This is a genomic window from Streptomyces sp. 2323.1, from assembly GCF_900221035.1.
Taxonomy (GTDB): domain Bacteria; phylum Actinomycetota; class Actinomycetes; order Streptomycetales; family Streptomycetaceae; genus Streptomyces; species Streptomyces sioyaensis.
The window spans coordinates 1,316,568-1,372,791 of the sequence record NZ_LT907981.1 but is presented as its reverse complement, the minus strand read 5'-3'; the positions used below and the strand labels follow the sequence as shown (position 1 = coordinate 1,372,791).

At 71.3% G+C, this 56,224-nt stretch carries 49 protein-coding genes (1 of these 49 running past the window's edge); 19 read left to right on the top strand and 30 right to left on the bottom strand.

Features of this window, described 5'->3' with window-relative positions:
- Positions 1-37: 37 nt before the first annotated feature.
- From CPH93_RS05290 to CPH93_RS05280, 3 genes are read right to left on the bottom strand one after another with little or no spacing between them, the layout of a single operon-like run.
- On the bottom strand, positions 38-1,600 hold the full coding sequence (locus CPH93_RS05290) for a GMC family oxidoreductase (protein WP_093486636.1): 1,563 nt from the start codon (positions 1,598-1,600) through the stop codon (positions 38-40).
- A 14-nt stretch (positions 1,601-1,614) separates the two neighbouring features.
- On the bottom strand, positions 1,615-3,189 hold the full coding sequence (locus CPH93_RS05285) for an APC family permease (RefSeq protein WP_096212113.1): 1,575 nt from the start codon (positions 3,187-3,189) through the stop codon (positions 1,615-1,617).
- The gene (locus CPH93_RS05280) at positions 3,186-4,655 is read right to left on the bottom strand and encodes an aldehyde dehydrogenase family protein (RefSeq protein ID WP_096212112.1); all 1,470 of its coding nucleotides are present in this window, start codon (positions 4,653-4,655) and stop codon (positions 3,186-3,188) included. The genes CPH93_RS05285 and CPH93_RS05280 overlap by 4 nt, the downstream gene beginning before the upstream one ends.
- Before the next feature lie 230 nt (positions 4,656-4,885).
- Between CPH93_RS05280 and CPH93_RS05275 the strand changes: the two genes are divergently transcribed.
- Complete coding sequence (locus tag CPH93_RS05275) at positions 4,886-5,431, top strand: DUF6314 family protein (protein WP_331716980.1); 546 nt, start codon at positions 4,886-4,888, stop codon at positions 5,429-5,431.
- 114 nt (positions 5,432-5,545) lie between these two features.
- Here the strand turns inward: CPH93_RS05275 and CPH93_RS05270 are convergent, their stop codons facing one another.
- Positions 5,546-7,075, bottom strand: a complete 1,530-nt coding sequence (locus CPH93_RS05270) for a hypothetical protein (RefSeq protein WP_096212111.1) — start codon at positions 7,073-7,075, stop codon at positions 5,546-5,548.
- Positions 7,076-7,267: 192 nt separating this feature from the next.
- Here CPH93_RS05270 and CPH93_RS05265 point away from each other — a divergent pair, with 192 nt between their 5' ends.
- Positions 7,268-8,590, top strand: coding sequence for a PucR family transcriptional regulator (locus CPH93_RS05265; RefSeq protein WP_231977187.1), 1,323 nt, complete (start codon positions 7,268-7,270; stop codon positions 8,588-8,590).
- Between the two features lie 24 nt (positions 8,591-8,614).
- Here CPH93_RS05265 and CPH93_RS05260 read toward each other — a convergent pair whose 3' ends face one another.
- Together CPH93_RS05260 and CPH93_RS05255 are read right to left on the bottom strand one after the other, a co-directional pair.
- Positions 8,615-9,487 carry a class I SAM-dependent methyltransferase gene (locus CPH93_RS05260; protein WP_096212109.1) on the bottom strand — a complete coding sequence of 291 codons (873 nt, stop codon included), beginning with the start codon at positions 9,485-9,487 and terminating at the stop codon, positions 8,615-8,617.
- Positions 9,488-9,576: 89 nt separating this feature from the next.
- Positions 9,577-10,224, bottom strand: coding sequence for a TetR/AcrR family transcriptional regulator (locus CPH93_RS05255; protein WP_096212108.1), 648 nt, complete (start codon positions 10,222-10,224; stop codon positions 9,577-9,579).
- A 621-nt stretch (positions 10,225-10,845) separates the two neighbouring features.
- On the opposite strand from CPH93_RS05255, the gene CPH93_RS05250 reads away from it, so the two are divergent.
- The gene (locus tag CPH93_RS05250; protein WP_096212107.1) at positions 10,846-11,661 is read left to right on the top strand and encodes an SAM-dependent methyltransferase; all 816 of its coding nucleotides are present in this window, start codon (positions 10,846-10,848) and stop codon (positions 11,659-11,661) included.
- Between the two features lie 69 nt (positions 11,662-11,730).
- On the opposite strand, the gene CPH93_RS05245 is transcribed toward CPH93_RS05250, so the two are convergent.
- Both CPH93_RS05245 and CPH93_RS05240 read right to left on the bottom strand, forming a co-directional pair.
- A complete protein-coding gene (locus CPH93_RS05245) occupies positions 11,731-12,636 on the bottom strand; it encodes a helix-turn-helix domain-containing protein (RefSeq protein WP_093486654.1) in 906 nt (301 codons plus the stop codon).
- A 168-nt stretch (positions 12,637-12,804) separates the two neighbouring features.
- Complete coding sequence (locus CPH93_RS05240; protein WP_096212106.1) at positions 12,805-13,047, bottom strand: DUF397 domain-containing protein; 243 nt, start codon at positions 13,045-13,047, stop codon at positions 12,805-12,807.
- A 196-nt stretch (positions 13,048-13,243) separates the two neighbouring features.
- Between CPH93_RS05240 and CPH93_RS05235 the strand changes: the two genes are divergently transcribed.
- Positions 13,244-13,744 carry an ATP-binding protein gene (locus CPH93_RS05235; protein WP_096212105.1) on the top strand — a complete coding sequence of 167 codons (501 nt, stop codon included), beginning with the start codon at positions 13,244-13,246 and terminating at the stop codon, positions 13,742-13,744.
- A 43-nt stretch (positions 13,745-13,787) separates the two neighbouring features.
- Here the strand turns inward: CPH93_RS05235 and meaB are convergent, their stop codons facing one another.
- From meaB to CPH93_RS05220, 3 genes are read right to left on the bottom strand one after another with little or no spacing between them, the layout of a single operon-like run.
- Positions 13,788-14,792, bottom strand: coding sequence for a methylmalonyl Co-A mutase-associated GTPase MeaB (gene meaB / locus CPH93_RS05230; RefSeq protein ID WP_093486660.1), 1,005 nt, complete (start codon positions 14,790-14,792; stop codon positions 13,788-13,790).
- A 10-nt stretch (positions 14,793-14,802) separates the two neighbouring features.
- Entirely contained in the window at positions 14,803-17,034 is a 2,232-nt protein-coding gene (gene scpA / locus CPH93_RS05225; protein ID WP_096212104.1) for a methylmalonyl-CoA mutase, read from the bottom strand.
- A complete protein-coding gene (locus CPH93_RS05220) occupies positions 17,034-18,917 on the bottom strand; it encodes a methylmalonyl-CoA mutase subunit beta (protein ID WP_096212103.1) in 1,884 nt (627 codons plus the stop codon). Before CPH93_RS05220 ends, scpA begins: the two co-directional genes overlap by 1 nt.
- Before the next feature lie 251 nt (positions 18,918-19,168).
- Between CPH93_RS05220 and CPH93_RS05215 the strand changes: the two genes are divergently transcribed.
- A complete protein-coding gene (locus tag CPH93_RS05215) occupies positions 19,169-20,185 on the top strand; it encodes a hypothetical protein (protein WP_096212102.1) in 1,017 nt (338 codons plus the stop codon).
- A 72-nt stretch (positions 20,186-20,257) separates the two neighbouring features.
- Here CPH93_RS05215 and CPH93_RS05210 read toward each other — a convergent pair whose 3' ends face one another.
- The 4 genes from CPH93_RS05210 to CPH93_RS05195 form a co-directional block, all read right to left on the bottom strand.
- Positions 20,258-20,659: a J-domain-containing protein gene (locus CPH93_RS05210; RefSeq protein ID WP_096212101.1), complete on the bottom strand. Its 402-nt coding sequence runs from the start codon at positions 20,657-20,659 to the stop codon at positions 20,258-20,260.
- 164 nt (positions 20,660-20,823) lie between these two features.
- Positions 20,824-21,483, bottom strand: coding sequence for a GerMN domain-containing protein (locus CPH93_RS05205; RefSeq protein WP_096212100.1), 660 nt, complete (start codon positions 21,481-21,483; stop codon positions 20,824-20,826).
- The gene (locus CPH93_RS05200; RefSeq protein ID WP_093486672.1) at positions 21,480-23,069 is read right to left on the bottom strand and encodes a sensor histidine kinase; all 1,590 of its coding nucleotides are present in this window, start codon (positions 23,067-23,069) and stop codon (positions 21,480-21,482) included. Before CPH93_RS05200 ends, CPH93_RS05205 begins: the two co-directional genes overlap by 4 nt.
- Positions 23,066-23,776 carry a response regulator transcription factor gene (locus CPH93_RS05195; protein WP_096212099.1) on the bottom strand — a complete coding sequence of 237 codons (711 nt, stop codon included), beginning with the start codon at positions 23,774-23,776 and terminating at the stop codon, positions 23,066-23,068. The genes CPH93_RS05200 and CPH93_RS05195 overlap by 4 nt, the downstream gene beginning before the upstream one ends.
- 154 nt (positions 23,777-23,930) lie before the next feature.
- On the opposite strand from CPH93_RS05195, the gene CPH93_RS05190 reads away from it, so the two are divergent.
- Entirely contained in the window at positions 23,931-24,698 is a 768-nt protein-coding gene (locus tag CPH93_RS05190; protein ID WP_093486676.1) for a polysaccharide deacetylase family protein, read from the top strand.
- A gap of 165 nt (positions 24,699-24,863) precedes the next feature.
- Here CPH93_RS05190 and CPH93_RS05185 read toward each other — a convergent pair whose 3' ends face one another.
- The 3 genes from CPH93_RS05185 to CPH93_RS05175 form a co-directional block, all read right to left on the bottom strand.
- Positions 24,864-25,277, bottom strand: a complete 414-nt coding sequence (locus CPH93_RS05185; protein ID WP_096212098.1) for an SsgA family sporulation/cell division regulator — start codon at positions 25,275-25,277, stop codon at positions 24,864-24,866.
- Positions 25,278-25,607: 330 nt separating this feature from the next.
- Positions 25,608-27,272 carry a PH domain-containing protein gene (locus CPH93_RS05180; protein WP_096212097.1) on the bottom strand — a complete coding sequence of 555 codons (1,665 nt, stop codon included), beginning with the start codon at positions 27,270-27,272 and terminating at the stop codon, positions 25,608-25,610.
- Positions 27,269-27,787, bottom strand: coding sequence for a PH domain-containing protein (locus CPH93_RS05175; RefSeq protein WP_040899723.1), 519 nt, complete (start codon positions 27,785-27,787; stop codon positions 27,269-27,271). The genes CPH93_RS05180 and CPH93_RS05175 overlap by 4 nt, the downstream gene beginning before the upstream one ends.
- Before the next feature lie 144 nt (positions 27,788-27,931).
- Here CPH93_RS05175 and CPH93_RS05170 point away from each other — a divergent pair, with 144 nt between their 5' ends.
- Positions 27,932-28,684, top strand: coding sequence for a TetR/AcrR family transcriptional regulator (locus CPH93_RS05170; protein WP_093486682.1), 753 nt, complete (start codon positions 27,932-27,934; stop codon positions 28,682-28,684).
- Between the two features lie 162 nt (positions 28,685-28,846).
- On the opposite strand, the gene CPH93_RS05165 is transcribed toward CPH93_RS05170, so the two are convergent.
- The 4 genes from CPH93_RS05165 to CPH93_RS05150 form a co-directional block, all read right to left on the bottom strand.
- Complete coding sequence (locus CPH93_RS05165; RefSeq protein ID WP_093486684.1) at positions 28,847-29,260, bottom strand: SsgA family sporulation/cell division regulator; 414 nt, start codon at positions 29,258-29,260, stop codon at positions 28,847-28,849.
- Positions 29,261-29,357: 97 nt separating this feature from the next.
- On the bottom strand, positions 29,358-30,422 hold the full coding sequence (locus tag CPH93_RS05160) for a hypothetical protein (protein ID WP_231977186.1): 1,065 nt from the start codon (positions 30,420-30,422) through the stop codon (positions 29,358-29,360).
- Between the two features lie 493 nt (positions 30,423-30,915).
- Positions 30,916-31,422, bottom strand: coding sequence for a MarR family winged helix-turn-helix transcriptional regulator (locus tag CPH93_RS05155; RefSeq protein ID WP_093486686.1), 507 nt, complete (start codon positions 31,420-31,422; stop codon positions 30,916-30,918).
- Between the two features lie 82 nt (positions 31,423-31,504).
- A complete protein-coding gene (locus CPH93_RS05150) occupies positions 31,505-33,421 on the bottom strand; it encodes an FUSC family protein (protein WP_096212096.1) in 1,917 nt (638 codons plus the stop codon).
- Between the two features lie 245 nt (positions 33,422-33,666).
- Between CPH93_RS05150 and CPH93_RS05145 the strand changes: the two genes are divergently transcribed.
- Positions 33,667-34,284, top strand: a complete 618-nt coding sequence (locus tag CPH93_RS05145; RefSeq protein ID WP_096212095.1) for a TetR/AcrR family transcriptional regulator — start codon at positions 33,667-33,669, stop codon at positions 34,282-34,284.
- A 64-nt stretch (positions 34,285-34,348) separates the two neighbouring features.
- Here CPH93_RS05145 and CPH93_RS05140 read toward each other — a convergent pair whose 3' ends face one another.
- From CPH93_RS05140 to CPH93_RS05125, 4 genes are all read right to left on the bottom strand, one after another.
- A complete protein-coding gene (locus tag CPH93_RS05140) occupies positions 34,349-34,660 on the bottom strand; it encodes a hypothetical protein (RefSeq protein WP_096212094.1) in 312 nt (103 codons plus the stop codon).
- Between the two features lie 569 nt (positions 34,661-35,229).
- On the bottom strand, positions 35,230-36,033 hold the full coding sequence (locus tag CPH93_RS05135) for a DeoR/GlpR family DNA-binding transcription regulator (RefSeq protein ID WP_096212093.1): 804 nt from the start codon (positions 36,031-36,033) through the stop codon (positions 35,230-35,232).
- Positions 36,034-36,333: 300 nt separating this feature from the next.
- Positions 36,334-37,215, bottom strand: a complete 882-nt coding sequence (locus tag CPH93_RS05130) for a class II fructose-bisphosphate aldolase (RefSeq protein WP_093486696.1) — start codon at positions 37,213-37,215, stop codon at positions 36,334-36,336.
- Between the two features lie 72 nt (positions 37,216-37,287).
- A complete protein-coding gene (locus tag CPH93_RS05125; protein ID WP_093486698.1) occupies positions 37,288-38,193 on the bottom strand; it encodes an SIS domain-containing protein in 906 nt (301 codons plus the stop codon).
- A 364-nt stretch (positions 38,194-38,557) separates the two neighbouring features.
- Here CPH93_RS05125 and CPH93_RS05120 point away from each other — a divergent pair, with 364 nt between their 5' ends.
- Positions 38,558-40,024, top strand: a complete 1,467-nt coding sequence (locus tag CPH93_RS05120; RefSeq protein WP_096212092.1) for a sugar porter family MFS transporter — start codon at positions 38,558-38,560, stop codon at positions 40,022-40,024.
- 87 nt (positions 40,025-40,111) lie between these two features.
- Here the strand turns inward: CPH93_RS05120 and CPH93_RS05115 are convergent, their stop codons facing one another.
- Positions 40,112-40,411 (bottom strand): YciI family protein, encoded by a 300-nt coding sequence (locus tag CPH93_RS05115; protein ID WP_096212091.1) that lies wholly within the window; start codon positions 40,409-40,411, stop codon positions 40,112-40,114.
- 183 nt (positions 40,412-40,594) lie between these two features.
- Between CPH93_RS05115 and CPH93_RS05110 the strand changes: the two genes are divergently transcribed.
- A complete protein-coding gene (locus CPH93_RS05110; RefSeq protein WP_096212090.1) occupies positions 40,595-41,299 on the top strand; it encodes an endonuclease V in 705 nt (234 codons plus the stop codon).
- A gap of 23 nt (positions 41,300-41,322) precedes the next feature.
- Here CPH93_RS05110 and CPH93_RS05105 read toward each other — a convergent pair whose 3' ends face one another.
- Positions 41,323-42,510 carry a saccharopine dehydrogenase family protein gene (locus tag CPH93_RS05105; protein ID WP_096212089.1) on the bottom strand — a complete coding sequence of 396 codons (1,188 nt, stop codon included), beginning with the start codon at positions 42,508-42,510 and terminating at the stop codon, positions 41,323-41,325.
- A gap of 185 nt (positions 42,511-42,695) precedes the next feature.
- Between CPH93_RS05105 and CPH93_RS35675 the strand changes: the two genes are divergently transcribed.
- The 7 genes from CPH93_RS35675 to CPH93_RS05075 all read left to right on the top strand — a co-directional run bounded on the left by CPH93_RS35675 (position 42,696) and on the right by CPH93_RS05075 (position 51,352).
- Positions 42,696-42,917, top strand: a complete 222-nt coding sequence (locus tag CPH93_RS35675) for a hypothetical protein (protein WP_159394962.1) — start codon at positions 42,696-42,698, stop codon at positions 42,915-42,917.
- A gap of 2 nt (positions 42,918-42,919) precedes the next feature.
- Complete coding sequence (locus tag CPH93_RS05100; protein ID WP_096212088.1) at positions 42,920-44,431, top strand: sialate:H+ symport family MFS transporter; 1,512 nt, start codon at positions 42,920-42,922, stop codon at positions 44,429-44,431.
- Between the two features lie 274 nt (positions 44,432-44,705).
- Entirely contained in the window at positions 44,706-45,086 is a 381-nt protein-coding gene (locus tag CPH93_RS05095; RefSeq protein WP_093486708.1) for an MmcQ/YjbR family DNA-binding protein, read from the top strand.
- Between the two features lie 177 nt (positions 45,087-45,263).
- Positions 45,264-46,457, top strand: a complete 1,194-nt coding sequence (locus CPH93_RS05090) for a CaiB/BaiF CoA transferase family protein (RefSeq protein ID WP_096212087.1) — start codon at positions 45,264-45,266, stop codon at positions 46,455-46,457.
- 238 nt (positions 46,458-46,695) lie between these two features.
- Complete coding sequence (locus CPH93_RS05085; RefSeq protein WP_096212086.1) at positions 46,696-47,838, top strand: acyl-CoA dehydrogenase family protein; 1,143 nt, start codon at positions 46,696-46,698, stop codon at positions 47,836-47,838.
- Positions 47,839-47,899: 61 nt separating this feature from the next.
- Positions 47,900-49,114 (top strand): acetyl-CoA C-acetyltransferase, encoded by a 1,215-nt coding sequence (locus CPH93_RS05080; RefSeq protein WP_093486714.1) that lies wholly within the window; start codon positions 47,900-47,902, stop codon positions 49,112-49,114.
- A 33-nt stretch (positions 49,115-49,147) separates the two neighbouring features.
- Positions 49,148-51,352, top strand: coding sequence for a 3-hydroxyacyl-CoA dehydrogenase NAD-binding domain-containing protein (locus CPH93_RS05075; RefSeq protein WP_096212085.1), 2,205 nt, complete (start codon positions 49,148-49,150; stop codon positions 51,350-51,352).
- Positions 51,353-51,388: 36 nt separating this feature from the next.
- Here CPH93_RS05075 and CPH93_RS05070 read toward each other — a convergent pair whose 3' ends face one another.
- Entirely contained in the window at positions 51,389-52,144 is a 756-nt protein-coding gene (locus tag CPH93_RS05070; RefSeq protein WP_096212084.1) for a MerR family transcriptional regulator, read from the bottom strand.
- Positions 52,145-52,263: 119 nt separating this feature from the next.
- Between CPH93_RS05070 and CPH93_RS05065 the strand changes: the two genes are divergently transcribed.
- Both CPH93_RS05065 and CPH93_RS05060 read left to right on the top strand, forming a co-directional pair.
- Positions 52,264-54,087, top strand: coding sequence for an AMP-dependent synthetase/ligase (locus CPH93_RS05065; protein WP_096212083.1), 1,824 nt, complete (start codon positions 52,264-52,266; stop codon positions 54,085-54,087).
- Between the two features lie 113 nt (positions 54,088-54,200).
- On the top strand, positions 54,201-55,661 hold the full coding sequence (locus CPH93_RS05060; protein ID WP_093486722.1) for an amino acid permease: 1,461 nt from the start codon (positions 54,201-54,203) through the stop codon (positions 55,659-55,661).
- A gap of 121 nt (positions 55,662-55,782) precedes the next feature.
- On the opposite strand, the gene sph is transcribed toward CPH93_RS05060, so the two are convergent.
- Positions 55,783-56,224: the 3' end of a sphingomyelin phosphodiesterase gene (gene sph / locus CPH93_RS05055; RefSeq protein ID WP_096212082.1), read on the bottom strand. The gene runs 530 nt beyond the window's last position; the window shows 442 of its 972 coding nt (coding positions 531-972); its start codon lies beyond the right edge, outside the window; it ends in the stop codon at positions 55,783-55,785.

Below are 56,224 nucleotides of genomic sequence, written 5' to 3'. Positions count from 1 at the left end.
CAGGGAGCCCACCTCGTAGGTCTTTCGTGTGCCCGGATCAGCCGCTGCGCATCATGTCCGCACACTTCTCCCCGATCATCATCGTGGTGATGCACGGGTTCACGGTGGTCAGGAACGGCATCACCGAACCGTCCGCGACCCGCAGACCGGTGACGCCCTTCACGCGCAGCTGGGGATCGAGCGGGGTCGCCTGGTCGTCCGCCGCACCCATCCGGACGGTGCAGGCCGGGTGGTAGACGGTGTTGTGGGTGGTGCGGACGTAGTCCAGGAGCTCGGCGTCGGAGTGGGCGGAGGGCCCGGGGGCGAGTTCGGTGCCGGCCCACTCGGCCATGGGGGACTGGGAGATGATCTCGCGGGCCAGGCGGATCCCGTGCGTCATCACGCGCACATCGTGCTCATCGGTGAAGTAGCGCGGGTCGACCTTGGGCTTGTCGCGGAAGTCGCGGGTGCGCAGACGTACGGTGCCCAGGGAGCGGGCGCGGGTCACGTTCGGGGTCAGACAGAAGGCGTTCTCCGAGGTCGGATAGCCGCGGCGGAAGGTGTTCAGGTCGAAGGGCACCGAGCCGTAGTGGAACATCAAGTCCGGGCGGTCGAGGCCGGGTTCGGTGTCGGCGAAGATGCCGATCTCCCACCACTGGGTGGACGAGGTGACCATGGGCTGCTTGGCGTCCCACATGATCACGCCCTCCGGGTGGTCCTGGAGGGACGAGCCGACGCCGGGGGAGTCGACGAGCGGGTCGATGCCGGTGGCGCGCAGGTGGGTGGCCGGGCCGATGCCGGAGAGCATGAGCAGTTTCGGGGAGTCGATGGCGCCGCAGGAGACGACGGTCTCGCGGCGGGCGCGGACGGTGCGGGTGTGGATCAGGTCGGGGGCGAGATAGTCCACGCCGGTGCAGTGCCGGGCGGAGTCGAAGTTCAGGCGCTTGGCCTGGAGTCCGGTGCGTACGTCGAGGTTCTTGCGGGTGCCCATGACGGGGTGGAGATAGGACACCGAGGCCGACGAACGGGTGCCGTCGGGGAGGCAGTTGATCTGGAACCAGTTGGCGCCGCGGATGACGGTCTCGCCGGAGTTGAACGGCGTCGTCGGGATGTCGGCCGCCGCGCAGGCCTTCAGGAGGGCCTCCCCGCACGGATCGTTGGGCGCGATGGTGCGCAGGGTGACCGGGCCGCTGCGGCCGTGGTGGTCGCCGGGGGCGTCGTTGTTCTCCAGCCGCTGGTAGAGCGGGAAGCAGTCGGCCGCGCTCCAGCCCGTACAGCCCATCGCGGCCCACTCGTCGAGGTCCTCGGCCGGGGCCCAGAAGGCGATGCAGGAGTTGTGCGAGGAGCAGCCGCCGAGCACCTTGGCGCGGGCGTGCCGCAGGAAGCTGTTGCCGTTCTCCTGCGGCTCGACCGGATAGTCCCAGTCGTAGCCGGACTCCAGCAGTCCCATCCAGCGGTCCAGCCGCAGGATGTTGTCGTCGCCGACGTCGCAGGGGCCGGCCTCCAGGAGGCAGACGCTGACCGCCGGGTCCTCGCTGAGCCGGGCGGCGACGACGGCACCGGCCGTGCCGCCGCCGACCACCACATAGTCGAACTCGTCCACAGGGGTCTCTTGGGCCATCGTGCCGCTCCAGATCAGGGGGTGGGGGCGCCGCTGTCGCCCGGGGGGCCGGTGTCGGAGGTGACGGCGGCGTGCATGGCCAGGACGCCCGTCTTCTTGCGCTGGACGAACCAGTAGTAGGCGAATCCGCCGAGGCCCACGACTCCGATGAACAAGAAGGCGCCCCAGCGCAGATACCAGTGCTGGGGGCCGGTCGCGTTGTAGACGGTGGCGCGTGGCCAGGCGAGGTTGACGGACATCCCGAAGCCCCAGAGCACGGCGAGGACGTTCACCGGAAGGCCGAACTTGCCGAGCGAGAACCTCCCCTTGACCGGTGTCCAGTTGCCGCGCAGCCGCTGGACCAGCATCGGCAGGGTGACCGCCAGGTAGGCCAGATAGATCATGATGATCGCGATGCTGGTGATCACCGAGAAGATCTGCGGCTGGTTGACGTTGATGAGCAGGATGCCGATCCCCACCAGCCCGATGATGACGGCCGGCAGCACCGGGGTCTGGAAGCGCGGGCTGACCTTGGCGAGCAGCGAGGCGGCCGGGAGGTTGTTGTCCCGGGCCATCGCGAACGCCAGCCGGATGCCGGCGGTGTGCACCGCCAGTTCGCACACGGTGATCGCGATGACCACACACCAGAGCACGATCTGCCCCACGGTCGACCCGAGCGTGGAGAGCACCACGTACTGCAGACCGTCCACGGACAGCTCTTTGGCGTGCAGATCGGGCACGGCCAGCAGGGCGAACAGCAGGATCAGGCCGCCGATGAGGAAGGACGCGACCAGCGCCCGCAGGATCGCGCGGGGGGCGTTGCGGCCGGGGTCCTTGGACTCCTCACCGAGCGAGGAGGCCGTGTCGAAGCCGTACATCACGTAGGCCGAGGCCAGCGACGCGGTGAGGAACGCGCCGAAGTAGCCCAGGCTCTCGCCCTTGCCCAGACCGAAGGTGTCGGTCACCGCCGAGGGGCCGCGGGTGATGTGTGCGGCCAGGAGCAGGACCAGGACGATGGCGGCGATCAGCTCGATCGCCACGCCCGCGGAGTTGATCCGGGCCATCAGCTTCACGCCGAAGGCGTTGACCAGGGTGGTGAAGGCGATCAGCACGGTGCCGAGGAGGACGGCGTTCTCGGCGGCGGATTTGCCGGTGCCGTCGCCGATGAACTGGAACCACGACGAGATCTGCGGCAGCGTCACCTGGTACGCCAGCGCCACCGCGGACAGCGAGACCATGGAGGCGGTCAGCATCATCCAGCCACCGAGCCAGCCGATGTGCGGGCCGCCGAGCTTCTTGGCCCAGTTGTAGATCGACCCGGCCACCGGGTAGCGGGCGGCCAGCTCGCAGAAGCACAGCGCCACCATCAGCTGCCCGAGGAAGACCATCGGCCAGGACCACCAGTACGCCGGGCCGCCGTGCGCGATACCGAAGTAGAACAGCTGGAAGGTGCCGGTGAGGATCGAGATGTAGCTGATGCCGGCCGCGAAGGTGTGGAAGTTGCCCAGAGTGCGCTTGAGTTCCGGCTTGTAGCCGAGCTCGGCGATCGCCTCGTCCTCGTGCGGGTGGCCGGCCGAGGGGTCGGGCCGGGACGCTGCGGGGTCGGTCACTCGAACCACCTCTGCGGCCGCGGTGCGGTATTGCGCCAGACGTGCTTGGCCTCCTGGTACTCGGCCAGCCCCGCGGGCCCCAGCTCCCGCCCGACGCCCGACTGCTTCATCCCGCCCCACTCCGCCTGCGGCACGTACGGATGGAAGTCGTTGATCCACACCGTTCCCGCGCGCAGCCGGGCGGCGACCCGGTGCGCCCGTTCGCTGTCCTGCGTCCACACCGCGCCGGCCAGCCCGTACACCGTGTCGTTGGCGAGCGAGACCGCCTCGTCCTCGTCCCGGAAGCGCTCGACGGTCAGCACCGGGCCGAAGCTTTCGTCGCGGACGACGGACATGTCCGGGGTGCACTCGTCCAGCACGGTCGGCAGGTAGTAGAAGCCGTGGGACAGCGAGGGGTCGTCGGGTGCCGAGCCGCCGCAGAGGAGAACGGCGCCCTCGTCGAGCCCGGCCGCCACATATGCCTCGACCTTCGCGCGGTGCGCGGCCGAGATCAGCGGGCCGGTGCGGGCGTACTCGTCGAACGGTCCGCCGAGCCGGATCCGCTGGGCGCGGGAGACCAGCTCGTCGACGAACGCATCGTGCAGCTCCTCCTGGACGAGCAGCCGGGCGCCGGCCGAGCAGACCTGCCCGGAATGCAGGAAGATCCCCATCAGGGCGTAGTCGACGGCGGTGTCGAAATCGGCGTCGGCGAACACGATGTTGGGGTTCTTGCCGCCCAGCTCCAGCGCGATCTTCTTCACGGTGGGCGCGGCCGCGGCCATGATGCGCCGGCCGGTGACCAGACCGCCGGTGAACGACACCATGTCCACCCGCGAGTCCTCGGTCAGCACCGATCCCACGGCCTGCCCGGTGCCCAGCACCAGATTGGCGGCGCCGTCCGGCACGCCCGCCTCGGCCAGCAGCCGCATGAGGTGGAGGGCGGTGTGCGGGGTCAGCTCACTGGGCTTCAGGACGAAGGTGTTGCCCGTGACCAGGCAGGGGGCGACCTTCCAGGCGGTCTGCAGCAGCGGGTAGTTCCACGGGGTGATCAGCGCGCAGACCCCGACCGGCTCGTACCGGACCGTGCTGTCGACCTCCGGGACGCCGGCGTCCACCACCCGGTCGGTGCCGCCCGCCGCGCCGAGGTTGCCGAAGTAGCGGAAGCAGTTGGCGATGTCGTCCATGTCGTAGGCGCTCTCGATCAGCCGCTTGCCGGTGTCCAGCGACTCGGCCCGGGCCAGTGCGCTCTTGTCGCGCTCCAGCAGCTCGGCGACCCGCAGCACCACCCGGGCGCGCTCGGCCGCCGGGGTACGCGGCCAGGACCCGTCGTCGAAGGCGGTACGGGCGGCGGAGACCGCCGCCGCCGCGTCCTTCGGCCCGCCCTCGTCGACCGTCGCGACCAGCGTGCCGTCCGCGGGGCAGCGGATCTCGCGCAGCTGCCCGTCGGCCGCTGCGGTCCACTGACCGCCGATGAACAGATCCGGCATGGTGCTGCCTCCGGTCTCCGGGCTGTACGAGGCGGCAGCGGCGGGCGCGGCGCCCCGGCCGGTGGCGTCAGGCCGCCGGCTGGCCCGCCGTGCGGACCTCGGTGACGATCACTGCACCGAGAGTAAGACGGGCGGTACGCCTCCGCACGGTACGAGCGGCCGGGGGAGAGGAGGGCGGCCCCGGGTGGGGCCGACGGAGTGACCGGGCCGGCGGACGGGAGAATGGGGGGATGGGCAACGAGCGTGACCGGGAGCAAGGGCGGGTCTCGGAGCCGGGGCCGTACCCCGGGCCAACGGCGGGCCCGGTGGCGGAGCCGGGCCCGGACCTCTCGTGTCCGCACCCCTACCCGGTGCCCGATGCCGCCGCCTATCTGGCCGGCCGCTGGGACGTCGAGCGCACCGTCCACGACCTGCGGACCGGCACCGAGGGGCACTTCCGCGGCACCGCGGAGTTCCGGCCCGACGACGCGGCCGGCGCCCTGCTGCACCATGAGGAAGGGCAACTGACCTGGGGCGGCACGGTGTACCCGGCGAGCCGCACGCTGCGGCTGCGGCCCCGCCCGGACGGCACCGCCGCCGTCGACTTCGCCGACGGCCGGCCCTTCCACGACCTCGACCTCAGAACCGGCCGGTGGACCGCCGTCCACCCCTGTGCCGAGGACCGCTACGAGGGATGCTTCACCGCCGTCACGGCGGACGAATGGCAGCTGCGGTGGCGGGTCGGCGGGCCGGCGAAGGACCAGCTGCTGTGCTCGGTCTACCGGCGCCAGGGGTGAGTGCCGGCGCCCATGGCCACCGAAACGGCGCCCCCGGGGCCCCGGACACCGAAAGGCGCCCCCGGGGGCAGGAGTTCCCCCGGGGGCGCGGTCTTTCGTCCGGCAGCGGCCGGCTCAGGCGGCGGGCAGCTTGCCGTGCCCGAAGAGCTTCCGCTCGTCGTGCAGGGCGAACGGCGTGGTCCGCAGATCGACGAGCTGGATGCCGAAGATCTTCAGTTGCAGCATCAGCTCGGTCTTCAGGTCGTAGCCCGCGCTGAGCGACCACGCCGGGGCGCCGCCGCCGTGCGCCGCCGCGGCCCGTCCGGTGAGGTGGACGGACAGCTCGCCGCCGACGCCGGCCGTGTCGTAGAGGAACACCTCGGCGCGCGCCCCGATACGGGCGGTCGCCGTGGCCGCGCCCTCGACCCGGGGAGCGGAGCCCTTCGTCTGCTGGTCCGCCGTGTGCAGCGGCTGCCAGCCGTTCGTCCGGTCGTACTTCGCGCCCACGGCGAACGCCCCGGAGGTGCGCTGGTCGGCGTCGAGGACGATGCGGCCGCCCGCGGTGAAGCGGTAGGTGAAGGTGACCTCGGTGCTCACCACGACCGGAACCGGGCCCACCCAGAAGACGTGCCGGCCGGTGACCGCCGCCAGCGGCACCGAGACCTGCCCGGTGTCGGCGGTCCCGCGGACCTTGCCGTGCACCTGCCAGCCATAGGCGTAGGAGCCGCCGAGGCCGACGGCCGCGCGCTGCGGCAGCAGGTTCAGCCCGCCGCGCTTCTCGTACTGGAAGATCAGCTCGGGCCGGAACTTCACCTCGCCGGACAGCCGGGCCGGGGACCTGTCGGTGGCCTGCACGCCCTTGGGCAGCGGCACGTTGACGCCCAGCCGCAAGGTGGTGAGCGCCTTCGCCGCGCCGGGCGGCAGCGTGTCGCGGGAGGCGGCGCCGGCCGCGCCCGCGGCGGGGTGGGTGAGCTGGGCGCGCATCCCCGGCGCGTTCGACGAGGCGCTCGCCGAGGGGCTCGGGGAGGTGCTGGGCGAGGCGTCCGGGCTGCCGCCGGCGGGCGTACCCGGCTCGCCGGACGGCGTGGCCGAGGCGCCGCCGCCCTGGCCGGTGCCCGGGGTCTGCACGGTGACGCCGGACGACAGCGGCTTGACGGTGAGCTCACCGGCCCGCAACGCCGTGCGCTGGTCCACCTTCTGATTGCCGAGCAGCTCGGAGAGCGTCGCGGGGGCGGTGGTCACCCGGACCTCGCCGTCCCGGGAGCCGGTGACCTTGCCCACCTTGAACAGCGCGCCCGAGGGGGCGTGCCGGTTCGGTGCGGCGGCGATGACATCGCCGGTGCGCACGGTCTTGCCGGCGGACGGCTTGAGCACCGCCCGCTTGCCGTGCGCGTCGTACGACGAGAGCTGCACCGCGACCGAACGGCCGGAACCGGTGGGCGCGTTGGACGGCTGGGCGGCCACGGCGCCGCCCTCGGGGCCGGACGCTCCTGCGGTGTCCTCCGGCGCGGAGTCCGGGCCCGCGGATCCGGCGGCCCGTATGGCGGCCGGGGACGAGCCGGGGTCGTCGGAGTGCGACAGCAGTGCATGGGTGCCGAGAGCGGCGGGGACGAGTACGCCGACCGCGGCGGCGGGCACCGCGATCCGGCGCCAGGAAACAGCCATGGAATTCCTTGGGGTGCGGGGGGTGGCAAGGAGGCACTACGGAGCCGCGTGCCGAACGCCGGAACGATCCGGACGACGGGGGAAAAGTCATCCAACATCGAACATCTGTAGGGGTTCGGGCGGCTTCCTCGTAGCATGGCGATGAATGATCGCTTTCGCCATGGGGAAAGACACCGAGTCGGGAGGGGACGCGTGGAGACATCCACAACGGTGCCGGAGGCCGTCGCCGCGCTGCACACCGCCATCGACGCACTCACCGACGAGGTCGTCGACGGGCTCCGGGCCCAACTCCCCTCCTACGCCGTGGTGTCACTGCACCAGCTCCGGCCCCGGGTGATGGCGTCCCTGCGCAACAGCCTGTCGCTGGTGCAGCGCTGGTCCGAGGAACGGCGGAGCCCGCAGGGAGCTGCGCCCGGCGAAGGCGCCGGCTACGGCATCCCGGAGACCCATCTCGACGAGATCACGGCGCTGGCCCGCGCGCTGCCCGTCGAGGACATCATCTCGGCCTACCGGATCGGCACGGACGTCGTCTGGCGGCGGTTCGGCGAGGAGATGGCGGCCCGCCGCGGCACCGCCGAGGACCTGCTGCCGATCGCCGAGACCCTGCGCGCCTGGGTCGACGCCAACACCCTGCGCATCGTCCGCAGCTGCCGCGTCGAGATGCAGGAGGACGCGAGGACCGACCGCCGGCGCGCGGCGCTGGTCCGCGCCCTGCTGCTCGGTCAGGCACGGTGGGACGAGTCCCTGTCCGCAGACGGGACGGGCGTCGTCGGGCCCGACGACGGGGAGCTCACGGACGGCTCGTACGACCGCAGCGCGCTCCGCCTCCCGTTCCGCGCGTGCCTGCCCGAGGCCCTCCCGTCCGAGGCCGTTCTGCCCGACCCCGCCCCGTCCGGCGGTCCAGGGGCCGCCCCCGCCGGGCACACCCCGGGTCACCCCGGCCCGGGCGACCGTGCCTTCCACCGGATCGTCGCCGCGCTGCGCCCCTGGCTCGCGCTGGACACGGCGGGCCGGCCCCTGGTCACGACCGTGGACGGAGACGTGGCCGGGCTGCTGGCCGGGCGCCCGGCCGGGCTGTGCCGCAGCCTGGTCCTGGGGCTGGGCGCCCCGGTCACCCCCTCCGGGCTCGCCGCGGAATTCACCCGGGCCACCCAAGCGCTGCGGGCCGCCGTCGGATTCGGGCTCGTCGGTGCGTTCACCCGTGAGGAACTGGGGCTGCGGGCCACGGTCGTGGCGCTCCCCGCCGTGGGGGAGGGGCTGGTGCGACTGCGCCTGGCGCCGCTGGCCGAACGCGGCGAGGACGGTGCCCAGCTGGAGGAGGCGGCGGCCGCCTACCTGCGGCAGGGACTGCGTCTGGACGCCGCCGCGCGGACCCTCTACGTTCACCCCAACACCCTGCGTAACCGGCTCCGGCGCTTCGAGGAGATCACCGGAACCAGCCTGCGCGACCCGGCCGACCTGGCGGAGATCTGGTGGGCGCTGGCCCACCGGCGCCTCCACGGCCAGGCGGGCTGAGGCCTGCGCCCGTGCCCCCGGGGTTCAGGGCTTCACCGCCCGCAGCGCATACAGCAACGGAATGATCGGCTCCGACGGTGGCAGCCGCCACCAGCCGTTCTCGGACGGCACCATGGCATCGAACCGTTTCCAGGGCAGCAGCTCGGTCTCCCGGACCAGCTGGACGGTCATCCCCGCGCCGATCACCGCGGAGATGACCTCCCCGAGGCCGTGCCGCCACTCATAGCTGGTCGTGGCGCCCTGCACCGGCGGACCGTCGGTGTAGGTGCAGGGGGTGTCGCTTCTGAGCGGTCCGCGTCCGCCCAAATAGTCGTGAAGCAGCCGGAGTTGCTGCCGCTCCGGGCTCGGCGTCGGCCCCAGGGCGTCCAGCAGCGGATGGAACTCGACCAGATAGAACGTCCCGCCGGGCCGGAGCAGCGAGCTGACGACCTCCGCCCAGGCCGTCAGGTCCGGCAGATAGCACAGCGCCCCCTTGCCGGTGTAGATCACGTCGAACCGCCGCCCGCCGAGCGCCTCCACGGCCCGGTGCACATCCGACCGGACGAACTCCACGGCCCGGCCGGCCTCCGCGGCGAGCCGCCGTGCCTGGGCCACGGCCGCGGCGGAGAAGTCCAGGCCCACCGTGTGCGCGGCGCCCCGCTCGGCGAACGCGGCGGTCTCGGTGCCCAGATGGCACTGGAGATGCAGTACCTCCCGCCCCGTCAGATCCCCCAGATCCGTCCACTCGAACGGCGCGAACCAGTCCTCGGCGGTCCGTGAACCGTCCAGCCCGTAGAACTCGCTGGCCACATGGACCGGGGTGCGCGCGTCCCAGTTCGCCTGGTTGGCCAGGACCATCTCCTCGGTGGTGGGCAGGCTCCCCGGGAGCGGCGCCGGCTCGCTCTTCTCTGTGGTCATCCGTCCCTCCTACCCGCGGGGCGGGGAAGTCCACCCCGCGGGGCCGGAGAAGCACGCCCACCAGGCGGGCACGACACGGCCGCAGGCTCCTACGGCGTCCCGGACGGCGTCGTCCACACCTCCCCGTCGAGCACATTGCGCATCCCCACCCACACCATGTTCATCAGCCGCAGGGTGATCCGCTCCGGGGGCTCGCCGGGGTGCAGCGCCATCCAGTCGGTGAGCGAGTCCGCCGCACCGACCAGGGTGTACGTCACGAACTCGGCGTCGTCCTCGGGACAGGCGGGTCCGTCGCTCTCCTCGATGTCGGCCCGTACCAGCCCGGTGACCTCCGCCAGCAGCGCCCGCCGCGACCGGGCCAGCTCCGTGGTGATCGCCGGGCTCGGCTCCGAGGACTGGCGGTGCAGCACCACCCAGCTGTCGCGGTGTTCGGTGACGAAGGTGAAGAACGCGAGCAGTCCGGCCTGCAGTCGCAGCTCGGGGGAGTGTGCGGGGCCCGCGGCGGCCCGGAACGCGGTCAGCAGGCGTTCGGCCTCGCGCCGCAGACAGGCGAGGAACAGCCCTTCCTTGGAGTCGAGGTAGAGATAGACCATCGGCTTGGAAATTCCGGCGAGTTCGGCGATCTCGTCCACCGACGCGGCGTGATAGCCGCGCCGGGCGAAGACCCGGATCGCCGCGTCGATGATCTGCTGCTCCCGGACTGGCCGGGGGACGCGTTGCCTGCGTATGTCGCTCATTCGGGTCAGCCTACCGCAACCTTACTGGCGAGTAAGTTTACGTAAAAGTAAGTATGTGGGGCGCAGGGAAGGCCCGCCGTCGTGATCGTCGGCAGGTGTAAAGCGTGCCGGGGGTGGTAGGCGATTCTGCGTAACGCCCCGTTCCGCAACGGCTGTTGATCGGGTGAAGCCGAGGCGGAGCCGCATGTGGCACGAGCCGGGATTGCTCCTCGGCCGGGCCGTGTCACACGGGGCGGAGCCCGGCGCTGGGTGTCGCCGGGGGAAGTGAGAGCGGGCCGCCGCCGACGAGTGGCGAGGCGGCGGCCCGCACCCCGCCCCCGGCAGGCCGCTGACCCGGCGGGCCTCTGACTGGGCGGGATGATTCCAGGCCAGATAGAGCCCCGCGGGCACCTTCACCGGATCCCGCGTGGCCGATTGAACCCCCTTGATTCGTACGCCTGTTGGGTTTGCCGCCTGCCGGTGGAGCAGTAGTCGCAACTCCGTGCACGGGACCCGGTCACTTGTCTGCAACAACCCCTGTCCGATGGGTATGTTGGGGGCTGCGGGGCGTGGTCGTACGTATACGGAACGAGTGTGGCCGCCCCCTGGCTGAATGCTGCCGAAGCGACGGGAAAGTGTCGAATGAGCCAAGAAGCGCGACCGCAGTCCAGCGTCGTCGACGTCAGCATCCCGAGCGTGGCCCGGATGTACGACTACTACCTCGGCGGCAAGGACAACTACGCCGTCGACCGCGAGGCCTGCGAAGAGCTGAGCAAGGTCGTGCCGAGCACGCAGGTGCTGGCGATCAACAACCGGCGCTTCCTCCAGCGGGTGGTCCGCTGGCTGGCCCGCGAGCACGGCATCCGGCAGTTCATCGACCACGGATCCGGCCTGCCCACGCAGGACAACGTCCATCAGGTCGCCCAGCAGATCGACCCGCAGTCCCGCGTGGTGTACGTCGACAACGACCCCATCGTGCTGGCGCACGGCCGCGCGCTGCTGGAGGAGAACGCCAACACCGCGGTCATCCAGGCGGACATGCGGGACACCGACGGCATCCTGGGCAGCCCCGAGGTGACCCGGCTGATCGACTTCGACCAGCCCGTCGCCGCGCTGTTCGTCTCCGTGCTCCACTGCATCCCGGACTCCGACGACCCGGCCGGTCTCATCAAGCGCGTCGCCGACCGGCTGGTGCCGGGCAGCTTCCTGGTGGTGTGCCAGCTGGTCAGCGAGGACGCCGCCACCCGCGACTTCGTCACCGAGTTCATGCGGGTCAGCACCCAGGGCCAGTGGGGCCGGGTACGCCAGGCGCATGAGCTGGCGGGGTTCCTGGAGGGGCTGGAGGTCCAGGAACCGGGCCTGGTGGAGGTCTCCACCTGGATGCCGGATGCGGACCTCGGCCCCAAGCAACTCACCCAGGAATGGATCGAGTTCGGCGGCGTCGCACGCAAGCCGTAGCGCGGCCCGCACAGCGAAGAGGGGCGCGGCCCCGTCGAGGCCCGCCCCTCTGCCGCTCGGTTCGGCGCGTCAGCTCTCCTTGAGCAGCCGTTCCAGCATCATCAGGGATTCCCGCGGCGACTCGGACTGTGCGCTGAGCCGGTCCATCACCGCGAGGTAGTGGTCGACGTCATCGCGCTTGTCCAGATAGAGCGCGCTGGTCAGCTGCTCCAGATAGACGATGTCCGGCAGGTCCGGCTCCAGGAACCGCAGGATCGTGATCGGTCCGCCGGCTGCCGCCAGGCCACCGAGGCTGAACGGCGCGATCTGCACCGTGACGTTCGGCAGCTCGGCCATCTTCAGCAGATGTCTGAGCTGACCCGCCATCACCTCGGGCCCGCCGAGCGGACGGCGCAGCGAGGCCTCGTCGATCACGGCCCACACCCGCGGTGCGTCCGGGACGGTCAGCAGCTCCTGGCGCTGGACGCGCAGCTGCACCCGCCGCTCGATCTCCTCGGCCGAGGCCCGCGGATGACCGAGCTGGGTCACCGCACGGGCGTAGTCCGCGGTCTGCAACAGGCCCGGCACGAACTGGACTTCGTAGGTGCGGATCACCGAGGCGGCCTCTTCGAGGCCGATATGCGTCTCGAACCAGCCCGGCAGCACATCGCCGTACTGATGCCACCAGCCGGGAGTGCTCGTCCGGCGGGCCAGTTTGAGGAAGTCCGAGCGGATCGATTCGTCGGTGACGTTGTAGAGCGTCAGCAGATCGGCGACATCCCGCTCCTTGCAGCTCACCCGCCCCAGCTCCAGGCGGCTGATCTTCGCATGCGAACCGCGGATGGCGTCCCCGGCGGCCTCGCGGGTGATGCCGGCCCCTTCGCGCAGCCGGCGAAGCTGTGTACCCAGCACGATGCGCAGGACGGTCGGGCCGCCCCGCGGGTGTTCGAGGTAGCGGCGCAGAGACGGATCGCCGCTCGGCTGCGCGGCACTCATGCCCAAACCTCGCTTCGCTCGGCCCCGCATTCGCGTGGCGCGCACCTCTCCACGATTCGCTCGCTGCGCTCGCTCATGCTGACTCCCCTGGGTGGTCGGGCGAACGCCCAGTGTCCCATCGCCCCCAGCCCTCGTACACCCAGGGCGGGTATTCGGCCGACATATGCGTCACGCGTGGCCGATGAGGTCGTCGAAGTCGCCGTCCTTGGCGCCCTGGACGAAGGCCGTCATCTCGTCGCGGGTGTAGATCAGCGCCGGGCCCGAGGCGAAGCGGGAGTTGCGTACCGCGATGCCGCCGTCCGAAAGAACGGCCACTTCAACGCAGTTGCCGCTCGGGTTGCTGCGGCGGCTCTTGCGCCAGACGGCCCCCTCGATGCTGGTCGCCCGTATGCCGTTGGTCACCGGCTCCATCACAGATGCTCCCTTGCTGGAGGACGCTCCTCCGATCGATTTCGAGCCTGCGCTCACGTTGGCGTGAACGCGCCCCTGGGTGGCCGTACTTACCGATGTAATTGCAGATGCACTTGCACCGACGGACGGCTGACGAGGATATTAGCTCTCCGAGGCAGTCCGGCCCAGTCCCGAAATCCCCCTCGCGGAGATGTTGATGACCACTCATCCGGCAGAGACCGTGCACGACGCCCTCCGGGATGAAGCGTGTGACGACCCCTGGTGGATGCCCGCCCCGGACGACTTCGCCGCGTGCGCCTTGAGCAGCTCGGACCGCACCGTGTCGGAGGCCCGCCGGTTCACCCGGGTGACGCTGGAAGGCTGGAAGCTGTGTGCCGGCGTCGCCGAGGACGCGGCGCTGGTCGTGTCCGAACTCGTCAGCAATGCGCTGCGATATGGCAGCCGGACCCCGGGGAAGCGTCAGGAAGCCCTGGCGCCCCTGGGGCCGGCCTGGCTGGCCCTGACCCGGCAGGGTGCCACGGTGCTGTGCGCGGTCTCGGACGCCGGCGCCGGCGCGCCGGTCGTCAGGCCCCAGGACACCCTGGCCGAATCCGGGCGCGGTCTGCAGATCGTCGACCGGCTCAGCGACGCCTGGGGCTGGACGCCACCGGACCGGTCCGGGAAGACCGTCTGGGCGACGGTGTCGGACCGCGGCTGAGGGGCAGCTCGCGCCGCTACGGGGGTGTGGCGCGAGCTGCCGCTCAGGCCGACGGGGGAGTGTCTCCCAGGCCGAACGCCGTCAGCAGCCGTTCGGCCGCCAGCGTCGCGGTGAGCTCGCCGTCGCGCACCGCACGTTCGACCTCGGGGCCCAGCCGGCGCACCTCGGGGTGCTCCTGGAGCCGGTCGATCATCCGCTCCCGGACCATCGACCACGTCCAGTCGACCTGCTGGGTGCGGCGTCGCTCGGCCAGCGCGCCGGTGGAATCCAGCAGGGTGCGATGCTGCTCGACCCGCTCCCAGAGCGCCTTCAGACCGGTGCCCTCGCGGGCGCTGCAGGTCAGGACGGGCGGTGTCCAGGCCGCGTCCACGGGCTGCAACAGCCGTAGCGCACCGGCCAGTTCACGGGCCGCGGACCGGGCGTCCCGCTCGTGCGGCCCGTCGGCCTTGTTGACGGAGACCAGATCCGCCAGCTCCAGCACGCCCTTCTTGATGCCCTGGAGCTGGTCGCCGGTGCGCGCCAGGGTCAGCAGCAGGAAGGTGTCGACCATGTTGGCCACGGTCGTCTCGGACTGGCCGACGCCGACCGTCTCCACCAGGACGACGTCGTAGCCCGCCGCCTCCATCACCACGATGGACTCGCGGGTGGCCCGCGCCACCCCGCCCAGCGTGCCGGAGGTGGGGGAGGGCCGGACGAACGCCGCCGGGTCGGTCGCCAGCCGCTCCATCCTGGTCTTGTCGCCCAGGATGGAGCCGCCGGTACGGCTGGAGGACGGGTCCACGGCGAGCACCGCCACCCGGTGACCCATGCCCGTCAGCAGGGTGCCGAGGGCGTCGATGAAGGTCGACTTGCCGACGCCCGGCACTCCGCTGATGCCCACTCTGCGGGCCGCACCGGAGTACGGCAGCAGCTCGATCAGCAGCCGCTGGGCCGCCGCCCGGTGGTCGGGGCGGGTGGACTCGACCAGGGTGACGGCGCGGGCGATCCAGGCCCTGGACCCCGCGCGGACCCCCTCGGCGTACCGTTCGACATCGATCCTCGCCGGCATGTCCCCCCGCTCAGAGCTCGTGGCCGAGGACCGACGCCAGGTCCCGCACCAGATCGTGCGCGGCCTCCGGAATGACCGTGCCGGGCAGGAAGACCGCGGCGGCGCCCATGTCGCGCAGCGGCTGCACGTCCTGCGGCGGGATCACGCCGCCCACCACGATGGTGATGTCCTCCCGGTCCTCCGCGGCCAGTGCTTCCTTCAGCGCCGGGACCAGCGTCAGATGGCCGGCCGCCAGGGAGGAGACCCCGACGATATGGACGTCCGCCTCCACGGCCTGGCGGGCCACCTCGGCCGGGGTCTGGAACAGCGGGCCGACATCGACGTCGAAGCCCAGGTCGGCAAAGGCCGTGGCGATCACCTTCTGGCCGCGGTCATGGCCGTCCTGGCCCATCTTGGCCACCAGGATGCGCGGCCGGCGGCCCTCGGCGCGCTCGAACTCGGCCACCAGCGACCGGGTGCGCTCGACACCGGAGGAGGGGCCCGCTTCGTCTCGGTACACACCGGAGATCGTACGGATCTGGCCGGAGTGGCGCCCGTAGACCGACTCCAGTGCGTCCGAGATCTCACCGACGGTCGCCATCGCGCGGGCCGCGTCCACCGCCAGCGCCAGCAGATTGCCCTCCAGCCCCTCGCCGGGACCGGATTTGGCCGCCGCGGTCAGCGCCCGCAGCGCCTCCTGGCAGGCCTGCTCGTCGCGCTCGGCACGCAGCCGCTTGAGCTTCTCGATCTGCTGGGCGCGCACCGAGGAGTTGTCGACCTTGAGGACCTCGATCTCCTCGTCGGTCTCCACCCGGTACTTGTTGACGCCGATCAGCGCCTGCCGCCCGGAGTCGATCCGCGCCTGGGTCCGGGCCGCGGCCTCTTCCACCCGCAGCTTCGGGATGCCCGCGTCGATGGCCTTGGCCATGCCGCCGGCCTCCTCGACCTCCTCGATGTGCTGCCAGGCGCGGCGGGCCAGATCGTGGGTGAGCTTCTCGACGTAGGCGCTGCCGCCCCACGGGTCGATGACCCGGCAGGTGCCCGACTCCTGCTGGAGGAAGAGCTGAGTGTTGCGGGCGATCCGGGCGGAGAAGTCGGTGGGCAGGGCGAGCGCCTCGTCGAGGGCGTTGGTGTGCAGCGACTGGGTGTGGCCCTGGGTCGCCGCCATCGCCTCCACACACGTCCGCGTGACGTTGTTGAACACGTCCTGCGCGGTCAGCGACCAGCCCGAGGTCTGCGAATGGGTCCGCAGGGAGAGGGACTTGGGGTTCTTGGGGTCGAAGCGCTGGACGAGCCGCGCCCACAGCAGCCGGGCCGCGCGCAGCTTGGCGATCTCCATGAAGAAGTTCATGCCGATCGCCCAGAAGAAGGAGAGGCGCGGCGCGAAGGAGTCCACGTCCATACCGGCCGCCAGGCCCGCGCGCAGGTACTCGACCCCGTCGGCGAGGGTGTACGCCAGCTCCAGGTCGGCCGTCGCACCCGCTTCCTGGATGTGATAGCCGGAGATCGAGATGGAGTTGTAGCGCGGCATCTTCTGCGAGGTGTACGCGAAGATGTCGGAGATGATCCGCATCGAGGGCTGCGGCGGATAGATGTAGGTGTTGCGGACCATGAACTCCTTGAGGATGTCGTTCTGAATGGTCCCGGCCAGCTTCTCGGGCGGTACGCCCTGTTCCTCCGCCGCCACGATGTACAGCGCCAGTACGGGCAGCACCGCGCCGTTCATCGTCATCGACACGGTCATCTTGTCCAGCGGAATGCCTTCGAAGAGCTGCCGCATGTCGTAGATCGAGTCGATGGCGACGCCCGCCATCCCGACGTCACCGGTGACCCGCGGGTGGTCGCTGTCGTAACCGCGGTGCGTCGGCAGGTCGAAGGCGACCGACAGGCCCTTCTGGCCGGCCGCGAGGTTGCGGCGGTAGAAGGCGTTGGACTCCTCGGCGGTGGAGAAGCCGGCGTACTGCCGGATGGTCCAGGGCTGGTTGACGTACATCGTCGGGTACGGGCCGCGCAGATACGGCGTGATCCCCGGGTACGTCCCCAGGAAGTCCAGCCCGTCGACGTCCGCCTCCGTGTAGAGCGGCTTGACCTCGATGCCCTCCGGGGTCTCCCACGTCAGGTCCGCCACGCCCTTGCCGGTGGCCTGCTCGACGGCCTCGGCCCACTGCGCGCCGTCGCCCGCGCCGTGTGCCGCGTCCGGTTCCCCCAGCTCGACCGTGCTGAAGTCCGGGATGGCGCCGGCCTGTTGCGTCGTCTCTGGCATCACGCCACCTCCATGACATCAAGGGCCGAGGACAGCACCTCGACCGCGTCGCAGCCGGCGAAGACGAAGGAGTCCACACCGGCCGCGGTGAATTCTTCGCGGCGCTCGCCCGGCTTGCCGGCCAGATGCACCCGCACCGCACCCGCCGACTTCAGCGCGGCCGCCACGGCCGCCGCCTGCTCGCCGTACACCGCATCGCTCGCACACAGACACGCGGTCCGCGCGCCGCTGCGGGCGAACGCCTCGGCCACCGACTCCGCATCCACCGGGCCGGGTTCCTGGACCGTCTCGATGCCGCCCGCCTGGAACAGGTTGGCGGCGAAGGCCAGCCGCGCGGTGTGTGCCGCCACCGGGCCCAGCGCGGCCAGAAAGACCTTCGGGCGGGCGCCGCTCGCCGCCAGATGGGCGTCGGAGCGCGACCGCAGCCGCTCGTACGCGTCGTCCCGGCGCACCCGCGGCAGCCCGCCGCCGATCGGCGCGGGCGCCGGCTCGCGGTGCACCGGGGGCTCGGCGAGATGCGGGAACTCGCTGACGCCGGTGATCGGTTCACGCCGGCGGGCGAGGTCGTCGGTGCGGCGCTGCCAGGTCTCGGCCAGCCGGCCGGCGATCACCCCGGAGCGCAGCGCCGCCGCCTGGCCGCCCGCGCCCTCGATCTCCTGGAACCACGCCCAGGCGGCGCGGGCCAGCTCGTCGGTGAGGCTCTCCACGTACCAGGAGCCGCCCGCCGGGTCGATGACCTTCGACAGGTGCGACTCCTCCAGCAGGACGGACTGGGTGTTCCGGGCGATCCGCCGGGCGAACGCGTCGGGCAGGCCCAGGGCCGCGTCGAACGGCAGCACCGTGACCGCCTCCGCGCCGCCCACCCCGGCGGACAGCCCGGCGACCGTGGTGCGCAGCATGTTCACCCAGGGGTCACGACGGGTCATCATCACCGTGGAGGTGACGGCGTGCTGGCGCTGCGCGGCCGCGGCGGGCGACGCGCCGCACACCTCGGCGACCCGCGCCCACAGCCGGCGGGCCGCGCGCAGTTTGGCGATGGTCAGGAACTGGTCCGCGGTGGCGGCATAGCGGAACTCCAGCTGCCGGCAGGCGTCGTCGATGCCGAGCCCGGCTCCCGTCAACTGCCGCAGATAGCCGACGCCGGTGGCCAGTGAGGTGCCCAGTTCCTCGGCGGCCGAGCCGCCCGCCTCGTGGTACGGCAGCGCGTCGACGGCCAGCGCCCGCAGGCGCGGCGCCTCGGTGGTGCAGCGCTCGGCCAGCCGGGCGGCCGACTCCAGTTGGAGGCGCAGCTTGGCATCGTCACCGGTCCGGGCCAGCAGCCCGAGCGGATCGGCGCCCAGGCAACCGGTCGCCTCACTGAGGGGCGCGCCGGACGCGGTGTACAGCCGCAGCAACTCCTCGGCGGCCGCCGCGAAATCGGCACCCGCGTCCAGGACCACCGCGGCCAGGTCCAGATAGACGCCCTGCAGCGCCTGCTCCAGACCGGATACCGGCACCCCGCCGTCCCCGACGGCCAGCCAGACCGAGCTGACACCGTTCTCCAGGTCGGCCAGGACCGATTCGTTGGCCCGCCGCGGATCGGTGTGGACATGGCGCTGGCGTACGTCCCACCCGGCGACGGTGGTGCCCTCGGGCCGGCCGGCCCGTACGAACGGGGGGAAGCCCGGGTGGCCCGGGGCGGCCGCACCGTCCTCGGCGGTGTAGAGCGGGCGGATGCGGATGCCGTCCTGGAGGTGGGTGGCGAGCGCGTCCTCGGCGGCGGCGCCGGACGCCTCGGTGACGCCCGATTTGCGCAGCACACCTTCGACGAGGCGCTGCCACTGCTCTCGGTCGGCATCCGGGAAGGCGGCGGCCAGGGGGAGTTCGGGGGACTCGGCGGTCATGGCAGCAGGCTAGGCGAACGACCGTTAGCTGGAGCAGGGTCTCCGGCTGTGACGTTGCACTCGTTGACCATTAGTCGTTCTTCCTGTTTTTGCGCGAGAACGGGCAGGTGGGACGGGTCGCCCGTATCGTGCCCCGTCGTGTTTTCCGGTACCGGACGCGCCTGCCCCGGCGCGTCCGCCCGCTTCACTACGGTGGGCGCTGCACCCTCACCCAAGCACTTGAGGAGCAGGGGGATCCCCAGAGGAGCGCGATGTTCCGGGCGCCGCCGATCCGCACTACCACTGTCGCCGGACTGCTTCTGCTCACCGCAGGGCTCGGGTGGCTGCTGTCACAGGACGCCGCCCCCGGCCCCCGCCCGGACTGCACCGGACGCCGGATCGCCTCCTGGTCCGCCGATTTCCGGCATACCGCGAAATTCGCCCGTTACGGAAATGACAACACCCGGCTGGACGACTGGACCGGCGGCGACGGCACCCACTCCCTGCGCCTCCCCGACGGCCGCACCCTCTGGCTGTTCTCCGACACCTTCCTCGACCGGATCCATGAACCGCCCGGCCCGCACGGGGAAGGCCACCACTGGCGCACCTCCGGCACCGGCGCCGCACCCCTCCTGCGGCACAACTCCGCCGTGGTCATGTCCCGTTCGGGCCGGCCGGAGCGCACCCTGACCGGCGGCACGGCGGCCGCTCCCGGGCCGTTCTTCCCCGACCCGCCGGGCGGCGGTCTGCGCTGGCCGGTCGGTGCGCGGGTGGAGCCCCGGGAGCCCGGCGCCACCGGGAAGGTCGTCCGCGTCCTGCTGTGGCACCGCGCCCCCGGCACCGGACCGTGGATCTTCGGCCAGCCGCGCGGCACCGAGGTCGCCACGCTCTCGCTCCCCGGGCTGCATCTGGAGGGCCTCACACAGACCGTGGACCAGACCTCCGTCCCGGATCCGGGACGGCGAGTCCTCTACGGCACGGCGGCGGTCCGCGACGGCGGCTGGACCTATGTCTTCGGCGGCGACGACCCGCCGTCCTCGCCGGCCTCCAGCGCCTTCCTCGCGCGGGTGCCGGCCGGGCGGCTGGCGGACCGCGGCAGCCGGCGGTTCTGGGACGGCGCCCGCTGGCAGCGGCGGGCCGGACGGGCCCGGCCGGTGCTGCGGGGCGGCGGCCGGCGCGGTGTCTCGCTCGGCCCGCCCGGCGTCCCGCCCGGCCCCCGGATCAACGGCGACGTGGAGCTGTACCGGCCGCGGTTCCTGCGGGTGCGGATGGCGACGGACGCGCCGTGATGACGGCCCGGCACGCCGTGCACCCGCGCCCGGCGTGCTCCGTTCCCCCGCCGGCACCCTCGGCTGCCGGTCTCAACTCCCGTGCTCCCGGCGCCAGTTGAGGGCAGCCTCGTCGATGTCGAACGGGACGAGGTTCAGCGGCGGGCCGTCGAGGGGCGCTCGGAGCGCCGCGCGGATCCGCTCATTCACCTCGGACAGGATGCGGCGCAGTGCCGCCTCGCTGGGCGCCGCGGCCGCGGCCTTCCGGGCGTCCTCGGCCTCCTTGCGCAGGACCAGGCTCGGCGGCAGCCAGGAGAGGTGCTCGCGGCTCATCTTCTCCTTGATCCACCACATCTCGTCGTACGGCTGATCGAGGTGGGGGAGGGGCTTGCCGGCCCCCGTGAGCCCGTCGAAGGCGCCGCGCTCGGCCGCCTCGCGGATCTGCCGGTCGACCCAGGTCTCGAAGCTCACACCAGGGGGCTTGCGCTCGGTCATGGCTGCGTCTCCCGAGGATTCAGGCGCCGGCCGGCCTACTCCGTCCGGCGTGCGGGGGAAGGCGGATGCCTGTCTTCACCGTAACGCGAAGCCGGAGCCGTGCGGGCGGTCCGCGAGCCGGACGGCTCCCGCTGCCCTGATGGGAGCGGGCCGGGCCCGGTGGTTCAGCCCGCCGGGCCCGATGTCCCGCCCACCGAGCCGGTGTCGCTCGAATCCGGGCCGGACTGCTGGGTGCCGGACGGGCTCGGCTCGACGACCGGGAAGGCGTTGTTGCCGCCGCACACCATGGGGCCGACGCGGACGGACTGGCCCACCAGGGTCACCGGCACCCGGCCCGGCGGCTTGTTCCCGGGCACCCGGGCATTGGCCGCGGTGCACACCAGCTGGTTGAGCGAGGCGGAATCCAGCAGCTTGGCATTCATCGGCAGGGTGATCACGACGCTGCCGTTGTCGGTGTCGGCGGTCAGCCGACCGGGAAACTTCGGCAGCACGCTGGACAGACCGCGCATCCGCTCGGCGTGGTTCGGCCCCATCCGCAGCAGTTGGATGGCCTGCTCCGGATCCGCCGGTTCCTTCGCCGGCCGGGTCGCGGAACGCAGCCCGTTGGGACCGTAGAAGAACAGCAGGACATCGGCCTCGGGCTGGCCCGGCGACTTCACACCGGTGGCGGGCTCGCCGGCGTCGATGACATCGGTGGGCGCGATACCGCAGCCGGCCAGCGCAGCGGGGAGGACACCGACGAGGACACCGGCGAGCACGAGGCCCGGCAGGTGCCGCCGGGCACGCAGCGCCCGCAGGACGTTTCGGACGGACGGGGTGCTCATACGGGGTTCACCTTCCCGGCCGCGGGACGTGCGCCGTCCCGGTCGTCGTCCACGGCCGGCTCCATGGCCGACTCCGCGGCCGCCCATGCGTCGTCCGGCGGACCGGAGCCTTCCTCGTCGGCCGGCTCGCCCGCCTCCTCCTGGCGCAGCGGCAGCTCCACGGTGAACACCGCACCGCCCCCGGGGGAATTGGCGGCGTGCAGGGTGCCGCCGTGCAGCCGGATGTTCTCCTGCGCGATGGCCAGCCCCAGGCCGCTGCCCTCCGAGCGGGCGCGGGCGGAGTCCGCCTTGTAGAAGCGGTCGAAGACATGCGGCAGCACCTCGGGATCGATGCCGGGGCCGCTGTCGGAGATCTCGATCCGCAGCCGGTCCGCGCCCGGCTGCGGGGCATGCAGCAGCACCCGGACCGGCTCACCGCCGTGATGCAGGGCGTTGCCGACCAGATTGGCGACCACCACATCGAGCCGCCGCGGATCGAGCCGGGCCCGTACGTCCGCCGGCAGCTCCGCGGTCACCCGCTGCTGCCAGGCCCTGGCCTGCAGCGTCTTGCGGATGGTCTCGGCGACGTCCACCTCGTCCAGATGGAGCGCCGCGGCCCCCGCGTCGAACCGTGACACCTCCATCAGGTCCTCCACCATCCGCGCCAGCTTCCCGGTCTCCTGGCTGATCAGCCGGACCGCGGAGGCGGTGTCGGGGTCGAGGGACTCGGCGTCCTCGTCGAGCACATCGGTCACCGCGGTCATCGCCGCCAGCGGCGTCCGCAGCTCGTGCGAGACATCGGCCGCGAACCGCCGGGAGTTGGACTCCAGACGGCGCAGCTCGGCCATGCTCTCCTCCAGCCGGGCCGCCATGTCGTTGAAGGTCCGCGACAGCTCGGCGAGTTCGTCGGCGCCCTTGACCTCCAGCCGGGTGTCCAGCTTGCCCTCGGCGATCCGCCCGGCGGCCTGCCGCAGACCGCGGACCGGCCGCAGCACCCCGCGCGCGGCGAGCAGCGCCAGGACCACGGTCAGTACCAGCACCGGCACCACGCCCCGCTGCGCGGCGCTCACCAGCGCCTCGACGTTGGACTCCTCGGCGCTCAGCGGCAGCTGGGCGTAGACGGACAGCGCGGAGGCCCGGTTGTCGGACTGCCGTACCGGCATCCCGATCAGCAGCCAGGGATCCCCGCCGCGGTTCACCCGCTGAAAGGCCGGCACATGCCGCTTCTCCACGGACTCCTTGAGGCCGGTCGGCACCTCGAAGCCGCCCCGTAGGCTGCCTTCGGTGTCCCGCACCCCGCGGTAGTGCACCGAGATGTCCCAGTCCCGTGACTTGCCCGAGCGCTCCAGCTGGAGCCGGAAGAAGTCCAGGTCGGCCTCGGACGGCGGGACCGGCAGCTCCGGGGCCAGCGAATTGACCTGCGCCCGCAGGTCGTTGACGGCCGTGTCCTGGGAGCGCTGGAGGATGGCGTTACGGGCCTCCTGGTAGGTCAGCAGCGCGGTGGTCAGCGCACTGAGGACGGCCACCACCAGAAATCCGACGACGAGGCGGGCCCGCAGGCCACGCAGCAGTGTGCCGGTCGGTACCCGGCGGCCCGCGCGCTTCACAGGGGACCGAAGCGGTAACCGAAGCCGCGCACGGTCTGGACGTAACGCGGGCTGCGCGGCGTGTCCTCTATTTTCGTCCGCAGCCGCATGACACAGGCGTCCACCAGCCGCGCATCGCCGTGGTAGCTGTGCTCCCACACCTGCTCCAGCAGTTGCTGGCGGCTGAAGACCTGCCCCGGGGTGGCGGACAGGAACAGCAGCAGCTTCATCTCCGAGGGGGCCAGCGGCAGGTCCTTGCCGGCCTTGCCCACGACCAGACCGGCCCGGTCTATGGCCAGTTCGCCGTAGGTCTCGACGGGGGCGGGGCCCGGCTCGGCGGCGGTGGCCGGCGCTCCGTCGGCGGGAAGTGCGGTACGGCGCAGCACCGCACGGATGCGTGCTTCGAGGACCTCACCGCGGGCCGGTTTGACGATGTAGTCGTCGGCCCCCGCCTCCAGTCCGAGCACCACGTCCAGATCGTCGCCACGCGCCGTGAGCATGATGATCGGCAGCTGCCGCTCGGCCCGGATCAGCCGGCAGACCTGAAAGCCGTCCTTGCCGGGGAGCATCAGATCCAGCAGCACGATGTCCGGACGGAAGGCCGGCAGCACGTCGAGGCCCTCCTCGCCGCTGGCCGCGGCCGCCACTTCGTGGCCGCGCCGCCGTAGCGCGAGAGACACCCCGTCCCGTACGGCGGCGTCGTCCTCGATCAGAAGTACACGTGGCATGGGTCCAGTATCAATAAGTTTCATGATGGATCCGTAACAGGAGCAGCCTTCCCGGCTCCCGGTGCATCTGTCGTAGTGCGAGGCGGCGGCGTGCACAGCACCTGCCGCCGACCGCTACGGACACGAGCACGGTGATGAGGGAACGGGATCGGAAATGGCGAGGCGCTTCGGAGTTGAGAGCGGCATCATCGGAGTGACCGCGGCGGCGGTGGTATCCGTCGTGGTCGCGGGGGCACTTGCCTTCTCCAATGTCGGAGGCCCATCCAAAGCAGAGGCGGAGGGCGTCGGGTCCCAGAAGGCGAAGCGGGCGGCGGCTCCGGTCGACTCCTCCATAGTGCACGCCTCGGACCGCCCCGGCCGCAGCCTGAACATCACCATCGACGACGGCCCGGACCCGGTGTGGACCCCGAAGGTGCTAGAGGTGCTGAAGAGGTACAACGTCAAAGCCGTCTTCTGCATGATCGGCCCGCAGGCCGAGGCGCACCCGGACCTGGTCAAGAAGGTGGCGGCCGCGGGGCACAAGCTCTGCGACCACACCATGAGTCACAACACCGGTATGGGCAAGAAGCCGGAGAGCTACCAGTCGCAGGAGATACTCGGCGCCCAGAAGAAGATCGAAAAGGCGGCGGGCGGTGCGCAGGTCGAGTACTACCGCGCCCCCGGCGGCGCCTTCACCCCCTACAGCCGCAAGCTGGCCGCGGAGCACGGCATGCGCCCGCTGGGCTGGAACGTCGACAGCAAGGACTTCGAGGGCGGCTCCGTCGCGACAATCGAGTCGACCGTGCGCGGTGAACTCTCCAACGGCCCGACGGTCCTGTTCCACGACGGCGGCGGCGACCGCTCCCGGACCGTCGACTCCCTGAACCGCCTGCTGCCGTGGATGCAGAGCCAGGGCTACGGGTTCGGATTCCCCAAGCGCTGAGCGACAGGCAGGCAGCGCAGCAGCACCGAAGACCGATCGGGCCGGACACCTCAGGGTGTCCGGCCTTCGGTGTTGAAAGGGGCGGAGGCGGTGGAGGGGACGGATGGGGCCGACGGACAGGGGCGTTGGACACGGCCGTTGGACAGGGCCGTTGGTCCTGCCGTCTCACGCCGCGCCGAACAGCTCCGCGAGGTCGCGCTCCATGCCGAGGAACGCCGGCTCGCTGCCGGCGGGCACGGCCCGGTAGGAGCGGGCGAGGAACCGCCGGACATCTGAGGTCTGCAACTGGACCATGGCGATGCCCTCGTCCGAGTGGAACTCCATCACCGTCCGCTCCGGACCGGACGGCCGCACCCGCACATCGCCCCGGCCGGCAGGCCTCCGCAGCCCCTCGTCCAGCAGCTCACGGGCGAACGCCCAGTCCACCGCGGTGCCGTCCAGCGAGATCTCCGCCGGGAACGACATCCGCACCGCCAGCGGGTCCGCGGCCTGGTAGTGCAGCACTGCGGGCGCGGCGTGGGTGGAGGGAGCGGTGGCGATGAGGCGGACCTGGACGGCTTGGTCGATGACGCGGTGCATCGCGCTGCTCCCTCACGGCTGTCGAATCACGGGCAAAGGCTCATCCAGTAGGACGGTGTGCCCGCTCCCGCCGTGCACGCGACAGGTGTGTGAGGTATCTCATGGAGGCGGCCAATTGACCGGGGGTCCGGGTTCGGGGTGAGGGGTGCTGGTGCCGTGCCGCGGATCTGGGGGGAGGAAAGGGTCGCCGCATATCCGGGGCGACGCGACGACAGCGGGCCGCGCACCTGGGACGACGCAGGTGCCGCGGATTCAGGACGACCGTGTGCGCCGGGGATGAATTGTCCAGGTGGGCCAGGACCCGTCCGGCCCTGGCCCACCGCACGCCCCTCAGGACAACCGCTGTTCCGGAACGGGGTGCCCCGGCTCCCCGGGGTGCACCAAGAACTCCTCCAGGATCCCCGGGGCCGCCGCCGCGGCGAAGCCTGCGGCCTCGGCGGCCGCGAGGTCCGGGATGCGATACCCGTCCTCGCCGGCCGCGACCGCGGCGGTGAGGGCGACGAGGCCGGCCCGGCGGGTGAAGGGCGAGGTGGTGAACGTCCAGGCGGCGATGGCCTCGCGCTGGAGGGCGAGGGTGTCACGGCTGAAGGTGCCCGAGCGGGTGACCAGATACGGGCCGTCCACGCCGTGCCCCAGACTGCGGTACGCGTCCCGGGCCAGCCACAGCACCAGCGCCGTGGTGAGCACCGCGTAGATCCAGGCGCAGTGCAGCAGGACGGGCGTGAACGCCGCACCGAGACCGGTGAGGACGGCGGTGCCGGGCAGCACCGCGAACAGCAGACCACGCACCCGGCGCCGGCGCAGGGCGACGCGGGGGTGCGGCGCCAGCGCGGCCGGTGATCCGCTGCCGGGGAACGGCGCCCGCAGGGTGCCGCCCGCCACCCGGAGCGCCTCCGTGCGGGGCGCCGGCGGCAGCAGACCGCTGCGCTTGCGGTTCTCCTCCCGGTTGCCCAGACCGCCGGCCACCGCCCGCACCATCGCCCCGCCGCCGGCCCGCAGCAGCAGCGGTTCGCGCAGCAACACCCCGCGCAGCCGGGCCCGTTCGAGGGTGACGGCGCGCGTGGTGAACAGTCCGCGGCGCACTCGCAGCGTGCGGGCGTCGGTCCACTCCAGGCAGTAGTTCCACCAGTTCTCGACGTACAGCACCACGGCGCCGACCGAGCCGAGGGCGAGGACGGCCAGCAGCACCGCCGGGATCGTCAGCCAGAGCGCGCCGGCGCCGAGTTCGGTGAACGCCCGCTGGACGAAGCCGAGTTTCCAGGGCTCGATGCCGATGCCGTCCAGCACCCGGTAGGCCGATCCGGCCACCACGAACACCCCGCCGATGACCCAGAAGGTGAGCGGCGCATACCGCAGCCAGCGCCAGTTGATGCGCGCTACCACCGGGTCGTTCGTGGCCGCCTCGGCATCGGCGTACGCCAGCAGCTCCGCGCGCAGCCGTTCCGCTTCGGGGACCGCGAGCGCCTCCAGCGACAGCTCCTTGCTGCCGTCCCCCGAGCCCGCCGTGCCCGCCCGCAGCACGGTGACCCCCAGCAGCCGGTGCAGTGGCGAGGCCGTCAGATCGACGGTACGGATCCGGTGCAGCGGCACACTGCGCAGCCGCCGGGTCAGCAGCCCACTGCGGACATCGAAGGTGATCCCGCCGCCACTGCCGGCGGCTCCGCCCGCCATGCCGTCGTCACGGCTCCCGTGCGCGGCGACCCGGAACTCCGTACGGGCCCAGCGGATCAGGCCGATCGTGGTCACCACGGCGAACGACGCGGCGAGGGCGGCGAGGGTGAACCAGGCCTTGGCGGTGATTTGGCCCCCGGTGGCCAGCGCCGTCAGCGCCAGCGAACCCAGCGGGGCGGCCAGCCAGCCGCAGTGCACCAGAAGGGTCCGCGGATCCAGCCGCCGCCACTCCGTCGTCCCGCCGGCGGGCGCGCCGCTGCCGTGGGCCGCATGCTCTGCGCCGGCGTGCGTTCCGGGCGCCTCGGGGTCCAGCGGGGCGCTCATGCCGCATCACCGGGCACGTCCTGCGCGGCCTCGCCGATCCGCCGGGACAGCTCCTCGGCGTCCGCGTCGGACAGCCCCGCGATCTTGATGTCACCCGCGGTCGAGGCGGTGGTGACGGTCACGGTCGCCAGCCCGTACCGCCGCTGAAGGGGGCCGCGCACGGTGTCCACCGTCTGCACCCGGCTCAGCGGCGCGATCCGCCGCTTCTGCCAGAACCAGCCGCCCGCCGCGTAGACCGCCCGCTCGCCCAGCTCCCATGCGTGCACCGCGTACCGCCACCGCGGCATGACGAGGAGATAGCTCACGGCCGGCACCACGAGCACGACCAGCAGCAACGGACCCAGCCACGGCAGCGCGCCGGGGAAGAAGAGGAGGGACAGCACCGCCATGGTGAGCGCGACGAGCAGCATCGGGCCGCTGAGGGTCAGCAGCGCCTGAAGCGTCCACCAGCGGCGGGCCCGGGGATCGACGCGGTGGCGGGGTGGGCGTAGCAGCGCGGCGGCGTGCTCGGGCATGAAGGTCACCGGTTTCCAAGTCAAGCGTATTGAGTGGCGGTACGTTATAACGGTACAAGCGACTTGTAAAAGGGGCCGGGCTCCCCGAGCCGAAGCCCTGCTCGCGGGGCCACGCAGCGAAGTGCCGAACGAGGGAGGTCAGCCGTGCCCAAGAAGGTGGACCACGAAGCCAGGCGCCAGGAGATCTCCGAGGCGCTGTGGCGGCTCGCGAGCACCCGCGGACTGGACGGCGCGAGCCTGCGCGACGTCGCCGCGGAGGCCGGCATCTCGCTCGGCCGGCTGCAGCACTACTTCCGTTCCAAGGACGAGATGCTGCTCTTCGCCCTCCAGCACATCAACCGGCTCGCCGGGGAGCGGATCCGCGCGCGCATCGAGGCGCTGCCCGAGGAGCCGACGCCCCGTGAGGTGCTGCGCGCCTGCCTGTCGGGCCTGCTGCCGCTGGACGAGAAGAGCCGGGTCGGGGTGCTGGTCGGCGCCGCCTACTTCGCCCGTGCCGTGTACGACGAGCCCCTGCGCGCCGAGGCCAAGAACGGCATCCCCCAGCTCCGCGCCTTGTTCGCCGACCAACTGCGCCGGGCCGCGGAGCGCGGTGAACTCCCCCCGGAACGCGCCACCGAGGACGAGGCGATGCTGCTGATCAGCCTGGTCGACGGCCTGTCCACGTATGTCCTGCTCGATGTGCACGGCCCCCGGACCGCACTGCGCCTGCTGGATCTGCATCTGTCGCAGCTTTTTGGGACGGAGGGGGCCGAGGCCGCGGACGGGGCTGGGGACGCGCCGGCGTCGTACGGGGACGGGTCCGGTGCCGGGGCCGACGCGGCGCTCACTTCTGAGGAGGGGGCGGCGCCGCCGTCGCGCCCCGGGGAGGAATCGGCGAAGGCGGCGGGCCGGGCCTGACCGGGCCGGTCGGGCGAGGTGGTGGCGTTGCGATGTGGTGCTGTGGAGGCGTGGTGGCGGCCGTACGGCAGCCGTGCCGGGGCGTTCCGCAGTCGTGGCGGGGCGTTCCGCGACGCCGGCCGGACGCGATGGCCCGTCCACGCTTCCGGCCGCGGTGGCGGTCTACGCTTCGCGCAGCAGAGCGGCGAGATCGGCCTCGACGTCCAGATGGCCCGCCTCATCACCCTTGGCGACGATCGCGTACGACCGGGTCAGAAAGGTCCGCAGCTCCTGCGCGTCGAACTGCACCACGGCCATGCCGCCGACGGCATGGAACTCCACGACCACCGCATCGGAGTCGTACGGCCAGATCTGCACATCGCCCGCCCCGGCCGGCGCGCACAGGCCCTCCTCCAGCAGGTCCCGCCCGAACGTCCAGGCCACTTCGGCGCCGTCCAGCGACGCGGAGGGCGGAAAGACCAAGCGCACCGCGAACGGATCGGCACGGTCGTATCGCAGGTTTGCCGGAATCACCTGCGACCGGGGAGCAGTCGCGATGAGACGGGCCTGAACGGCTTGGTCGATGACGCTGGACATCGCCGGCTCCCTTGCATTCGTTGCGGACACTTGCGTCTTTGGCCACTAGGACGCACGGGATATCGCGCTAGTGCATTGGATTCCTGCGTGACTTGCATCACGGGCCTTTGAATGTACGTATTTGCCCTCTTTGCTGGGGCCTCCGGGCCTGCAATCGGCCGCCGGGGGCTCGGTCTGACGGGGGATCAGGTGGCGGTGCGGGTGCCATTGCCGGTGCCGGTGGCGGTTGGGCCGGCGTGTGTGGCGGACCGAGGAGCGACCTCAACATGACCGCACCGGTCACGATCGCCCCTACGTGCAGCACCGCCGCGGCCGCGAGATTCTCCGGCAGGACGGTGCCGCCCGGCTGCGCGAACGCCAGGTAGAGGGTGAACGGCAGCTTCCAGCCGCTCCAGGCGAACAGGCAGCCCGAACCGAGCCAGCCGATCGCCAGCGGAGCCCAGCGGGGGAGTCGTGCCGGCCGGCCGTGGGCGAGGGCCCAGATGCCCGCGGAGGCCAGCAGTGCCCAGCCCCCGGAGAGGCCGGCCAGCAGGCGCCCGCCGAGGTCCCGCGCGGCGGGGTGTGAGATGCCCGCGGTGCCGCCCGCCGCCCAGTACAGCCAGACCAGACCGATCGCCGCTCCGGCGCAGGCCACCCACGACGACACCCTGGCCGGGCCGCCCGCGCGGTCCCCCAGCCGCCCGGCGAACGCCTCCGGCCGGCGCCGCCGCAGATGGGCGGGCAGCGCGACGGCAAGGCCCAGCCCCATGCCGACGAATCCGGCCTGGATCAGCGCCGCCTCCCAGCCCGGCATCGACGGGCCGTCGCCACCGCTGCCACCCGGGTCGCCGCCCGCGGGACCCAGCAGTGACGTGAGAAGCGCGTACGGCAGAACCGGAACGAGGAACCCCGTGCCCACCCAGGCGAAGAAGACCAGCGGCGCGCCCGGTATCCGCAACCCCCACGGCCGCACCAGCGCCAGCGCCACCGCGATCCCGGCCCCCGCCATACCGATGGTGGCGGTGTTCAGCACCACCCATTCCACCGCACCGAATCCGTCCCCGACCGGCAGCAGCCCCAGCAGCGCACCGATCACCCACGACACCTTGATCAACGCATAGGGCGTCAGCGTCACTGCCGCCCCGTACGCCCCGACCCGGCCGACCCGGTCCCACCACTCCATCTCAGCCCCCGCTCTCGGATACCGCCCCAGCGTCACGCGCCACCGTGCTCGTTGGCCTCGACCGCTGGGCGTATTCGCCTCCACCGGCTGGGGGAGCCACCGGGCCCGGCGCCCGGCTCTCCAGCGGGCTCTTGGCTGGCTGAGCCTTCGGTGACGGCTCGTGCGATGCCGTCGGTTCGCTGCCTGCGGGGCCGGTGAACTACGGGGCCGTTGAGCCGCGGGACTGGTGAACCGCTGGAGGCTTCCCCGGGACCGCTTTCTGGGACGGGCTGCCGGGTCTCCGGCGACCAGCATTCCGAACGCCGGGTCTCGGGGCCTCGGATCTCCGCCTTGCCGGGCCGTCGGTTGCTGGTCTTCGGCTGTCGGCCTCCGGCGTGAGGGGAGAAACGCACGACCGCGACATGGCCGCTTGGAGGCGCTGACAAGCGGCTCCGACAAGTGGAAGTAGTTCCGACTAAGTGGCTCCGACGGCATCCGCGCGAGCCCGCCGGACTCAGTCCAGCAGGCCGGCGAGCCGCCCCTCCAGCACGACCAGCAACTCGCTCAGCGACGCGGCGAGTTCCTCCTGCCGGTGCTCGCCGATGCCGTCGAGCAGCGACGCCTCGTACGCCAGCTGTTCGGGCAGTAGCTGGTCAACGATCTCGCGGCCCTCATTGGTGAGGGAGAGATGCGCCACCCGGCGGTCCCGGTCGTCGGGCCGGCGGACGACCAGCCCCCGCTCCTCCAACTGCCGTACGCGCTTGGTCACCGCGGCGCCGGAGGCGAAGGTCTCGCGGGCCACCCGTCCGGGGGTCAGCTCGCGGTCCATCCGGCGCAAGGTGGCGAGGATGTCGAACTCGGGACGGGTGAGCCCGGCCTTCCGCAGCGGCGCATCAGCTGCCTGCTGGAGCAGTGCGGAACAGCGGTTGAGCCGTCCGATCACCGCCATCGGGCCGGTGTCCAGCCCGGGGTGCACCTGCTGCCACTGGCGCTGCACCCTCGCGACGATGTCCTCGGTCACCCGCACTCTCCTCTCGGCCCGGCCGTACGCCTCCCAATTGTGCCTGCCGCATGGTGCCGTCCGCCGGGCGGCATCATGCGGGTCAGGCGGCCGCCGCCGGCATCGAGAGCTGCCGGACGAGCAGGGCCAGTGCTCGGTGGCCCTGCTGCTGGGCATGGTCGATCCGTTCGTCCGGCAGGGCGCGCTGCCACCACTCGCCGGACGCCACCTCTACGGCCTCGCGGAGCTCGGCCAGACAACCGGCCAGCCGGTCACGGGCCCACCCGACCTCACGGGCACCCTCCGCACCGGGTACGGGCCCCGCCGCGAGCAGCCGGGAGGCCGCGGCCTCTGCGGCCGCGACCCGTTCCAGGGCGATCTCGATACGGTCTGCGGCCCGCCGATTGGTGACCACGACGCAGCAGGCCAGACCCAGCACCGCACCCACGACCGTGTCGATCCAGCGGTCGGCGATCAGCGCCCGCGCCGGTAGCTGGCTGCCGAATCCGGCCAGCAGCAGGGCCAAGGGCGTGATGCACACCGAGCCGAGCCAGTAGTTGCGGCTGATCCAGGCTTCCGCGCCGAGCAGGCAGGCCAGCGCCAACGCAATCATCGCGAGGTGCCCGACGTGTATCAGCGGCAGCAGCGCGGTGTAGAGCAGCAGCCCGAGCAGACTCCCCAAAGTACGCTGCAGCGCCCGCTGCCAGGTGAGAGTGGTGTTGGCCTGGTAGATCGAGGCCGCGGTGACCACGGCCCAGTACGGGTGCCCGACACCGAGAGCCATCGATGCCCAGCCCGCCAGCACACAACCGGCAGTCACCCGCGCACCGATCGGCAGCAGCGGTGACCCCGGAGCGAGCCGGGCGAGTACCGGCCGCACCCCGCGCGGATGACCGGGCGCGGGCCGCCGCACCCCGGCCACCTCGCCGGCGACGCCCACCACTTCCACGTCCTGCGTGGCCGAGAGCACCACCCCCGGCAGCGGCCACCCGCCGCGCAGCCCATGCGCCCAGGCCCTGAGCCGGTCGGCTTCCGGGTGCCGGTGCGGGGCCGCGTGCGCGTGCGTGTGAGGGGGCGCGTGGGTGTGAGGGGGCGCGTGCGTGGCTTGAGCGAGGCTTCCGGCTTCGGAAGCTGATGCCAGTTGGTCGGCGCTCTGACCGAAGTCCTGGCTGCAGTGCCGGCCGGCGTACGACCCGGCCTCCCGTTCGTCCTCGGGCCCCATACTCCCCAGCACCGACTCGGCCCGCATCAGCAGTCGTTCGAGCCCCGCCCGGGCCGTGGCCTTCGCCGGGGTGGGCGTCGGCACCATGTACAGCGTGCGCCATGCGGCATGCACCGCGGTGGAGGTGGCATGCCAGGCGTCCGACACCCCGGCGGCGCCCGGTTCCGTACGCAGCAACCCAGCCGCTGCATCCAGCGCGCGGGCGACGACGATCCGCTCGGGCCCCTGCGGCCGTAGCCGGGCCGGAGCCATACAGACCAGCCAGGCCAGGACCCCGGTGCCGAGCGTCAGTGCAACGTGCAGGGGCACCTGCCCAAGGTGCTGCGGCACGAAGAAAGCCGACGCGGTGATGAACGTCAGGATGATGTTCCCTGGCGGCCCGAGGCGCGTCGCATCAAAGACCGTCTTGTGGACCGCGGCGATCAGCGAAGCGCACACGACGAGCAGCCCGGCCGACGTGGTCAGCGACGCGGTGGTCAGCGCGATGCCCACGCTCGCCACCATTCCGAGCACCACCCACAGCAGCGTGCGGGCTCGGACGGCGTACGGCAGACCGTGCCCGTACAGGGCGCACAGCGCCCCGGCCGCCGTGTAGAAGATCAGGTCCAGCCGTTCCAGCGCGAACAGTGTGAGGGCCGGCACGGCCATCGCCACCACCGCGCTGAGGGCCGACTTGTGCCAGATGTCGCTGGGGCGACCGAGCCGCACAGCGCTCCGGACGGGCAACGGCCGGACGCGCACCCCGCTCCCCGACTCGGTACGGCCGCTCTGCCCGGACGGCTTGCTGCGCTTCCCCATGCAAGAAGGTTAACAGGTATTTCACTCGTAAAAGATATGCCTTCTGTCGCCCCCAGGAGTCAGGGGCCGGGCTCCGGTGGGAGCGGCAGGGTGGGGAGGGCGGGGCAAGGAGGTCTGCGCAGCGAGGAAGCGAGACCGGCAGAGAACACGGAGAAGGGAGAGGGGAGAAGGGAGAAGGAAGAACGAGAAGAAAGAAGGGCGACGAGGGGACGAGACAGTGACGCCAAGGAAGCGACAATGGCCAGGTGCCAGCCGCCAAGAAGAAGACGACGACCGCGAACGCGTCCCCTGAGCGTCGCCGCGAACTGCTCAACACCGCGGCGGAGATCTTCGCCGCGCACGGCTACAACGCCACCACCGTCCGCCGCATCGCGGACGAGGCCGGGATGCTCGCCGGCAGTCTCTACTACCACTTCGATTCAAAGGAATCGATGCTGGACGAGATCCTGTCCAGCTTCCTGACCGAGTTGTGGGACGGCTATGGCGCCGTACTCGCCGCCGGGCTCGGCCCCCGGGAGACCATCGAGGCTCTGGTCACCGAGTCCTTCCGGGAAATCGACCGGCACCGTGCGGCCGTTGCCATCTACCAGAAGGAATCCAGGCACCTCGCCGCCCAGCCCCGCTTCGGCTATCTCACCGACTCCCAGCGGAAGTTCGAAAAGGCCTGGCTCGGCACCCTGGAGCGAGGCGTGGCCGCCGGAGTCTTCCGTGCCGACCTCGACATCCGGCTCACCTACCGCTTCGTCCGCGACACCGTCTGGGTCGCGGCGAGCTGGTACCGGCCGGGCGGACAGCACAGCCCCGAGGAGATCGCCCGGCAGTACCTCTCGATGGTGCTGGACGGCATCGCCGTACGGGTGTGACCTCACCCCGGCAGGCGGCGGCGCTCTCCGCGCCCGCCGAGGTCCGTCTGCTATCGGCGGCCGGTCAGCAGGGGGTGTTCTTCACGTACAGAGCTCGCGACCCGTGGGTCGTGCCGTAGCGGACGTCCTTCGTCGCTCCCTTGGGGAGGCTGCCGTGAGGGTCGCGCTGATGCGGGACGACGATGGTGAAGCACGAGGTCCGCTTGGTGCACAGATTCGTCAGACGGACATAGCGCGCATGGCCCTTGTTGAAGTACTTCCGGACCTTGACGCACTGCGGCGACCGGTCGGCCGCTGCCGCATTTGAGGCGGTGGCCAGCGTGACAGAGGCGCTGCACGCCGCTATCGCCACCACTATGGCCAAGAACTTCCTCATGTGATCCCCCCGCTGGACAACTTGGATTTCCCCCGCGAAGCCCGTAGACGCTTCGCACGTTCATTCCCCATTGTCCACACCCACTCAGGGAAAATCAGCCCCGGGGGCCACACAGGGACACAAGCGCGACACGAGCGCGACCCTTTCGGAACCGGGCCGGGCCGTCGCGGTACGTCTCCTCCACCCGTCGGCCGAGGAGCGCCCCGGGCACCCCGCCCCCGGCTCATGGCCTGTTAAGGAGCAGGTCAGGCCCTGTTATCGCTCCCCGGCCGGCTGGCCGACATCCGATGCACGACCAGGTCTGCCACACACCGGTGCGGGGGTAGTTCAATACGCGACGGGCCAGGTTGGTCACATTTTCCGGTTTGCCCCGTCTGCCCCCCGCCCCCGCCCCAATGTCTCGGGCCCTGGCCCCGCATCTCTCGCCGGCCCCGTACCTCTCACCAGGCACCCCCATGTCTTGCCCGCCCGCGAGCCAACGCCCCCGAAGGGCCGGAACAGTGCCCACGATCCGGACCAGCCGACGAGCTGCCCAGGACCGGCGCGCCGCCGGATCACCGGCCGGGAGGTCACTCGCCCGCAGAAGGGCGTGCCGTCACCACCCGCAGGCCCCGGTCCGCGAACTCGCGTCGGGTTGCCTCCTTCGCTCCGCTGTCCGTGATGAAGGTGTCAAAGACATCCGCGTCGCCGACCCGGGCGAAGCAGCGCTCGCCGATCTTGGACGAGTCCGCGACGACCACGGCACGCCGGGCCCGCTCGGCCATGAGGCGGTTGACCCGGGCCTCGGCCTCGTCGTGCACCGTGGCACCCATCATCGGGTCCATGCCATTGGCTCCGATGAAGGCGATGTCAATGGAGATCTGCTGAAGCACCAACTCGCTGAACGGACCGACCAGTTCGAACGACCGCGAATGCGCCACCCCACCCGTGAGCACAATCTTGATCTGTGGCCGCACGGCCAGCTCATTCGCAATGTTGAGGGAGTTGGTGACAATCGTCAGATGCGGTTGCGGGCCGGCCTCCGCAAAGTCCGGCCGGGTGGCCAGCACGCGGGCGATAGCCGTGGTCGTGGTGCCACCGCTCAGTCCGACCACATCCCCCCGTTCGACCAGCTTCGCCGCGGCGTTGGCCACTGCCTCCTTCTCCGCCGAGCGGTGCGCGTGCTTGTAGCGGATCGGCAGGTCGTACGCCACCGAGCTGAGCACCGCGCCGCCCCGGGTACGGGTCAGCAACTGCTGCTCCGCCAGGGTGTCCATGTCGCGCCGCATCGTGGCGGCCGAGACCTCCAGCGCGGTCGCGGCCTCCTCGACGTCCACCCGGCCCCGGTCCCCGAGCAGCTCAAGCAGTGCGTTCATCCGTTCATGGCGCTTCATGGCGCGAGCCTAATTCGTTTCCGCAGGCCACGGTGGCGCGAGGTAGGCGCCGCCGTACTCCACTGTGGGCTCCTCTCCGTCGTGGCCCCGCCGGTGCTGCCGAGTCGTCTACGTGATCGTTGGCCGGGCGGGGCGCGGCGTATTGATGGCGTGCCATGGCGACGCGCTGGGGGTTGCGCCGAGTGGCCGGGCTGCCCGACCGTCTCTGGCGGTCGCGGGTCAAGGGGATGGTGATCCGGACGCCCGCCCAGCGGCTCTGCCGGGGTGAGGTGCCGCGGGGAAGGCCACGCCTCCGCTGTCTCACCCCCGGGCCGGGGCCTGGGCTGCGTACTGGCCCGGGACCGCCGCCGGAGTGCCCAGGACGTCCAGCAGACGTGCCGCTTCCTCGGCCACTGCCGCTCGGGCCGGCTTGATGTACTTCCGGGAGTCGACGAGCGCCGGGTCGGCATCCAGCGTCTGCCGTATCGAGTGGGTGAAGACGGAGACCAGATGAGTGGAGATATTGATCTTCGTCATTCCGGCGGCGATGGCGCGGCGCAGCTCGTCGTCCGGCACCCCGGAGGAACCGTGCAGGACCAGCGGCACCGGCAGGGTGGAGTGCAGGGCCGCGATGAGGTCCTTGTCGAGTACGGCCGTGCGTTCCTGCATCGCATGTGAGGAGCCGACGGCTACGGCGAGGGCATCGACGCCCGTTGCGCGGACGAATGCCAGGGCGTCGTCCGGGTCGGTGCGCACCCCTGGTGCATGGACCCCGTCCTTGCCGCCGATCTCGCCGAGTTCGGCCTCGACGTAGGCGCCGCGCTCATGGCACCAGGCGGTGAGTTCGGCGGTGGTGGCGACGTTCTCTTCGTACGGGAGGGCGGAAGCGTCCACCATGACCGAACCCACCCCGGCGGTGATGCCCTGATGGACCAGCTCCGGGTCGGTGATGTGGTCGAGGTGTACCGCGATCTGAGCGGTGGACTCCTCGGCGAGGGCGAGGGTGGCATGTGTGAGGGGTCGCAGGCTGCCGTGATAGCGGATGCAGTTCTCACTGATCTGCAGGATCAAGGGGATGCCGGTGCGCTCGGCGGCGGTGACGAGCGCCTCGGCGGTCTCCAGATGGATGACGTTGAACGCCGCGGCACCGACCCGCGCCGCACTTGCGGCGTCGACGATCGATGAGGTCGGAACTAGGGGCATGGGACGCTGACTCCCTTGCGGATGGGGCCGGTTGAGGTGAGGAAGGCGGGGAGGCGCTCGGAGAAGCGGCGGCTACGAGGCGGCCGGCGCTTCGAGCATCACCGAACGGGTCAGGCTGCGCGGGTTGTCCGGGTCCAGGCCGCGGGCACGGGCCCGCTCCAGTGCCACCCGCTGGACCAGCACCAGGTCCGCCAGCGGATCGCGGGCATGGCGCACGAAGCGGGCACCGGTCCGCACCACATCGGACTCCAGCCCGTCCGGAGCCTGGCCGAACAGCCAGGTCACCCGACCCGGTGCGGCTATCGCGATCGGACCGTGGCGGTACTCCATCGCGGGGTAGGACTCCGTCCAGCTCTGCGACGCCTCCCGCATCTTGAGCGCCGCTTCATTGGCCAGACCGAACGTCCAGCCCGTGCCGAGGAAGGAGAACTGCTCGGCGTCCACCCATTCCTTCTCCACCGGTGCGACCAGCGCCTCTTCCGCGTCGGTCACCGCCCGGGAGATGTCCTCGCCCAGATGCGCGCGCAGCAGCGTCAGCGCCGTCGTGGCGAAACGGGTCTGCACCACCGACTTCTCATCGGCGAACGGCAGCGCGACCGTCCGGTCGGAAAGGCCCACCGCCGGTGTCTCGGGATCGCCGATGATCGTCACCGTCGGGATGCGCCCCTTGACGGCATCGAGCACGCGCAGGACCTCGGTCGTGGTGCCGGACCGTGTGATGGCCACCACCGCGTCATAGCCGCGGTCGCTGCCGAGGAAGGCCTCGGAGGCGGCGAACGGATCCGTCACCCCCTGCCCGGCCGCCTCCCGCAGCGCCGCGTACGACTGCGCCATGAACCATGACGTGCCGCAGCCGATGACTGCCACCCGCTGTCCGGCCTCGGGCAGCGGGCCGGCCGCCGCACCGAGCCGCGCGGCCTCCCGCCAGGTCTCCGGCTGACTGTGCAGCTCCTGCTCCATGTACGACATCTCGCTCATGGCCACCCTCCCGTGATGCTCATTGCACTGCGTAGAACTTGATCTGCGTAAAACTGCAATATTTGGCTTCGTTGCAATCGACTGTACGCAGAAAGTTCGCAGCGTTCCATCCCTCGAACGAGTGGACGGATCAGAGGGGGCGGGAAGCCTGTCGGCTTGAGGTGGGTCTGATGGGCCAAGTGAGTAGCGGGGTGCGGCCTGGGCTTGGCCAGGTGACCGGGTGGGTTGGATGCGAGGAGGGGCGGGTGACAGGGAGGCGATATGAAGGTGTTGACAGCTGCGCGAAAGGCGCCGAATACTCGCAAGATCAGTCACGCATGTTTCGTCACGCAGCAAGGCCCGCCCGCCGCACAAAGGACTTCCCGTGTCCACTGCCACGCTCTCCGCGACGCCCCCGTCGCCCTCACCCCGGACCACACGCCGCACCGGCAGGCTGTTCGCACTCACCGGCGCCGTCGTCGGCGTCATCTACGGCTACGACACCGGCAGCATCTCCGGTGCCCTGGTGTTCCTGAGCAAGGACTTCCATCTCACCGAGGCTGAAAAAGGCCTGGTCAACAGCATCTTGGTGGCCGGCTCCATCGTGGGTGCCCTGATCGGCGGCAAGCTCGCCGACGTCCTGGGCCGCAAGGTCGCGATGCTGATCGTCGCCGGCTCCTACGCCGTGTTCGTCGCGCTCTCCGCCCTCGCGTCCGGCGTCATCGTGCTGGACGTCGTCCGCTTCCTGCTCGGCGTCGCCATCGGCATCTCGATCGTCGCCGCCCCGCTCTATATCGCCGAATCGACACCGGCACGTATCCGCGGAGCCTCCGTCGCCGCCTACCAAGTCGCCACGGTCGCGGGCATCGTCATCACGTACTTCGTCAACTGGGGCCTGTCCGGCGGCGGTCACTGGCGGTGGATGCTCGGCCTCTCCGCAATCCCCGCCGCACTGGTACTGATCCCGCTGTTCCGGTTGCCGGACACCCCGCGCTGGTACGTCCTCAAGGGGCGTACGGAACGGGCCGTCGAGGTCATGGCCATGACCGACCCGGATGTCGATCCGCGCGCAGAGGTGGCCGCTGTGGGAGCGGCCCTCGCCGAGGAGAGCGGCGGGTCGGCGCGCTCCATGCTGCGCAAGCCGTACGCCCGTGCCGCACTCTTCGTCGTCGGCCTCGGGTTCTTCTGCCAGATCACCGGCATCAACGCCGTGACGTACTACAGCCCGCAGATCTTCGAGGAGATGGGCTTCACCGGTAACGGCCAGAACTTCCTGCTGCCGTCCTTCGTCCAGCTCGCCTCGCTGGCCGCGACGGTGCTCGCCATCCTCATCATCGACCGGCTCGGCCGCCGTGTGGTGCTGCTCAGCGGCATCGGCACGATGGCCGTGATGCTCGCCGTCCTGACCGCGGTCTTCGGCACGGGCGAGCTGCACGGCGCCATGACCTGGGTGGGTTTCGCCGCCATCCTGCTGTTCACCGCCGCCTTCAACTTCGGCTTCGGCTCACTGATCTGGGTCTATGCGAGCGAGGCGTTCCCCGCCCAGCTGCGCTCGACCGGGGCGTCGGTCATGCTCACCGCCGACCTGGTCGCCAACCTCCTGATCGCCCAGTTCTTCCCCTCGCTGATGGCACGGGCGGGCGCCGCCCGGACGTTCGCTGGGCTCGGCGTCCTCGCGCTCGCCGCCCTGGTCTTCGCTTTCGTCACCGCGCCCGAGACCAAGGGGCGCCAGCTGGAGGAGATCCAGGACTACTGGCGCAACGGGGGACGCTGGCCCGCGCCGCTCGCACCGGGCTCCGCGAGCCCCGGCCCGCACCGCGATGCAGCGCTCCCTCCGACCACGACTGCGTAGGCGCGGGATGGCGGAGCCCCTGGAGTCCCGGTGTGCCCCGCCTGCCGCGGCACGGTGCAGCTGCCTACGCACCGCGGGGTTGCCGTCTCAGGACGGCAGTTGCTCCCGGTACTGCTCCAGCACGGGCGCGGTCGTCGTCGCCACGAACTCGGTGACCCGGTACTCACACACGCCGGCGAGGACGAAGGGGTCCTCGGCCACGATCCTCTCGACGGTCGCACGGTCCGGCCCGGCAGCGAGAATCACGCCGCCGTCGCGCGGCACCTTGCGGCCGGCGGCGAGGAAATGCCCCGCGGCGTACCCCTTCTTCAGCCACTCCACGTGGTCCTCAAGGACCTCGTCGACGCGTGCGAGGGGTGCGGTATAGGTCAATTCCAGTACGAACATGGCTGCAATATAGAGGAGGTGCCGCGCGCGGCCGCTGGCCCTCCCGGAAGGGGGCGTTCCGCCCGAGGCAGGCCGCCCCTGGCCCGCCTTGCTCGGTGCCGCGGGCCCGCCGGGATCCGCCGCTGATCCGATCCGCCCGCTCCGGGCTCGCTCGCTCAGCGGTTCGGTAGCGTGGTGGCCACCATGGACACTCCCGGAACGCCCTCCTGCGACGACGAACTGCGGCACTGGCCCACCGACGAAGCCCAGGCGCGCGCGGTGCAGGACCGGTTGCGACCGCTTGTGCGGCTCGATGAATCCGGTCCGGAGCCGGGGTTCGACGGCACCGTGGTCGGCGTGGATGTGGCCTACGACGACGCACGCGATGTCGTCGCCGCGGCCGCCGTCGCGCTGGACGCCCGTACGCTCGCCGTCGTCGACGAAGCCACCGCCGTCGGGCAGGTCTCCTTTCCGTACGTCCCGGGGCTGCTCGCCTTCCGTGAGATTCCCACCGTGCTCGACGCGCTCGCCCGCCTCGGCCGCGTTCCTGACCTCGTGGTCTGCGACGGGTACGGGTTGGCGCACCCGCGACGTTTCGGGCTGGCCAGCCATCTGGGGGTGTTGACGGGGCTGCCCACCATCGGTGTGGCCAAGAACCCCTTCACGTTCCGGTATGCACCCCCCGGGCCCGACCGCGGCGACACCTCCCCGCTGCTGGACGGCGCCGAGGAGGTGGGCCGTGCGCTGCGTACCCAAAAGGGCGTCAAACCGGTCTTCGTCTCCGTGGGGCACCGTGTCGACCTCGACCGGGCCTGTGCGCATACGCTCCGCCTGGCGGCCCACTACCGCCTTCCGGAGACGACGCGGGCCGCCGACGCGCTGTGCCGGAAGGCGCTCGCGGCCGCCTGAGGTGGACGGGCGAGGGATCCGCGCTACTCCTGGACGACGCGGAACGTGATGCCTGCCTCCCGGAGGCGAGCGGTGAGCGCATCCCCCATGGCGACCGCGGTCGTCACCTGGCCCGCGGTCTCCGGCAGATCGTCGAAGGCCAGGCTGAGCGCCGACTCGGCAAGCATCTTCGCCGTCTCGTCGTAGCCGGGGTCGCCGCCCGCGACCTCGGTGATCACGCGCCTGCCGCCGGCGGAGGCGACGAAGCGCACCTTGAACCAACTGCGCGCACGGCGTTCGGGGCCCGGCCCGTCGCCCGGCTCCAGCCGCCCCGACAACCAGCGCCGCGCGGGCGGCACCTGGGCGAGCGCGCACAGGGCCCCCGCTCCCAGCGCCCCGCCGACGGCGATCGGCAGCCGCTGTACGCCCGCGTAGTGGCGATAGCGGAAATCGGGTCCGTAGCGCTCCAGCGCGGCGGCCGAGCGCGCGACGATCTGCGCGTCGACGGTGGGCAACGGCACACCCCAGGTCCGTGTTTCGCGGCTCTTGAGGGGCGGGCCGAGGGGCGCTCGGACCGTACGGCCGACCGGTTGCGGTGCGGCCCGCTGCCGTTCGCGGGCGGCCCGCGCCATGGCGACCGGGCGCGAGGCGGCGTTCAGCGCGGAGGCCAGCGTGCCGCCGGAGAACGTGGCGTTGCTCCGGACGAATCCGTCGATGCGCACGGGGACGCCTTCGGGGAGGAGCCCCACCGTGAAGAGCACCCCCAGATCGTGCGGGACGGAGTCGAAGCCGCCGGCATGCACGAGGCGGGCGCCCGTGGCGCGGGCCGTCGCATGGTGCCGGAGGTACATCCGGTCGATGAACTCCGACTCCCCGGACAGATCGACATAGTCGGTGCCGGCCGCGGCGCACGCGGCCACCAGCGGTTCACCGTGCAGCACATAGGGGCCGACGGTCGTCATCAGCACCCGGGTGCCGGCGGCGAGCGCGTGAAGCGAGTCCGCATCGCTGCTGTCGGCCCGCAACAGCGGCAGCTCGGCACAGGCCGGGTCGATCTTCACCAGCCGGTCGCGCAGCTGCTCCAGTTTGGCGGTGTTGCGCCCGGCCAGGGCCCAGCGGCAGTCCTTGGGGGCGTGTTCCGCGAGATATTCGGCCGTGAGCGCGCCGGCGAAACCGGTCGCGCCGTAGAGGACGAGGTCATGGGCCCGTCCGGTGGTGTCCTGCCGTCGCATCCTGCGTCCTCTCCAGCACCCGCGTGACCTGAAGTCCGGACCCTAGGCAGTCACCGTCGCCCCGTCAACGACCGCCCGCAGCAGCGCCCTTGGGCGTTCAGGGTCGGCGCGCACCGGCGCGCAGTCTTGACAGTGCGTCGGCACGGGGCCAGATTCACGGAGAGCGCCATGACGTAGGACGTCCGATGTTGGGTGCGTCGCTCGTTGCTCTCACCCGTCTTTCCCTTTCCCTTCGTTCGCCGGCGGTGGCCGGGCGGCTGTTCCGGCGTGCGGCCACCGCGTGGAATCCGGGCGCGGGCGGCCCCGCGGACACCGCGCCCGACGACACGGCTCCCGACGACACCGCGCCGGACGATGCCGCACACCGAACCGCCCGCCGACTGCTGGAGGAGGCCGGATTGCTGTGACGATGCGCCCCTGGGACATCCCTGGCCGGTTACGGAGCGGGTGGCTGGAGGTCACCCCGCCCCAGTGGAAGGCGATGTTCGCCGCCTGGATCGGCTATCTCCTGGACGGCTTCGACTTTGTCCTGATCACGCTGGTGCTGACCGATATCGCCGACGCATTCCACCTGCGCACCGCCACCGCCGCCTCGCTGATCTCCGGCGCCTTCATCACCCGATGGCTGGGCGGCGCCGCACTGGGCGCGATGGGTGACCGCTACGGCCGCCGGGCCGCCATGATCACCAGCATTCTGCTCTACTCGCTCGGCACCTTCGCCTGTGGTTTCGCCTGGGATTACACCAGTTTGTTCGTCGCCCGGCTGGTCATCGGTCTGGGCATGGCGGGGGAGTACAGCGCCGGCGCGACGTATGTGCTGGAGAGCTGGCCCACCCGATGGCGTAACCGCGCTTCCGGATTCCTCATCTCCGGTTATGCGGGCGGCACCGTCCTCGCGGCCGAGCTCTACAAGTGGGTGGTCCCGCACGGGGGCTGGCGCTGGATGTTCTGGATCGGCGTACTGCCCGTCCTGGTCGCTGTCTGGGTGCGCAGATCGCTGCCGGAGGCCGGTGACTGGCAGCGGCAGATCGCCGCCCGTCCGGACGGGGAACGCCCCAACCCCTTCCGGCCGTTGTTCACCGGCCGCATCCGGGGCTGGGGCAACACGGCGCTGGCCGCGACCGCCTCGGTCGCGCTGTTCTGCGTCTTCACGCCCGTCGGCGCCGGTGGTGTCCCCTGGCTGTCGGGTGTCGCCGCGCTGTGTCTGATCGCGTTCGCCGTGCAGCTCGGCGGCCGCCGGGGATGGCTGCTGTACGTCTCCCTCATGGCGACGGTGTTCTGCGCCTTCCTCTACAGCTGGCCGATCCAGGCCCTGCTGCCCACCTACCTCAAGACCGACCTCGGATACGCCCCCGCGCAGGTCACCGACGTGATGTTCTATGCGGGCTTCGGCACCATGGCGGGCTGCTGGCTGGCGGGCTTCGTCGGCGACCTGCTCGGCACCCGCCGCGCCTACGCGTACACCCTGCTGGCCTCACTGGCCTTCGTCTTTCCGGTCTTCGCGGTACGGGACAGTCTCCCGGCGCTCGGAGTGCTCATCTTCGTGCTGCTCGCGCTCGGCCAGGGGATCTCCGGGATCCTGCCGAAGTACCTCGCCGGCCACTTCCCGACCGCGACCCGCGCCGCTTCCCTGGGCTTTGTCTACAACGTCGGGGCGCTGGGCGGGGCGGTGGCGCCCGTCCTCGGGGCCCGTCTGGCCGAAGGCATGCCCCTGGGGCGGGCGCTCGCCGTGCTCACCTTCGGGCTGACGCTCGTCGTCATCCTCCTGGTGGGCGGCAACGTCCCTCAGCGACTGGGCCGCCTTGCGGACCGTCAGGCGCCCGACGACCACCTCGTACCGGAGCCCGGGGGAGCGGGAACCCTGCCCGCGGGGGTGGCGCCCGGCCCGGCCTCTCGGGACGCGGCCCCCGGCGCGCCGTAGTGGGGACCGGCGCACCGGGCACCACAGCCGGGGCCGGACGGGGGCGGGCGCTGTGCTCGGGCTGCGCGCCGCGCATGCCGACGAGCGTGGCGCCGGCCGGAGCCGGGCAGGCATGGCGGCAGGCGTGCCGCGCCGGCCGGGCGTCCGGCGCTCCGCGGGGCCGTTGTCAGTGGTCGCCGTTAGCGTGGAATGCGTTGGCCGGTCCGCGCGGTGTGCGCGTGGGCCGGGCGGCACCGCAGACGGTGCCGTACGGGGGACGGACGTGGAGGAAGTCATGGCGAAGGCGTCGGATCCGGCGGCGGTGCGGGAGCGGGTGCGGGCGTTCGCGCTGGGCCTGCCCGGAGCCGTGGAGGAGTTTCCCTGGGGCGAGAGCGTCATCAAGGTCAACAAGAAGGTCTTCGTCTTCCTCGGGGTCGAGGACGGCAGCCATCCGCGCGGGGTCACGCTGAAACTCAAGGACCCGGAGGCGCATGCCCATGCCCTGACCTCGCCGGGCGCCAAGCCCGCCGGTTACGGCCTGGGCGCGTCCGGATGGGTCCAGGTCCCCCTGGAGGAGCGGGGCGCTCCGCCGGCCGAGCTGCTCTGCGACTGGGCGGAGGAGTCGTATCGCGTCATAGCCCCCAAGAAGCTCATCGCCGAGCTCGACGGGGGATAGCGGCGCAGCGGCAGCAGACGCGCAAAGGCCCGTGACGGCGATGGCAGTTGAGCATCGCCGGCGCGGGCCTTTTCCGCGGTTGCCACCTGGCATGAGGGGCTTGTGGAAAGTGGAACACGTTCTTAACATCGCGAGTGTTACATCAGAAGTGTCACAGTGCGGAAGGCATGGGGCGCGATGACAGAGTCAGGGAACGGCCCGCTGAGCGGGGTGCGGGTCGTCGAACTCGCAGGCATCGGCCCCGGCCCCTTCGCGGCCATGCTGATGGCCGACCTCGGCGCCGATGTCGTCCGCGTCGACCGCCCCGGAGGCGCGGGACTGGGCATCGACCCCGCCTACGACCTCACCAACCGCAACAAACGCTCCGTGCTGGTGGACCTGAAGACCCCCGAGGGGGTGGCGCAGGTACGGGAACTGGTCGCCCGCGCCGATGTGCTGGTGGAGGGCTACCGCCCCGGGGTGGCCGAGCGGCTGGGCGTGGGCCCCGAGGAGTGCCTGGCGATCAACCCCCGGCTGGTCTACGGCCGGATGACGGGCTGGGGGCAGCAGGGCCCGCTCGCCGACACCGCCGGACACGACATCGGCTATATCGCCATCACGGGCGCCCTCGGCATGATCGGCTCGCCCGACGGCCCGCCCGCCATCCCCGCCAACCTCGTCGGTGACTACGCCGGCGGCTCCCTCTACCTGGTCATCGGCATCCTTGCCGCCCTCCAGCACGCCCGCAGCGAAGACGGCAGGGGCCAGGTCGTGGATGCCGCCATCGTCGACGGCACGGCCCATCTGACGGCGATGATCCACGGCATGCTGGCGGCCGGCGGCTGGCAGGACCGGCGCGGCAGCAATCTGCTGGACGGCGGCGCACCCTTCTACGGCACCTACGAGACCGTCGACGGCGGCCATATGGCGGTCGGCGCGCTGGAGAAGCGCTTCTACGGCGAGTTCATCCGGCTGCTGGGCCTCACACAGGAGGTCCCTGACCGCGATGACCTCGCCGCTTGGGGACAGCTGCGCGCGGCCATCGCCGCGCGCTTCCGGACCCGGACCCGCGAGGAGTGGACGGCGGTCTTCCAGGGGTCCGACGCCTGTGTGGCGCCCGTGCTCTCCCTCCGCGAGGCCCCGCAGCATCCGCATCTCGCCGCCCGCGGCACCTTCGTCGAGCACGGCGGGATCACCCAGCCCGCGCCCGCGCCGCGGTTCTCGCGCACGCCGGGCGCACTCCGCAGACCACCCGCACGGCCCGGTGCGGACACCGCGGAGATCGCCCGCGACTGGCAGGCACCCAGCCTCCTCGCCGCGCCGCCGGCCGGCCCGTCCGACGCCCCGCCCGCCGGCCGGAGCCGCGCCGAGCAGAAGGACACGGCCGGCTGATGGAACACGCCACCACACTCCGGGAGCTCCGCCCCGCCGGAGAGAAGCGGGCGGCCACCGCCGCCGTGCCGGACGAATGCCGCGCACCGGTGTCGCTCCGCGGGCCCGAAGGGCGGTCCGCGACCGGAGCGGCGTTCCGGGAGGCGGGTGTGCGGGTGCCCGGCCTCCGCCTCGTGGGGCCGCTGCCGCCGAGCCGACCGAGATCGTCAAGCACTGGCTCTGAGGAGGGCCCGGACAGATGAAGCGCCAGATCTTCACCGCGGACCACGACGCGTTCCGCGAGACCGTACGGACCTTCCTCACCAGGGAAGTGACGCCGCATTACGAGCAGTGGGAGAAGGACGGCATCGTCAGCCGCGACGCCTGGCGGGCGGCCGGCGCCCAGGGGCTGCTGGGGCTCGCGGTGCCCGAGGAGTACGGCGGGGGCGGACAGCCCGACTTCCGCTACAGCGTGGTGCTGGCCGAGGAGTTCACCCGGGCCGGCGCCGCCGGGCTCGCCGTGGGCCTGCACAACGACATCATCGGCCCCTATCTGACGACGCTCGCCACCGAGGAGCAGAAGCGCCGCTGGCTGCCCGGCTTCTGCAGCGGCGAGATCATCACCGCCATCGCGATGACCGAGCCCGGCGCCGGCTCCGACCTCCAGGGCATCCGCACCCACGCCGAGGACGCCGGCGACCACTGGATCCTCAACGGTTCCAAGACCTTCATCTCCAACGGCATCCTCGCCGACCTGGTCATCGTCGTGGCCAGGACGACGCCGGAGGGCGGGGCGCACGGTCTGAGCCTGCTGGTCGTCGAGCGGGGCATGGCGGGTTTCGAGCGCGGCCGCAACCTCGACAAGATCGGCCAGAAGGCCCAGGACACCGCCGAGCTGTTCTTCCACGACGTCCGCGTCCCCAAGGAGAATCTGCTCGGCGAGCTGAACGGCGCCTTCGTCCACCTGATGACCCATCTCGCGCAGGAGCGGATGAACATCGCCGTCTCCGGGATCGCCGCCGCCGAACATCTGCTGGAGATCACCAGCCGGTACGTCAAGGAGCGCGAGGCGTTCGGACGGCCGCTGTCCAAGCTCCAGCACATCCGCTTCGAGATAGCCGAGATGGCCACCGAATGCGCCGTCACCCGCGCCTTCCTCGACCGCTGTATCGCCGACCACACCGCCGGCGAGCTGGACGCGACGCATGCCTCGATGGCCAAGTGGTGGGCCACCGAGCTGCAAAAACGCGTCGCCGACCGCTGTCTGCAACTCCATGGCGGATACGGCTATATGGCCGAATACCGCGTGGCCAAGGCCTTCACCGACGGCCGCATCCAGACGATCTACGGAGGGACCACCGAGATCATGAAGGAGATCATCGGACGCTCCCTGCTGGACTGACCCGGACGGCCCCGGACCACCCGCTGCCCCTGCCCCACCCTCATGCGAAAGGCTTGTTGACTTGAGTACCGAAGCGTACGTATACGACGCGATCCGCACCCCGCGCGGCCGCGGCAAGGCCAATGGCGCGCTGCACGGCACCAAGCCGATCGACCTGGTCGTCGGACTGATCCACGAAGTGCGCCGGCGCTTCCCCGGACTCGACCCGGCCGCCGTCGACGACATCGTGCTCGGCGTGGTCGGCCCGGTCGGCGACCAGGGATCCGACATCGCGCGGATCGCGGCGATCGCCGCCGGGCTGCCCGACACCGTCGCCGGCGTCCAGGAGAACCGCTTCTGTGCCTCGGGTCTCGAAGCCGTCAACATGGCCGCGGCCAAGGTGCGTTCGGGCTGGGAGGACCTGGTCCTGGCGGGCGGTGTCGAATCCATGTCCCGGGTCCCGATGGCCTCCGACGGCGGCGCCTGGTTCGCCGACCCGATGACCAACTTCGACACCGGCTTCGTCCCGCAGGGCATCGGCGCCGACCTGATCGCCACCATCGAGGGCTACACCCGGCGCGATGTCGACGAATTCGCCGCGCTCTCCCAGGAGCGCGCCGCCGAGGCCTGGAAGGACGGCCGCTTCGACCGCTCCGTCGTCCCGGTGCACGACCGCAACGGCCTGGTCGTCCTCGACCACGACGAGCACATGCGGCCCGGCACCACCGCCGACTCCCTGGCCGGCCTCAAGCCGTCCTTCGCCACCATCGGTGACGCGGGCGGCTTCGACGCGGTCGCCCTGCAGAAGTACCACTGGGTCGAGAAGATCGACCACGTCCACCACGCGGGCAACTCCTCCGGCATCGTGGACGGCGCAGCGCTCGTCGCCATCGGCTCCAAGGAGGTCGGCGAGCGCTACGGCCTGACCCCGCGGGCCCGCATCCTCTCCGCCGCGGTCTCCGGCTCCGAGCCGACGATCATGCTCACCGGCCCGGCGCCCGCCAGCCGCAAGGCACTCGCCAAGGCCGGGCTGACCATCGACGACATCGACCTCGTCGAGATCAACGAGGCCTTCGCCGCCGTGGTGCTGCGCTTCGTCAAGGACATGGGCCTGAGCCTGGACAAGGTCAACGTCAACGGCGGCGCCATCGCCCTGGGCCACCCCCTCGGCGCCACCGGCGCCATGATCCTCGGCACCCTGATCGACGAGCTGGAGCGGCAGGACAAGCGCTACGGCCTGGCCACCCTCTGCGTCGGCGGCGGCATGGGCATCGCCACCGTCATCGAGCGCCTCTGACCGCCCGTCCCCACCCCTTACGGAGAAGCCACAGTGAGCGAGTCCCCTGCGTCGTCGACCATCCGCTGGGAACAGGACGAGACCGGCATCGTCACCCTGGTCCTGGACGACCCCGACCAGTCCGCCAACACCATGAACAACGCCTTCAAGGCCTCTCTGACCGCGGTCGCCGACCGCCTGGAGGCCGAGAAGGACAGCATCCGCGGCATCATCTTCACCTCCGCCAAGAAGACCTTCTTCGCCGGCGGTGACCTGCGCGAACTCATCGCCATCACCCCCGCACAGGCCCAGCAGGCCTTCGAGACCGGCAACGGCATCAAGCGCGACCTGCGCCGCATCGAGACCCTCGGCAAGCCCGTCGTGGCCGCGATCAACGGCGCGGCGCTGGGCGGCGGTTACGAGATCGCCCTGGCCTGCCATCACCGCATCGCCCTCGACACCCCCGGCACCAAGATCGGCCTGCCCGAGGTCACCCTCGGCCTGCTGCCCGCCGGCGGCGGCGTCACCCGCACCGTCCGGCTGCTCGGCATCACCGACGCCCTGCTGAAGGTGCTGCTCCAGGGCACCCAGTACAACGCCGGCCGGGCCAAGGACGCAGGTCTGATCCACGAGGTCGCCGCCACCCCCGAGGAGCTGCTCGCCAAGGCCCGCGCCTTCGTCGACGAGCACCCCGAGTCCCAGCAGCCCTGGGACGTCAAGGGGTACCGCATCCCCGGCGGCACCCCCGCCCAGCCGAAGTTCGCGGCCAACCTCCCGGCGTTCCCCGCCAACCTCAAGAAGCAGCTGAACGGCGCGCCGTACCCGGCCCCGCGCAACATCCTGGCCGCGGCGGTCGAAGGCTCCCAGGTCGACTTCGAGACCGCGCAGACCATCGAGGCGCGCTACTTCGTCGAGCTGGTGACCGGTCAGATCTCCAAGAACATGATCCAGGCGTTCTTCTTCGATCTGCAGGCCGTCAACTCGGGAGCCAACCGCCCCAAGGACATCGAGCCGCGCAAGGTCGAGAAGGTCGCGGTCCTCGGCGCCGGGATGATGGGCGCAGGCATCGCGTACTCCTGCGCCAAGGCCGGGATGCAGGTCGTCCTCAAGGACCTCTCCCTGGAGGCGGCCCAGAAGGGCAAGGCGTATGCGGAGGGGCTGCTCGCCAAGGCGCTCTCCCGGGGCCGGACGACCGAGCAGCAGCGCGACGAGCTGCTGGCGCGCATCACGCCCACCGCCGAGCCCGCCGACCTCGCGGGCTGTGACGCCGTCATCGAGGCCGTCTTCGAGGACGTGGGCCTCAAGCACAAGGTGTTCAAGGAGATCCAGCACATCGTCGCCCCCGATGCGCTGCTGTGCTCCAACACCTCCACCCTGCCCATCACGCTGCTCTCGGAAGGCGTCGAGCGGGAGCAGGACTTCATCGGGCTGCACTTCTTCTCGCCGGTCGACAAGATGCCGCTGGTGGAGATCATCAAGGGCGAGCGGACCGGCGACGAGGCGCTGGCCCGCGCCTTCGACCTGGTCCGGCAGATCCGCAAGACCCCGATCGTCGTCAATGACTCGCGGGGCTTCTTCACCTCCCGCGTCATCGGCCACTTCATCAACGAGGGCGTGGCGATGATCGGCGAGGGCCTCGACCCGGTCTCCGTCGAGCAGGCCGCCGCCCAGGCCGGCTATCCGGCCAAGGTGCTGTCGCTGATGGACGAGCTGACCCTGACCCTGCCGCGCAAGATCCGCGAGGAGTCCAAGCGGGCGGTCGAGGAGTCCGGCGGCACCTGGCAGCCGCATCCGGCCGATGCGGTCATCGACCGGATGGTCGACGAGTTCGGCCGCCCCGGCCGCAGCGGCGGCGCCGGCTTCTACGAGTACGGCGACGACGGCAAGCGCGCCGGTCTGTGGCCGGGCCTGCGGGAACACTTCGCCCAGGAGGGCGCCGGCATCCCGTTCGCCGACATGCAGGAGCGGATGCTGTTCTCCGAGGCGCTGGACACCGTCCGCTGCCTGGAGGAGGGCGTGCTCACCTCCGTCGCCGACGCGAACATCGGCTCCATCCTGGGCATCGGCTTCCCCGGCTGGACCGGCGGTGTGCTCCAGTACATCAACGGCTACCAGGGTGGGCCAGGGCGGGAGGAACTCGTCGGTCTGCCCGGATTCGTGGCCCGCGCCCGTGAGCTGCAGGCCGCCTACGGAGACCGGTTCGCGCCGTCCCCGCTGCTGGTCGAAAAGGCCGGGAAGGGCGAGAAGTTCAGCGACTGAACGGTCAGGGGGGCGGGCCCCGGCGGCCCGCCCCCGTCACCCCTGGGCCCCGTCCCGCCGGCTCCGGTCGCCCTCCTTGCCGAACGACTCCCGCAGCTCCTGCTTCATCGACCGCTGGAAGGCGGTGACCAGTGCCTGCACCACCATCGGCTGCATCTCGGCCGAGAGCGACTTCATCCGCGCCATCTCCTCCTCGTCCGGCCCGCCGTGCCGGTTCGGCTCCCATACCTCGTCCTTGAAGAGCCGGCTGAGCTCCCGGGCCGCCGCGCGGGTGTGCTCGATGACGACGCTGCGCGCCGCGAGGATGGTCTCCAGCGTGATCGGCACGTCCAGCAGGCGCGTGCCCAGGTGGAGCAGTCCCAGGTCGACCCGGAAGACCCGGGGGTCCTCGGTCCGTACGAGCACACTCATCGCCGCCAGCCGGTCCACGTCCTCCTCGGTCAGCGCCCGGCCGACCCGCCGCTCCAGCTGTTCCCGGCTCGCGTCCTCGGCCTTGTCCGGTACCCAGCCGGCCACCAGCGCCCGGTGGATGGCCAGGTCCTGGGCGCTCAGATCGGGTGGCAGCTGCTCCAGATAGCGTTCGATCGCCGACAGCGTCAGGCCCTGGTGCTGGAGCTCCTCGATGAGCGCGAGCCGCGAGAGGTGGTCCGGTCCGTAGCGGCCGACCCGGCGCGGACCGATCTCCGGCGGCGGCAGCAGACCGCGCGTGCTGTAGAAGCGGATCGTGCGGACCGTGACGCCGGCGCGGGCGGCCAGCTCGTCGACGGTCAGACCGGTGGCGGACTCCCTCATGATTCAACAGTATTGCTGTCTCACCACTCTTGTGAAACCTCTTGGCCCCTTCTCCGCCGGGCGTACCGCCGCGGGCCCGGCACGTCCGTGGCGCCGGCGCACAATCTCCGGAGGCCGTCGTGACCACGATCCTGCGCATGCCCGGCGCACCGGACGAACTCACCCTGCCGGCACTGCTGTTGCGCAATGCCGAGGATCACGGAGAGCTGCCGGCGCTGTCCTGGGCTGACTCCGGCGGCCGGCACACGCTCGGCTGGGCCGAGGTGCGCCACCGGGTCGCCGAGCTGGCGGCCGGGTACCGCTCGCTCGGCGTACGGCGGGGCGAGCTCGTCCTCCTCATGATGGGCAACCGCCCCGAGCACTGGCTCAGCGACCTCGCCCTGGTGCATCTGGGCGCGGTGCCGGTGACCGTGTACGGCACCGCGGCGCCCGAGCAGCTCGCCCGGGTCGTCCGGCACAGCAGGGCCCGCCTCGCCGTGGTGGAGGGGGTGCGCGCGGCCGGGCGCTGGACGCCGCTGCTCGACGATGCGGCCACGTGCCTGGACCGGCTGGTGCTCATCGACACCGAGGGCGCCGGTGCGGCGGACCGGTTCGTCAGCTGGGCGGCGCTGGCCGCCCGGGGCGCCGAGCGGTACGACCCGGTGGCGTTCGAGGAGGGCCTGCGGCGGGCGGACGCGGCCGATCCGCTCACCGTCGTCTACACCTCGGGCACCACCGGTGAGCCCAAAGGCGTGGTGGTCAGCCACCGCAATGTGGTGCTCAATGCGAGGGCGCTGGACGCCGTGGTGGAGGTGCCGGACCATCCCGACCACCTCTGTTACCTCCCCTTCGCGCATATCGCCGAGCGGATGCTGGGCCTGTATCTGCCGGTCTTCCGGGCCTCGCACGTCCACCTCTGCGCGGACCCGGCCGCGGTGGCCGACGCCGTGCGCGCGCTGCGTCCGGCGGAGTTCTTCGGCGTACCGCGGGTCTGGGAGAAGCTGACGGCGTCGATGCGGACCGTCGTGGCGCAGCTGCCCGAGGAGCGGCGGGCGGCCGTCGCCGCGGCGGGCGACTGTGCCCGTGCCCACCTCGCCTGTCAGGAGCGAGGGGAGCGCCCGTCCGCCCAGCTGGCCGAGGCGTACCGCAGGGCCAGGGCCGAGGTGCTCGATCCGCTGCTGGCGCCGGCCGGCTTCGACCGGCTGGTGTGGGCGGCGAGCGCGGCCGCCCCGATGCCGCCGGACGTGCTGCGGTTCTGGGCCGGTCTGGGCATCGTGATCATGGACGCCTGGGGGCTGACCGAGACAACGGGGGTGGCCACGACCAACGGTCCCGGTGCCTTCCGGAGGGGCTCGGTCGGCCGGCCGCTCGGCGGGGTGCAGCTGCGGACGGCCGCGGACGGGGAGATCGAGGTCCGGGGGCGGACCGTGTGCGCGGGCTATCTGCGGGCCGACGGGTCGGTGGAGCGGATGACCGATGCCGACGGCTGGTTCGCGACGGGCGACATCGGACGGATCGACGAGGACGGCTTCCTCTGGCTGACCGACCGCAAGAAGGAACTGATCGTGACGTCGACGGGCCGGAACGTCGCGCCCGCCCTGGTGGAGAACGTCCTCAAGGAGCACCCGCTCATCGCCCAGGCGCTGGTGTACGGCGACAACCGGCCGTATCTGGTCGCGCTGCTGGTCCTGGACCCGGAGCTGGCCCCCGCCTGGGCGGCGCGGCACGGCCTCGGGGGCACCTTGCGGGAGCTGGCCCGACATCCGGAGGTGCGGGCCGAGATCGAGCGAGCTGTCGTTTCGGCCAACAAACGCCTCAACAGAACTGAACAGGTCAGAAAATTCGCGGTGCTGGGCGAGGAGTGGGGTCCGGAATCGGGTGAACTGACGCCCTCTTTCAAAATGAGGCGCCGGGTAATTCACGACAAATACGGACAAATCTTGGATGGCCTGTACGCGTTGTGATCTTGCACACAGACGGAGGGGCACTCTTCAGGGAGGGTGTGCCGTCGACCGGCCGTGCGATCCACGGGATCCGGCCATCGCTCAAGCCTGCCCGAAAGCGAGATACACCAGCAGTGAGCACAGAAACCGTCACCGACTCAGCCCACAGGTCACCTGACGGGGGGAGCGGCGCCCAGCAGGATGCGGGCGACGCGGGCTACAGCAAGGGCCTCAAGGGCCGGCACATCAACATGATCGCCATCGGTGGAGCGATCGGCACCGGCCTGTTCCTGGGCGCCGGCGGCCGGCTGCACTCCGCCGGTCCCGCACTGGCCATCGCCTACGCGGTCTGCGGTCTCTTCGCATTCTTCGTCGTACGCGCCCTGGGCGAGCTGGTGCTGCACCGCCCGTCGTCCGGCTCATTCGTCTCCTACGCCCGTGAGTTCCTGGGGGAGAAGGGCGCCTACGTCGCCGGATGGATGTACGTCGTCAACTGGTCGACGACCGGTATCGCCGACATCACCGCGATCGCGCTGTACACCCACTACTGGAGCATGTTCACCAGCATTCCCCAGTGGGTCATGGCACTGATCGCGCTCGCGGTCGTGCTGACGGTGAACCTCATCTCCGTGAAGATCTTCGGTGAGCTGGAGTTCTGGTTCGCGATCATCAAGGTCGCCGCGCTGGTCGTCTTCATGTTCATCGGCATCTTCCTGCTGGCCACCCAGCACCCGGTCGGCGGGCATGCACCAGGTCTGAATCTGATCACCGACCACGGCGGCATCTTCCCGACCGGCATGCTGCCCGTCGTGATCGTGCTCCAGGGTGTGGTCTTCGCCTACTCCGCGGTGGAGCTGGTCGGTGTGACCGCCGGTGAGACCGGTGAGCCGGAGAAGGTCGTGCCCAAGGCCGTCAACTCCATCATGTGGCGGGTCGGCGTCTTCTACGTCGGCTCGGTGATCCTGCTGGCCATGCTGCTGCCGTGGAACAAGTACACCGGCGGTGAGAGCCCCTTCGTCACCGTGCTGTCCAACGTCGGTGTGCCGGCGGCGGGCGATGTGATGAACCTCGTCGTGCTGACCGCGGCGATGTCCAGCCTGAACTCCGGGCTCTACTCCACCGGCCGCATCCTGCGCTCCATGTCGATGGCGGGCTCCGCGCCCAAGTTCGCGGGCCGGATGAACCGCAACCAGGTGCCGTACGGCGGCATCATGCTCACCTCCACGGTGTGTGTGCTGGGCGTCGCGCTCAACTACGTCGTGCCGGGTGAGGCGTTCGAGATCGTGCTGAACATCGCGGCGCTGGGCATCGTCAGCACCTGGTGCACGATCATGGTCTGCCACATGGTGTTCGTGCGCCGGTCGAAGGAGGGCCTGGTCGAGCGCCCGCGCTTCCGGCTGCCGGGCACTCCGGTCACCGACATCGCCACCATCGCCTTCCTGCTCGGCGTTATCGTGCTGATGTGGTTCGACGACGGTGTCGGCCGGCAGACCGTGATGATCATCCCGGTGATCGCCGCCGCGCTGGTGGCCGGCTGGTTCGCGGTCCGCGGCCGGGTGAACCGGATCGCCCAGGAGCGCGAACTGTCGCAGTAGCCACGCAGCAGCGGGGCGCCTGACACCTCGGGGCGGTCGCGGATGCCGGAAGGCGTCCGCGACCGCCCTTGTGCGTCGGGGGCCCGGCAGGGCACTAACCGCGCCCGGCGCCGTCCGCCGCTCAGCCGCCGATCAGCGGATAGTGGTCGGAGAGGTTGGTGTACGTGTAGTCCTTGCCCCAGCTGGAGACCGTCCAGGGGGCCGACTCCTCCTTCACCACCGTGTTCTGCCATCCGGCGGGCCGGGCATGGCCGTTGCGGTGCAGTACGTAGTCCAGGTCCTCGCGGGGATCGTTCGGATAGCGGAACTTCGCGATCGAGTTTTCCTGGGTGTCGAAGGAATAGGGGTGCCCGGTGCGGCTGTCGGCGGGCGCCAGATCGGCGTTGCTGAGCAGCGCGGGGTACTCGTCGCCGTGTGAGTCGATGTTCAGATCGCCGGCCACCATCACCTCCTCGTCCGCCGGGATGTTCTTGGCGTCCAGGAAGGCGTCCACCTCCTTGAGCTGCTTGGCGCGGTCCGCGGCCGCCTCGCCCGCCTTGCAGCCCGAGTCGGTGGACTGGGTG

Excerpts from the sequence above, each read along its gene's own strand:
- CPH93_RS05190 (WP_093486676.1), top strand. The coding sequence starts at position 23,931 with ATGGCGAGGCGCTTCGGAGTTGAGAGCGGCATCATCGGAGTGACCGCG.
- CPH93_RS05165 (WP_093486684.1), bottom strand. The coding sequence starts at position 29,260 with ATGTCCAGCGTCATCGACCAAGCCGTTCAGGCCCGTCTCATCGCGACT.
- CPH93_RS05275 (WP_331716980.1), top strand. The coding sequence starts at position 4,886 with ATGGGCAACGAGCGTGACCGGGAGCAAGGGCGGGTCTCGGAGCCGGGG.
- CPH93_RS05130 (WP_093486696.1), bottom strand. The coding sequence starts at position 37,215 with ATGCCCCTAGTTCCGACCTCATCGATCGTCGACGCCGCAAGTGCGGCG.
- CPH93_RS05235 (WP_096212105.1), top strand. The coding sequence starts at position 13,244 with ATGACCACTCATCCGGCAGAGACCGTGCACGACGCCCTCCGGGATGAA.
- CPH93_RS05280 (WP_096212112.1), bottom strand. The coding sequence starts at position 4,655 with ATGCCGGATCTGTTCATCGGCGGTCAGTGGACCGCAGCGGCCGACGGG.
- CPH93_RS05135 (WP_096212093.1), bottom strand. The coding sequence starts at position 36,033 with ATGAAGCGCCATGAACGGATGAACGCACTGCTTGAGCTGCTCGGGGAC.
- CPH93_RS05240 (WP_096212106.1), bottom strand. The coding sequence starts at position 13,047 with ATGGAGCCGGTGACCAACGGCATACGGGCGACCAGCATCGAGGGGGCC.
- CPH93_RS05260 (WP_096212109.1), bottom strand. The coding sequence starts at position 9,487 with ATGACCACAGAGAAGAGCGAGCCGGCGCCGCTCCCGGGGAGCCTGCCC.
- CPH93_RS05210 (WP_096212101.1), bottom strand. The coding sequence starts at position 20,659 with ATGACCGAGCGCAAGCCCCCTGGTGTGAGCTTCGAGACCTGGGTCGAC.
- CPH93_RS05105 (WP_096212089.1), bottom strand. The coding sequence starts at position 42,510 with ATGCGACGGCAGGACACCACCGGACGGGCCCATGACCTCGTCCTCTAC.
- CPH93_RS05150 (WP_096212096.1), bottom strand. The coding sequence starts at position 33,421 with ATGGGGAAGCGCAGCAAGCCGTCCGGGCAGAGCGGCCGTACCGAGTCG.
- CPH93_RS05290 (WP_093486636.1), bottom strand. The coding sequence starts at position 1,600 with ATGGCCCAAGAGACCCCTGTGGACGAGTTCGACTATGTGGTGGTCGGC.
- CPH93_RS05140 (WP_096212094.1), bottom strand. The coding sequence starts at position 34,660 with ATGAGGAAGTTCTTGGCCATAGTGGTGGCGATAGCGGCGTGCAGCGCC.
- scpA (WP_096212104.1), bottom strand. The coding sequence starts at position 17,034 with ATGCCAGAGACGACGCAACAGGCCGGCGCCATCCCGGACTTCAGCACG.
- CPH93_RS05085 (WP_096212086.1), top strand. The coding sequence starts at position 46,696 with ATGAAGCGCCAGATCTTCACCGCGGACCACGACGCGTTCCGCGAGACC.
- CPH93_RS05220 (WP_096212103.1), bottom strand. The coding sequence starts at position 18,917 with ATGACCGCCGAGTCCCCCGAACTCCCCCTGGCCGCCGCCTTCCCGGAT.
- CPH93_RS05115 (WP_096212091.1), bottom strand. The coding sequence starts at position 40,411 with ATGTTCGTACTGGAATTGACCTATACCGCACCCCTCGCACGCGTCGAC.
- CPH93_RS05250 (WP_096212107.1), top strand. The coding sequence starts at position 10,846 with ATGAGCCAAGAAGCGCGACCGCAGTCCAGCGTCGTCGACGTCAGCATC.
- CPH93_RS35675 (WP_159394962.1), top strand. The coding sequence starts at position 42,696 with ATGTTGGGTGCGTCGCTCGTTGCTCTCACCCGTCTTTCCCTTTCCCTT.
- CPH93_RS05195 (WP_096212099.1), bottom strand. The coding sequence starts at position 23,776 with ATGCCACGTGTACTTCTGATCGAGGACGACGCCGCCGTACGGGACGGG.
- CPH93_RS05095 (WP_093486708.1), top strand. The coding sequence starts at position 44,706 with ATGGCGAAGGCGTCGGATCCGGCGGCGGTGCGGGAGCGGGTGCGGGCG.
- CPH93_RS05090 (WP_096212087.1), top strand. The coding sequence starts at position 45,264 with ATGACAGAGTCAGGGAACGGCCCGCTGAGCGGGGTGCGGGTCGTCGAA.
- CPH93_RS05110 (WP_096212090.1), top strand. The coding sequence starts at position 40,595 with ATGGACACTCCCGGAACGCCCTCCTGCGACGACGAACTGCGGCACTGG.
- CPH93_RS05175 (WP_040899723.1), bottom strand. The coding sequence starts at position 27,787 with ATGCCCGAGCACGCCGCCGCGCTGCTACGCCCACCCCGCCACCGCGTC.
- CPH93_RS05185 (WP_096212098.1), bottom strand. The coding sequence starts at position 25,277 with ATGCACCGCGTCATCGACCAAGCCGTCCAGGTCCGCCTCATCGCCACC.
- CPH93_RS05205 (WP_096212100.1), bottom strand. The coding sequence starts at position 21,483 with ATGAGCACCCCGTCCGTCCGAAACGTCCTGCGGGCGCTGCGTGCCCGG.
- CPH93_RS05180 (WP_096212097.1), bottom strand. The coding sequence starts at position 27,272 with ATGAGCGCCCCGCTGGACCCCGAGGCGCCCGGAACGCACGCCGGCGCA.
- CPH93_RS05100 (WP_096212088.1), top strand. The coding sequence starts at position 42,920 with ATGCGCCCCTGGGACATCCCTGGCCGGTTACGGAGCGGGTGGCTGGAG.
- meaB (WP_093486660.1), bottom strand. The coding sequence starts at position 14,792 with ATGCCGGCGAGGATCGATGTCGAACGGTACGCCGAGGGGGTCCGCGCG.
- CPH93_RS05255 (WP_096212108.1), bottom strand. The coding sequence starts at position 10,224 with ATGAGCGACATACGCAGGCAACGCGTCCCCCGGCCAGTCCGGGAGCAG.
- CPH93_RS05125 (WP_093486698.1), bottom strand. The coding sequence starts at position 38,193 with ATGAGCGAGATGTCGTACATGGAGCAGGAGCTGCACAGTCAGCCGGAG.
- CPH93_RS05270 (WP_096212111.1), bottom strand. The coding sequence starts at position 7,075 with ATGGCTGTTTCCTGGCGCCGGATCGCGGTGCCCGCCGCCGCGGTCGGC.
- CPH93_RS05160 (WP_231977186.1), bottom strand. The coding sequence starts at position 30,422 with ATGGAGTGGTGGGACCGGGTCGGCCGGGTCGGGGCGTACGGGGCGGCA.
- CPH93_RS05245 (WP_093486654.1), bottom strand. The coding sequence starts at position 12,636 with ATGAGTGCCGCGCAGCCGAGCGGCGATCCGTCTCTGCGCCGCTACCTC.
- CPH93_RS05215 (WP_096212102.1), top strand. The coding sequence starts at position 19,169 with ATGTTCCGGGCGCCGCCGATCCGCACTACCACTGTCGCCGGACTGCTT.
- CPH93_RS05070 (WP_096212084.1), bottom strand. The coding sequence starts at position 52,144 with ATGAGGGAGTCCGCCACCGGTCTGACCGTCGACGAGCTGGCCGCCCGC.